Genomic DNA, 54,837 nt, shown 5'->3' on the forward strand with positions numbered 1-54,837 from the left:
ATGTCTGATATTGATATTGCAAAGTCGAACAGGCGTCTATATTGCTGCCGTTAATCAGGGCGATGATAGCCTCATTATAGCTTTTGCATCTGCGGCCGGCGTTCCTTATGTCTGGCGATATGGCAGCGACAGAAATTCTGGAACTATCTCAAAAAGAACCGTGAGCAGAACATAAAGTTTTGAAAGCATCTCCTCAGCGGGTGCGTGACAGAAAGAGAGTGAGTTATGGCTAAAAAACCAGCTAAAGTTACCGCAGCAGCAGCCGTGAAAAAAACCGCCGCACCGAAAAAAGCACCTGCCAGAAAGGCAGCGCCGGTTGCAGCAAAGACGGTGGCTGCAAAAAGCCGTGCACCCGCTCCGGCGAAGGCAAGAGTTGCCGCTAAAACCGTTGCAAAAGCTCCCGCTAAAACCACACGCACCGCCCGCGTGACAGAAGCAGCGCCAAAGGCAGCGACGAAACGTAAAGTCGCAGCCCCTGTGGTGAAAGCAACAACAAAGAAAGCCACCGCACCGAAGGTAGCACGGGTTAAAGCCGTCGCAGCACCAAAGGTCAGCGCCCGCGCAGCCAGCCGCAAAGAAGCCCCCGCAATCAAACTGTCGGCAGTCGAGCGTCTGCGGATCACGCAGGAAGCCCGGAAGCAGAAGCGTCTGAATCGTCTGGCGGCAGAGAAGGCAGCCACAGAACAGGCTGAAACACCGAAGCGCCAGACCCGTGCCAAAGCAACGCGCAGCAAAGCTGCCCGCAGCTGATTATCCGGCTGTTCTGACAGGCCGTTATATCAAAAGACCCGGGTGGCAAACCAGCCCCCGGGTCTTTCGCTGTTTACGGAACCCCTTGAAAATTTCAGGCGTTGTTGCGGAGAGCCCGCCCTGGCTGCCGCCGCGCCGCCACGTAACTTCCCGAATTACTGTAATTCGTTCTGGCATCCGGGCTGGGCAGCGCATTTGTAAGAAGTTTTACAATCAGCCTCTGTGCAGTCATCGCCTGCCTGAGAAGCACCCGGTTTTCCTGAAGCGCATGATCGAGCCGTCTTGCCGCCTCCGGCAACTCTGATGAACGGCAATTTGCATCCTCATCCGTTTCAGATTTACGCTCACCGACGATGTCAAGTTTGTCCAGATCCGCGAGTGCGGCTTCCTTTCGCCCCAGAAGTAACACCGCTGCCGGTATATCACCTGCTTTCAGCTGCAGGTTTTCCTCCTCGATAACATCAAGCACAGCTTCGAGAGTCTTCAGCGCCCTGGCCGTCATCCGGCGTTCTCCTGAATTTCGAGCATTTTGTGGTAAATCGATTTCGCCAGACCAAGGCCGCCCTTGCTCTCCATCTGCTTCGCCATTTCCTCAACCATCATTGGCTTAAAGGTTGATTCCCCGACACCGCCACCAAATGGCGTTTTTGAAAGATCGACAGTATCGAACATCGGCTGGAGAAGCTGCCCGATAGCCATCGCTTCAAAATCCGAGGCCGTCTTCCAGATCTTCGGATCAACAGCGGCCTCTCCCGATGTTGTCTGAGTCGATGAAACCGTTTGCGGAAGTGTCTGCGTTGCACTTTTTATGCTACTCATCTTACCTCCATATCCGCCTGCAGGGCGCCATCCGCCTTGATAGCCTGAAGAATGGAAATCATGTCGCGCGGCCCGACACCAAGCGCATTCAGCCCCGAGACAAGATCGCTCAGAGCCGGGCCATTACGGAGAATGCCCAGCTTGGCATTATTACCGTTATTGACATTGATGGATGTTCTCGGTGCGATCGTCGTCGTGCCGTTCGACATCGGTCCGGGCTGGGAGACCTGGGGTGTCTCCGTCACCTGAATCGTCAGATTGCCCTGCGCAATCGCCACAGTACTGATACGCACGTCATTACCTATGACAATCGTACCGCTGGCATCGTCGACCACCACCTTTGCAAGAGTGTCCGGCTCAACCAGCAGATCACCAATCCGGTAGAGAGTCTGCATCCGGTCGACATTGCTGAGGTTCAGTTCGATCGTACGGGGGTCCTCAACACGGGCCAGATGACCGCCCAGCGTCGAATTTATCACCTCGGCAACACGCGTCGCCGTTGTGAAATCCGGATTGCGTAACGAAAGGCGCTGAATTTTCCGGTCCACCATGTCAAGCGGAACCTCCCGCTCGACCACGCCGCCATTGGCAATATGCCCGTTGGTCGGAATGTTGTGCATGATCGAGGCCGCCGCGCCATGCGCACTAAAGGCATTCGTGGCGAGCGATCCCTGCGCCACGGCGTACACCTCGCCATCCGCCGCCATAAGCGGTGTAACAAGAAGCGTTCCACCCGTCAGATCAGTCGCATCGCCGGTCGCGGAAACAGTAACGTCGATCCGGCCCCCACCATGCGAAAAAGCGGGAAGATCCGCCGTGACCATGACCGCGGCAACATCGTGTGTCTGGAGCTGAATCTCATTGGCGCGAATATTCACACCAAGCCGGTTAAGCATGCTGACAAGCGTTTCACGCGTAAAAAGCACGTTGGTCAGCTTGTCACCTGTGCCATGCAGGCCGACCACCAGGCCGTAACCGATGAGCTGATTCGTCCGCACCCCTTCAAAGTCAGCAATATCCTTGATCCGGACCCGGGCCGCATAAGCAGGGCTGATCCCGGAAGCCACGCTGACGATTGTAAGAAAAGACGCAAGGAACGCAGAAACAAGGCGACGAAGCACCCTGGTCTGGTGAAAATTTCTTCTGCGGGGCGTGAGATTCATTCCGATGTTTGCCGCTCGTCAATGTTTTGCCGACAGACTATCGTCCCTAAGAGCAAACAATTCCTCAACAGGCAGCGCGGAACGACCTCCTTTCAGATACTGAAACGGGAAGACGCTCTGTTCCTGCTCACGGTGTGGAGACAGTATGAGCGTCGTCGGCACGATAAGCCATGTATCCCGGGCCATCACATCCCGCGCCACGCGTCGTCGCGGCACGCCGAGACTTTTTTCCGTGGCACAGCCCGACGAAACCGACAGCCTGCCGCCCGCAGGCGGCATCACAGGAACATCCCTGCTGGGCCTTCAGGAAGAAAGCGACTCAGATTTCCCGCACGAGGATAAAGTCGCCTTCATCTGGGGAGACGACACCCTGAAAACACTCAGGGCCATCCAGCTCGCCCTGCTCGAAGGCCGTTCCGCGAATAACATCCTCGAAACTCTCGAAACCATGTGCCGTGAGTCACCCCCGACATTAAATCCAGGCCTGACCGCCGCTGTCCGGGCGATTCGCGTCAGAGCCGCCGTCGAGCTGGCAAAACTGCACAAAGCGGAAGCCCGAAAAACAGCGTCCGAACACGACAGACGAAGCGACGAAGATGAGCCGGCTTAAAACCTGAATGTCCTGCCGCTCAATAAAGCTAAAGATTCGATTCGCCCTTGGCTCCGCTCCGGCCCGTCGCTATAAGCCGCGCATTCTTTCGCGGGCAGTCGCCCCGGGAAGCGGAGACAACTCATGATTACACTTCCTCCGGATTACAGACCTTCCGATGATGAAGAATTCATGAATCCCATGCAGGTCGAATATTTCCGCGAGAAGTTGCTGAAATGGCGCACCGATCTGCTCAAGGAGGCCGGGGGAACACTCGCCAGCCTTTCAGAAGGCGGGATCCATGAAGCCGATGTAACCGACCGGGCCAGCGTCGAAACCGACAGAGCACTTGAACTGAGAACCCGTGACCGCGCGCGCAAACTGATCGGCAAAATCAATCAGGCTCTCCAGCGCATCGACAATAACAGTTATGGTTATTGCGAGGAAACCGGCGAACCCATCGGTCTCAAACGGCTGGAAGCCCGTCCCATCGCGACTCTTTCCATCGAAGCCCAGGAACGCCACGAGCGGATGGAAAAAATCCACCGCGACGACTGATCCCCAAAAAGAAAACGGGCAGGGGAGTCATAAAAACGCCCCCGCCAGCAATTATAGGGCTTGCCCGCATGCCGGTGAAAATGTAGGAAGCCCCTCGTCTTAGTGCTGCTGTAGCTCAGTGGTAGAGCACTCCCTTGGTAAGGGAGAGGTCGACAGTTCAATCCTGTCCAGCAGCACCATTTTTGTCCTGAAACGTGGCACCATGTACAGCAGACCAGCCCACGAACAGGAAAGCCATCACCATCATGCTGAAAATAAATAACGCGGACGTCATCCGCGAAGTCACCGAAGCCTCAGATCGCTACGAAGCCGCCCTGATGGCAAATGACCTCAACCAGCTCGATGCATTGTTTCGTGACGCTCCGGAAACCATCCGCTACGGCATCGGTGAAAATCTCTACGGCTTCGACGAAATCGCGGAATTCCGGAAAACACGCACCGGCGGCTCGCCACAAAGAGACGTCATACGGCGCGTCGTGACCGCATATGGTCCGGATATCGCCACAGTCAATCTGGAATTCCGCCGTAAAAACAGCGAGCGAACCGGTCGCCAGAGCCAGACCTGGCTACGCACCGAAGAAGGCTGGCGCATCGTCGCGGCCCATGTCTCTCTGGTGCAATCTTTCTCCTGAAAGCACAGAGCCGTAAACCCTGCTTAAATAATGTACGCTTTTACAGAAACCACATCAGACCTCACCCCGCATACTACCGCAAAATACATAATGCCGTTGCCTGAACATAAGGCATGCCACCCGATGATCTCCTTATCTTCCGATCCGATTTCACACTCATGAGTCACGACATCCAGCCCGGAACGACCCCTGTCAGCCCCGGCGAACTCACCATCACACCAGACCGGTCTCTCACCGCCCGCTTCCTGATCTTCATGATGCCCGTCCTGCTCGACTGCGTGCTCCAGTCCGCATCCGGCACCATCGGCAACATCTATGTGGGACGACTTCTCGGCCCGGGCGACCTCGCCGCCGCCAGCTCGTTCTTCCCGCTGCTGCTGGTGCTGGTCTCCTGCGGGGTCGGCCTCGGAACCGGCGCCAGCGTTCTCGTCGGTCAATACTGGGGCGCGAATCAGACAGAACGAGCCAGAGTCGTGGCCTCCGCCGCACTCGGCGTGGGCGTCGGCATCGGCATCCTCATCGCCGCAGCCGGCCAGGTAGCCATTCGCCCGACCCTGGCGCTGTTCGGCACACCACCCGATATTCTCGACCACGCAACCCGGTATGCCGCCTCCCTCCTGCTCGGCACGCCAGCACTGGCCCTCATCATTATTTCGTCGATCGTGCTGCGCGGGGCAGGCGACAATGTCAGGCCGCTGGTGTCGATGGCCATCCAGATCGTCGCCACCCTCCTCCTGACGCCGCTCGCCATCAGCCTCGGTATGGGCCTGAACGGCGCCGCCTTCGCTGCAATCGGCGGCTGGTGCATCGCGCTGATTTTCATGGCGCTGTCACTCAGACACGCCAGGCACCCCCTGGCACCCGATGTCGCCATGTTGCGGGAACTGCTGCCGGAACGGGCAGTCCTTTTGCCCGTGCTGCGCCTGGGCCTGCCAGCCATGGTCGAGATCATGACAATGGGATTCGCGGAAATCGCGCTCGTGGGGCGAATCAATGTTTTCGGCTCAGACATGACCGCCGCTTACGGCCTGTTCATGCAAACCCTGACCTATATCGAATACCCCGGAATGGCCGTCGGAATTACCGTCTCCGTCATGTGCGCCCACGCCATCGGCGCCCGTAACGAAGCGGAAGCACGCGCCGTGCTCCGCGTCGGCTTCGTCGTCGGGCTCGTCGTGACAGGCTGCCTCGCCCTGGCTGTCACACTTGCCCCCGGCCCGGTCGCCAGCCTGTTCACAACCGACCGCCACGTCACCGAACTGGCCGCACACGCGTTCCGGGTCGTGATGTGGAGCGCCGTGCCCCTCGCGCTTGGCGGCGTGATCGGCTCGGCAATGCGCGCCAGCGGAGACGTGATCGCGCCGATGTCGATCCTGCTCGGTTGCATCGTCCTGGTTGAGCTGCCCGTCGGATATATCGCCGCACATCACTACGGCGCCTGGGGAGTCTGGCTCGGTTACCCGGCCAGCTTCAGTTCAATCTTTATCGTCACGACTGTTTACTGGGCCATACGCTGGCGAAAACGTGGTCTCGTCCCGGTTATCTGAATGCAGATCCGTTGACTCCGCGGCAAAGAACCTATGCCAAAGACCAGCTATTTAAGGCAGATGACATAAGAAGGCGTGACTAACTCCGGGTTTAGTAATAACTTCTTCATGTTTCGGGTCTGAATGCCACGAAGCAGCAGCGTTGTGCCGGATTTAAGGGGAAGGCGAAGTCTTGGCTTCTAACGAGATTGTCGACCCGACCTCAACCGCTGATGTTTCCCTTCGCAGGAAGTTCCTGCATGTCGCCGTGCCCATTATCGGCGTGCTTCTCATCCTGGCAACAATCGGCGGGATCGGCTGGCACACCTACCAGGCAACGCGCACGGGTGTCCTGAAACTTACACACCAGTTGCTGGTGTCCGTGCAGCGATATGTCGTGCAGGACGTTACAGACTATCTCGGCGCCGCAACCGTCGGCGGTGTGTTTGCCAGAGATTTCATCAGCCACGCCCCGCCAGCCGTAACGCGCAACGCGTTTTACGCCTATGGCGCGTCCATGCTCCGGCTCGTGCCGCAGATCCAGTCCTACTATCTTGGCGATCAGAACGGTGGCTTCCTGCTTGTCGAACGGGACCCGACCGGCAAAGGCCTCGAATACACGGAACTTCGCAACAGCGCGTCCGGAAACACGTTTCACCATGAGTTCCATGATGAAAAAGGAGCCGTTATTCGCGTAACGGATAACCCGGCCGCCAACTACGACCCCCGGACGAGATCCTGGTTCGCCGGCGCTATCAAAAAAGACGGCGTCGTCTGGTCCTCGCCGACCATTTATCCCACGACAAAGCAACTGGTAATCACCGCCTCCACGTCACTGACGGGAAGCGACGAGGTGCCCCGCGTCTTTGCCGTGAACGTCTCCCTCAATCTCCTGAGTCAGTTCCTCGACGGCCTGAAAATCAGCCAGACCGGAAACGCGATCATTCTCGACGGCAGCGGACACATCATAGCCGGCCATAATTTTTCCAGGGTTGTTGCCCGGTCAGGAAATGATCCGGCAAAAATGCTCATAGACCCGCAAACACAGCCCGTCTTCCTCCGGGTCTACGATCAGTACCGGGTTCGCGGTGTCGGCTCCCATCCGTTCCGGCTGGACGGCAAAAATTATATCGGCATGGCCCAGACCCTGCCGTCCACGGACAACTGGGTGCTGCTCATCGTCGCGCCGGAAAGCGACTTCGCAAGCTTCGCACGCCAGAGCGGTCGCGAAAGCCTGCAATTCTCCGCCATCATCGTCGTGCTTGCCATTCTTCTCGCCGGTCTCCTCGCCCGGCAAAGCCGGCGGACCGAACGTGTGAGCCATGAATTTGGCCGTCAGAAAGCGCAGACCGATCTGGAAGCCGCCGCCCTTCAGCAGGTCGCCGTCACACCCGGACTCATGGACGTGACAGAAGAGGCGCTGGTCCTCACCGAAGAACTCACACGGGTGACCGGCGCCCGTCGCGCCTCGCTCTGGCGCATGCTGCATGACGGCACCGCCCTGATCTGCGACGATAATTTCGACGCAAAAGTCGAAGGACATTCCGGCGGCTTCGAACTCTCCCGCAAGGATATGGAAGAGTTCTTCAAACTCGTCGACGCGGGCGCCATCGTCACCATTGACGGAGCCGCTGCGGACCCCCGGACCGTCGCCTTCGAGCGCTTCGTCATGCGGGACGCCGGCACACGGACAGTCACCGTCTGTCCCGTCCGTGGCACAAATCAGGTCGGAACAGGAATCGTCGGCGTCATTACACTCGAAGACGCCCGTTTCGCGCCCTACCTCGTGTATTTCCTCGAAATCGTCGCCGCGATCACCGCTGTCCGGTTCAGCAACTCCACCGAAATGACCGACAGCCAGAAAGACGCCGCCCCGGATACGAGCGCCGCAGAATCACTGCCGGAACCACGCTTCGACGAAACCCTGATGCAGGCGCCGAAAGTCGGCGGCGAAATCGGACAGGGCCTTTATCCGAGCGTCGCCGTCATGGTGATCGCATTCTCCGATCCGGTCATGGAAGACGATCAGACCGGCTCGAAGCTGCTGCCGCTGATCGATCGGATCGCCGGCGAAGTGCAGGATATCGCCCGACGCTATAACCTTTTCTCCGTGAAAGTCGCCGGACACCGCCTGATCTGCATGGCCGGCTGCACAAAAGACCCCGACCCGACCGCCATCTGGCGCCTGGCGGAAGCCGCGCTCTCCCTGCGAGAGACCTGTATGCTGGTTCTCTCGACGGCAAACATCGAGCCAATCTTCACCATCGGCATGGATTTCGGCCCGGCAATGGGCGGAGAACTCGGCGGTAACCCGAAGATCTTCAACCTCTGGGGTGAAACCGTCACACTCGCCGAACTCATGGCCCAGGGCGCGCCGGACGTCGGTACCATCGAAGTCACGGAGCGGGTCTATCAGGCTCTGCGAAGCCGCTACCTGTTCCGCAGCCGCGGTTCTTTCTACGCGCCACGCTCAGGCACGGGACGGGTCTACGTACTCGCGACACGCCGGTGACAGACGAACCAACAGCAGGGAACGGGCAGGACACACCGCCGGACACCGCGCAGCCCCCCATGCCACACAGTCCGGAAGGGCAGGGAAGCCCTCAGGGCCAGAATGCCGACAGCCCGCCGGACCAGCCCGCCGGACAGATCTTCCATCCCGAGGATGACGACCGCCCGCGCAACCCCGGCGTCTTCCAGTCCTTCCGACGCTTTCTCGGTGCAATCGGCGCCCTCCTCCGCCGTCAGGTCTGGTTCCTGCTCGTTATGCTGGGAACCATCTGGGGCGTCCTGAACGAAAGCATCCGCCCGGGAAACTGGCGCCGGACTGTCCGTTACGAATTCCAGATCACGCTCTCCGCCGTCACCGTCGGCGGCCTCCTCAGCACCCTGGTCACCGGCGCGCTCACAGGCGTCGCCGTCGTCTCCCAGACCATTTACTGGCTCGGCTTCGCCGGCATGGCGAAAATGACAGGCTCGATCCTCGTCTCCGTGATCGTGCGCGAAATCGCCCCCATCCTCGTCGGAGTGCTGATGCTGGGCCGCAGCGGCATGCTCTCCCTCGCCGAAATCGGCCTTCTCACCACCGGCGGCCAGATCCGGTCCCTGCAGGCCGAAGGTCTCGACCCGTTTCTCCTCCTCGTCCTGCCCCGAACCCTCGCCTTCATGATCTCAGGCTTTACACTGGGTATCCTCTTCTCCGTGGCCTCCCTGACAACCGGCTACATCATCAGCCGCGCGTCCGGCGTGATCTCCAGCTCGATCCTGTCCTTTTTCTACGACGTCGCCACAGCGATGACACACACCGACTACATCCTCATCCCACTGAAATTCATCGTCGTCGGATTTCTCGTTGGCCTGGGATGCTGCATCAGCGGCCTGACCGCATCCGGCGAGGATACACTCGCAACCATGCTTCCCCGCGGCTTTTCACGCGGCATGCTCATCGTCATGACGGTCAGCGTGCTGTTCAGCCTGAAGCTGTGAGGGAAACCGCAATGAGCCCGTCCCCCTGCACCGGAAAGGAGACCGCACAGTGAGTCGGATCGCCGGCCCGATGCTGGAACTTACCAGCGCCACGCCGTTTTTCGAGGACAGCGATCTGCCGCCGGTCCCCGTCAATCTGCGGCTGATGCCCGGCGAGTGCATGGTCATCGAAACACGCGATATGACACGCGCCACCATGTTCGCCGATCTGTGCTCCGGGCTCGTCCCGGTCAGCAGCGGAACCGTCCGAATGGCCGGACTGGACTGGGCCTCCCTCGACAGCCGGCGCAGCAACGCCCTGCGCGGCCGGATCGGACGGATTACCCGGCGGGCAAGCTGGACCAGCCTGTTCGGCGTCCATGTGGAACTGATGCTGCGGGAACTGCATCACACCACACGATCGATCGAGGATATTACATCCGAAACCCTTCGCATCAGCGAACGGTTCGGACTGCCGGGCATTCCCGTCGATACGGCCCGTCAGCTCTCATACTCCGATCTGGCACGCGCCGAGTGCGTCCGGGCCTTCATGGGCTCGCCGGATCTTCTTTTGCTCGCGGACCCTCTGGAAGGCGGAACGGTCGACCTGTCGACACCGTTTCTTGAGAGTCTCACCGAAGCACGGGATCGTGGCGCGGCAGCGCTGTGGTTCGTGCGGGACGCCTCTGTGTGGCAGGCCTGCCGGGATACGATAAACGCCCAGTGGAGACTTGCGGACGATGGACTCATAACGGTACGGATGCGCTGATGTTTCAGGTCAGATTAAGGCAGAAAGGTCGCCCTCTCATTCATCTCCGCTATGCGGATGAATGGGTCGGGCTCCTCGTGCTGGTCAGCTTCCTGCTGTTCGTCGCGGCCGTCATCGAGGCCGGCGTTCTCAGCGACTGGCTCAGCCCGCCCGCGCACCTGCGCGTCGTGCTGCCCGAATCCGGCGTCGGCGGCCTGACCGTCGGCGGGGACGTGCAGATCCTCGGTGCCCACGCCGGCACCATCCGCGCCATCAAGCTGAACCCGACCGGTAAAATGTACGCGCAGGTCGATCTCGATCCGCAGGTCGAGCCGTTCCTCAAACGGGACAGCACCGCCGTCATCCGCAAACAGTTCGTCGTCGCCGGTGCCAGTTACCTGGACCTCACGCGCGGCTCAGGCACATCGATGGACTGGAGCTACGCGGTCATCAATGCCGTGACGGAACCAAGCCCGACCGACATGATCACCCAGACCCTGAAAGACATCCAGGCCCAGGTCATGCCCGCCATCGCCAGCGCCAGACACATGATGGACCAGCTCGATGCAACCATCACCGACATGCACGCCGGCAAAGGCAGCGTCGGTCAGCTCATGACCAGTGACAAACTCATCAACCAGGCCGACGCCACCATCGTGTCCCTCAACGACGTCATCAACCGCCTCAAGCCGCAGGAAGAGCAGTTGCACGCCATCCTCAGCAAGGCCGATACCACAATGGCAAACGTCAGATCGGCTACGGGCGACCTGAAGAAAGCGACCCCGCGTCTGCCCTCCATCACCCGCAGCACCGACGAGGCCCTTGCCGATGCTCCGGCCCTGCTGACCCAGGCACAGACAACGCTCTATACTTTGCAGCAGCTGACAAACCAGCTGCGTAGTCTGTGGATACTCGGAGGGCAGAAAACGGTGCAGACCCGACGTCTTCCGGCCCACAGGGTGGCCCCGTGACGCGCTCCCGTCATCTGGCTTTCGTCGCCACGCTGCCCCTCCTGGCCGCCCTGTCAGCCTGCAGCGGCAGCACAAAAGACGAGACCGTCCAGGATCAGGACACTGCCTACACGCAGGCCATGGACGCAGGCCGTCAGGCCCTCGCCATCGAGCGCTACTCCGTCGCGGAACGCGAATACCGCGAAGCGGCAAGACTGGCGCTCCGCCGCGACGATCCCTCGGCCATAGGCGACGCCGCCTACGACCTGGCCGTCACCCAACTCGCCGCAGGCGAGCCCCAAAAAGCCCTGGTTACGGTTCAGCAGGCACGAGACACGCTCAGCATGCGCGCCGGTCAGACCACCACGGTCCCCGGCGGCCTTCCGCAAACCCCGACCTCCACCACATCGGTCAGCAAACCGGGAACCGGCGGCACGACCGCACCCGATACAGGGGGGCTGGACCTCGTGGCCTCCGCCGCCCTCTATCGCCTGGGACAGCTTGATGACGCGGCCACATACGCCGCAAAAGCCACTCAGTCAGCCCAGACCGACATCGCGCGGCGCGGCGCGTTCATCGCCGGCCTCATCGCTTCCGTCCGGGGCGACAGCACGTCCCTGACAGCCAGCATTCAGACTCTCGCAGCCGTCAGACCGCCTCAGTCCGCCGTCCTGCGCGGCGACCTGGCCGAATTGCAGGCGCTCGCCAGTCTCAGCACAGATCCCGCACACGCAATGGCTCTCGCCGCGAACTCCGTCGACCTGCGCCGCGAAACCGGCGACTACCGGGCCATGGCCCGCGCGCTGTCCGTCGAGGCCCGGGCGGCACAGGCAACAGGGCAGGGGGCAAAGGCGTCCGCCCTGCTCGCCCAGGCCGCCCAGAGCCTTGGCGCGCGCGGCGGCGGAGACGGCACAGCCGATCCGCTGGCCACCAGATACATGCGGGATGCGCAGCTTTCCGTGCCACTCCAGCCCTTTGACATCAAGGACGTCTCACATGACTCAACGTCACCCTGAACCCCAGGCCGGTCAGGCGGAAACCCGAAATATTCGCGGAAAAAAAATGCGCTGCGTCATTCTTCTGACCGCCCTGGCCAGCCTCGCCGCCTGCGCCGACAATCCCGGGTATCAGCAGCTACACCCGAAACACCATCATGGTCAGAAGCCTCCCAAATGGTTCAAACCACCAAAAGTGCAGCAATCTCAGGATCAGAATCCGGGGTAAATTGCCGTCAACCTTCTGAAACACCGCTCACACAACGTCGGGATGAACTGCCGTATAGCGTCGCAGGAGCGCTGCTCCTGCCTCGCTGAGTCCTTCCAGAGTGACCGCATGGCCCTGGTCCCGTAATTTGTCGACAATGGTTTCAACGGTGCCGGCAGCCGTAATATCCCACAAGCGGGCCTGCTGCAGATCAAGAATGACCCGGCAGGGCAGCCCGGCCCGGTCGCCCGACGCAGCAGGGGCCTCGCCATAATCGATGGCATCTTCAAGCTGTTCCGAGGACGCGAAGAAAACATCGCCTTTAATCACATAGAGACGCGTACTGGCCGCCGCATCAAACGAAGTCTCCACACGAAGCAGCGCCGAGACACGGAACGCAAAAAAGACCCCGCTCAGCAGCACCCCCGCCGCAACCCCCGCCGCAAGATCATGCGTCATGACAACAACAGCCACCGTCGCCAGCATGACCGTGCTCGCCAGGCGGGGATGCGTCGCCAGATCCCGCAATGATGACCATGAAAACGTGCTGACCGACACCATGATCATAATCGCCACCAGCGCCGCGACGGGAATCCTCGCGACCACAGGGCGCAGCGCCACCATCAGCACCAGCAGAAACACACCAGCCATCAGCGTCGAAAGCCGCCCCCGGCCACCGTAACGCACATTGCCGACCGTCTGACCGATCATGCCGCAGCCACCGATGCCCCCGAACAGGCCCGCCGCAATATTCGCCAGCCCAAGCCCCATGGATTCCCGGCGCTTGTCAGATGGCGTGCCCGTCAGATCGTCAACCACACGCGCCGTCATCAGACTTTCCAGAACCCCGACCATCGCCATGGCCAGCGCATAAGGAAAAATAACCTCAAGCGTTTCAAAAGACGCCGGCAAATGCGGAATGACAAAAGACGGCAGCCCGTCCGGCAGATGCCCCAGATCGGCCACCATCGTCACCGGCATCGGATACAGCGCAACAATCGCCGTAAGCACCACGATGCAGATAAGCGGGGAAGGAATCGCCGAAAACACACGGGGCACAAGGTAGATAATAGCGAGACCAAGTCCGATCAACGCGTAAGTATGCCACGTCACATGCAACATATGCGGCAGCTGCGCAGAAAAAATGAGAATTGCCAGTGCGTTGACGAAGCCTGTTCGCACGGGACGTGAAACAAACCGCATCAGAATCTGCAAATTCAGCAGCCCGAACACAATCTGAATCACACCGCACAGCACCGTCGCCGCCAGCAGATACTGCACCCCATGCACATGAACCAGCCCTGCCGCCACCAGCGCAACCGACCCCGCCGCCGCCGAAATCATCGCAGGCCTGCCGCCGGCAAAAGCAATCACAACACTGATGACGAAGGACGCATACAGCCCCACGGAAGGATCGACCCCCGCCGCGAACGCAAAAGCAATCACTTCCGGAATCAGCGCGAATGTCGCCACCAGCCCGGCAAGACACTCGCGAACCGGATCGGCTTTCCAGCCATCGTTCAGAAAATTCATACGCATCGGATATGGCGCTTCACAAATTTATCCCGGACAAAGTTCATCCGGAAAATGAACTTCACACCACAGAATATTGATTTTAAAGTTTATTTTCAGACAGAACAAAGTTCAAAAACAGACATTCCAGCCTCAGCCGGCAGGCCTCTTCTGAGCAACCATCGCCCGTAACCGCTCGCCTGTGCGCGCAACAACGGAGCCCCAGTCCCGTGGCCGCTGCTGGCGAATAATCGTCAGATCAGGATACCAGATCGATGTCTCAGATCCGGTCAGCCACCGCCAGCAATTATCGAAGCGATCCATCATCAGCACGGGCCGCCCCAGCGCCCCGGCGAGATGAACGACAGACGTATCCACGGAAACCAGAACATCCAGCCCCATGATCAGAGCGGCGGTATCGTCCATGGAATGCAGATGCTCAGTCGGATCATACAGCCGCATCCCCTCAGGCGGATCAAGCATCTGCTCCGCATATGGCCCCTTCTGCAAACTGATCAGATTGATCCCCGCAATCCGTCCCAGAGGCGCCATGGCCGCAAGCGAAGCGGACCGTCTGCGATCAACCATATGCGCAGACGTCTGATTCGGACGAGGAGAGCCACCCCATACAAGCCCGACATTCAGCTTTCCGTTATGCGGCAGAAAACGGGCCATCGATTTCACTTTGACCGGATCGGCACTCAGATAGGGAACCGGATCTCCCAGTTCCTCCGACGTTCCCACAAAGACACGCGGCAGGCTGATAAACGGGCAGTGCCAGTCAAATTCCGGCACGCTGCCCCCGACCTGCACGACCGACACACAGTCAAGCCTGCGACAGATATCCGCAAGCTCCTCCGGAACCCAGAGATGAAGCAGCGCCCCGCGACGCGCCAGCGGCGCAAGATAACGGAGATACATCAGCGTATCCCCAAGACCTTCCTCCTGCGTGATCAGAATACGCCTGCCGCGAACATCCACTCCGTCAGCCAGCGAAGGCATAAGCAACGCACGCGGCAATTCGCTATGCCCCGGCAACTTAAGACGCCACTCATGCTCAGCCCATCCCTGGGCAAAACGCCCGGCCTTCAGAAGCGCAATAGAATAGTTCAGCCGGATCTGCGCGTCGGAAGGACGCTCCTCAATCGCCGTGCGATACAGATCGACCGCCTCATCCGAACGATTTTGCGCCGAATAAATACAGGCCAGATTGGAAATCGCGCTCGCGCTGCCAGGTTGCAGCTTCAGAACTTCATTGAAAATGTCTATCGCAGCTTCAATGTCACCACGTTCCGTAAGGGCAATAGCCCTGAGGTTCATCGTATAAGGCGAGACAGGCCTGATCCCGGACGCTTTTTCCAGATTTTCCAGAGCTTCGTCCAGCCGCCCCATCTGGGAAAGAACATTCCCAAGGGCATCATAAAGCCGCGGGTCCTGAGGCGTCACACGCACCATGGCCCGAAGCGTCCGAACCGCATCCTCACGCCTGTCAAACCGCCCGAAAAGATCGACCAGATCGTCTCCGGGATGCTTGCTTCCGGGATTGGCAGCCGCCGATGCCACCATCAGTTCAGCCGCCTTGGCGAATTTCCCTGTCCCCGCGCAGGCGAACGCATAGAGGAGATCAACGCGGGAATCTCCTGCCTCCGCAAAAGGCTCCAGCGCCGCACAGGGCGCCTCGAAACGACCTTCCTGAATTTCCGCATAGGAACGCCGCAAAAGCGTGTCATCGGCTTTAACGGTCTGCCCCATCTTCGCAGGCGACAGGGCAGGGGAACGTGTCATGTCAGAAACCCTGCAATCAGGCCGCTTTCATTACAGCCGTCAGTGACACCAGAACATCAAGCGGCTCTTTCTTTTCAAGAACCGCGACCTCAGCCACAAACCGCTCCTGAGCCGCCTCGAACAGCTTGCGCTCCGAGAAGCTGCCGTCAAGACTGTCCACATTCCGACGAAGATCGCGCAGAACCTCCGCAATCTGAACCAGATCGCCAGAATTGATCTTTTCCTGATACGCCACCGCGCGACGGGCCCACATTCCCTTGCTCACATGCGGCTTGCCCTTGATGATCGCCATCGCCTTATCGACAATCTCGCGGGAAACAATCTTCCGAAGCCCGGCCTTGCGCGCCTTGGCCAGCGGAATACGCAGCGTCATCTGATTTCCGGGGAAAGAAATCTGAATGACCTCAATCTCCGTGCCCGCGATCTCATCAACGCCAATGCGGTCAACCCGCCCGACACCATGAGCGGCATAAACAATCGAATCACCTTCCTGGAAAGGGTCCTCGTCCTTCACTTTTGTCTTCGCCTGCGCAGCCGTTGTCGCTGCCGCTGTGCGTGCCATGGCGTCAGTGACGCCGCCCTTCGGTGGAGATCTGAATGTGCTCATAACGTCCGTCTTTAACACAAAAAAACGCTCATGTCTCGGGGGTTAAGTCAAACTCCCCGCAAGTCGCGCAGACGGTGACTGCTGCTGATACACGACAACGCAGGAAAATCTGAAATTACAGCACTCGAATAATCCAAAAATCTTACAAAAGCATTTCAGATCACAAATAGTTCCACCACTTTTTACTCTTTGTATTCTTTCTCAGAAGAACAGCACGGCACCACCGGACGCTGAATTGTCCTTCGCCTTGTTACCGTTATGCGCAGACGATTCCGTGTGAGCATACTCGCCGACAAGCTGCAACCAGTCCGTCACCTTGAAGAACAGAGCACCCACTTCAGATTCATTGCGCTTCACCAGATCCGGATCGAGCTCCTGCGGCGCCTGATACAGGTTACTCACACCATAGCTTCCCACAAGCCGGAGCCGCTTCGTCACAGAATAAGCGCCCTGAATATAAAAGCCTTCCGAATCACGCTTGCGCCCGTCCGCCGCCACACCGTCGAAGAACAGCCCCGTCGTGCCCAGACCACTGCCACGATAATAATAAGCGACGCCCTCAAAGCCCTTATAAGACAGCTTCGTGCCGATTTCCCCGGCCTCAACCGTCGCTCCGCGACCTGCGGATTCCGCCAGAACACTGGACGTCAGCCGCTGCTGATGCTGCGCCAGAAAGCCCGCCCAGATCCGCCCCTTCAGATCACCGGCCGTGAAGTCATAAGAGACCTTTCCCTGAACCATGGGCGAACTGTGATAGGTCGATGTCGCGGACGCACCGTCACCGGCATAATTAAATTCATCCAGCGGCTGGAAAACACCAACCGACCCCTGCAGCCCGTGCCAGACAGGGGAGGCATAGGAAATCTGTGGAATCCAGTCCGCATACACATAACCAACGCCGATACGACCAAGAGACGTATTGCCCGGCGACGCATTACTGCCCGTCGAACCAACACTGAGCAGCGTGGCGTCAAACATGATCGCATCAGACCCGAACAGGGCCAGATCACGACCAACCTTGAACGTGCCCCACTTCTTGTTGCCCGCCGTCATGTAAATCTGACGAAAATCCAGTCCGGCCGTTCCAAGCCCGACCGGGCTTCCCCCGGAATTGGCGTTAAACGAGCCGTTCGTGGCATTATCAATGCCCGGATACATACCGAACACCACCCCAAGATCGATCCCTTCCTGCGTGGTCGTGATCTTGGTGATCAGAGCGGCAGGGAGCAGTCCGTTACGAACGGAAGAAGAATCAAACTTATTGCCACCCGCACCGGTCGAAACGCCGCCGGCGACCGCCCGCCCGGTGGCCGGGCTGTTATACGTGTAAAACCCGTTCACAAACCCCGAAAGATTGATCGCGATCTCACCAGCCTGGAACGTCAGCCCTTTGCCAGGAACATATTTCGCCACACGCACAATGCTCGTATCATTCATGGCATTCTGCGCCGCCAGCATCGAATCATGCGCGGACCGGGCACTCGCAGCCGCGCTGTTCGCCGCGTCCCGCGCATCGACAAACACCGGCGTCACGTCGGGAGAAGCATCATACCGCCGGGCGCGACGCGCATCAGCGGCATAATGAGACCCGTCAACGCCCCGTCCTTTCGCACGCTCGCCCCGCTCAGACCCGCCGCCATCTTCATTCAGGGAAGGGCGCGTATGGTGCATATGCTTCGTCAGAAGCGTACCGTATTCGTTTTTGGTCAGACTTCCCTTGGCACGAAGAATATCGAGCAGATCCGTGTAATCGTCCGCTTTCGCAGTCTGAGAACCGGCCACAGCACAGATACCCGCCAGAATCGTCGCCGCCAGCAGCGCGGCCCCGATGCGTCTGCCGCCGGGTAAGCGGGTATTCCGTCGGCTGCTCAGCGAATTGTTCTGTGTCTGCCTGATCCCGGACGGCACTGACTGAATCACGATAACCTGGCCCTTCAACTGTCGTCCTGTGCCCCCACCGCCTGCCGATATAACGGAATTTCACCGAATTCGGCAGAACGACAGGGCGTTACTTAGCAAACAAATGACATGAATGGGCAAATTCTGACAGAACCTTAATCTGGTCAATGTTTCGTGTGCCACCTGATGATTTTGTGATCGCGAATGCGACCTTTACGCCACGCTCACGGCTGAATACCTTTTTTCACCTGCACGGGCGGACCCGGCTGCTCCCCGATCGACTGAAGCAGATCCCTCTCGATCGTATGCGCCATCGACGCCATGGGAAGCGCATGCGGAGAGTTTCTGAACGGCTCCTGAAGATCGTCTCCCGCCTTGTCGAGCACAATAAACAGCAATCCCACGAGAGACGAGCCAAGCGGCGTCACCCATCCCAGCGTCTGCACTGTCGAGAGCGGAAGCACGATGCAGAACAGATTGGCCAGCGCACGAGGCAGCATAGAATACTGGATCGGCAGAGGCGTTCTGCAAATGCGCTCCAGACCCCCCTGGGCATTGGCAAGATCGGATAATATCCGGTCAATCTGCCCATGCAGAGCGCCATCGATCTTCAGCCGCGTGGCCTCTCCGGTCACTCCGATTCCAAGCTGAACCAGAATGCCATTGGGCTGGTTGGTCCACCCCTCAATCTTCTCTGCCATCTCCGGCGATAAAAGCCGCCGCACATCAGCAGATCCGTCCACCTCGCCCAGCGCCGTCCGCAGCGCATGAGGATAGGCCGCCATCGCCCGCACCAGATCAGGCCGTCCCCCAAGGATCGACACAACCTGCCGCCCGAAAGAACGTGAGTTATTGGTCACAGCGCCCCAGAGCGTCCGGCCCTCCCACCAGCGGGCATACGCGCTGTTATTCCGAACCCCCATGAACAGCGCCAGCGCCGAACCGATAAGCGAGACGGGGAGGGAAGGGATCTCCATCCATTCCTGATGAAAAAGCTGATAAAGGATCACCACAACCAGATCCCATGCGCCGAGCAGAAGGAGAACACCCGCACTTTCCCGGAGCAGTATGATCAGTCCGATCCGTTTATTAACGATCATACAGAGACACTATCCTTTAAAAGTTTGCCGGCCCCGCAAAGACGTCATCACCCTGCAGGCGCCGGCACGCCCGCTCATCCCGGGCTATAACAGCCGGTGACATAGCTTTGCCCGCGAAACAACGCCGCACACCACCCCGTGGCCACTCCGATGACTGTTTGTCATGGTGCAGCCATGTTCCCGCAAAGCATGAATGCGTCCGAAGACCTGCATTATTTACAATAAAGAGAGCCCTGTCCCCGCGCGTGCACAGGCCCTCATGTTGCGATAGACTGCACCAACCCGGAAATGAAGGAACTCAGTAATGACCCTTACAACCCGTTCCGAACATCTCTGCAGCAACGGACGGCTCGGATTTTACAGCCACCAGTCTGAAGAACTCGGGCTCGTCGCGAGTTTCGGTGCCTTCATTCCGGCGGAAGCGAGCAGGGAAAACCCAGTCCCGGTCCTCCACGTCCTGGCCGGCCTGACCTGCAATCATGAAACATTCCTGATCAAATAAGGAATCATCCGGTTCGCAGCCCAACACGGCATCGCACTGATCGCCACCGATACCTCTCCGCGCGGCGCAAACACGCAGGGCGAGACCGATGACTGGGATCTCGGCGCCGGCGCCGGTTTTTACCTGGATGCAACATGCTCCCCCTGGCGCGCCCATTACCGCATGGGCAGCTACCTCGACCGCGAACTTCCCGCCGTCACCGAAGCCATTTTCCCGATCGACGGCACAAAACGCGGCATTACAGGTCACTCCATGGGAGGCCACGGCGCACTCGTCCACGCCCTGAATCGCCCCGATCTGTGGAAATCAGTGTCAGCCTTCGCGCCGATCACGCATCCGGCCACCGTGCCCTGGGGCGAAAAAGCCTTCATAACCTATCTGGGACCGGACCGCTCAGCCTGGGCCTCCCATGACGCGACCCTGCTGCTGAAAGCCGGCCATACGCATCCCACGACACTCCTCGTCGATCAGGGAAACGCCGATCCGTTCCTCGAAAAACAACTCCGGCCCTGGCATCTCGAAACAGCCGCGAAAGAGGCGGGACAAAAACTCAACCTGCGCCACCACGCGGGCTACGATCATTCCTACTGGTTCATCCAGAGCTTCATCGAAGACCATCTGACTCATCACGCCGCCATCCTGAAAGAATAGCTGCATCCCGGAACAGGCTCAGAAAACCGGCGCACTCCCGCGGGTTTTCTGAGCTCACCCGGATCCGCCCACACTCCGAGTTGGCATAATATATATTATGCGACAAACAGACATCCGGATTCAGCCACCGGAATTTTCCGGAGAGCCCGAGCAAACACCCGGTCCCAACCGCATCGCAGCTTCTCCCCTCAGGGACACTCTATCTCTCCCCCACTCACGACAGCTTATTAAAGATTTTTTGTCTGCTCAGGCCGGGAAAGCGGAATGTTCGCCTTCGGACAGGACATACGATCAGCAAACGGTGATAATGACAGGCAGTTCACTGCCGTGTCCGCAGACAACAAATATCAGGAATATCCGGCCAGTCTTAAAACCAAAATTTAGACATCATGATGTTTACCATTAAAGCATTGCATGTTTCTGATGTGAACAGATTTTCAGATCAAACTGAGATCGATAGCCTCGTCTGTTACTGAAACAGTCTCAAACCCGGTTTATTGACGTGAAGCCGGCAATGTCGGCTTTCGGAAAACTGTCACAACCGTCTGAATGTCCGACATGTAGGCAACTACCGCCTGTCCGATCTCATGAGAGAGAGTGACTCAACACTACATATCAAAACGATGATGTTTCAACGGCCATTCCGGTCAGGACAGCATCGATTACCACCCGGTTCCCATTTTTCGCCGTGGCCGCAACGTAGCCATCGGGTCGCACCAGCCAGATACCGTTTTCATCCGGGGGCCGGCAATCTGTCGATAATCCTGACAGGTACACGATACCGGGCCAGTTCGGCGGCCATGGTCAGGCCGACAGGCCCCGCGCCGACGACAAGAACAGGCTTCGACATGGTGTTTGTCCGAAAGAAAAGAACTGTCCGGCCATACGGACAGTTGCCTCCGTGTTAACGCCGGACGTGCCAGGACTGTTCCTGTCTGCCCGGCGTTTCGGTTCGATATCATAATCCGGAGCGATGTAATCAGGCGGGATTGTCATTCCGTATTGTGTACGAAACCGCAATCGGACACTTCAAACCGACTGTTTCCAGCAGAGTAAGGCGGAAGCCTCCGTCTTATACTCCAAAAGCTCCCTCCACCCGGTTTCAACATAACCACCAGCACTTTCCGCATTAAGCAGAAATTTCGACCGCTTGACTTTCATCCCCGGGTCACCTCATCCTGACCGCAGGCAATGGACTCTGCCTGATTTCTTCTGAAATCGAACCGCCCTCAGGGCTGATGATTCCTGCCTCGCCCACAGGGCATTCGAGGGAGGAATCCGTTCAGAGCCATGCACCATCCCGTCAGCCTCAGTTCGTCTTACGCGCCGGCCTTCCCGCCTCCCGTCCGACATTCCCTCACCAATCCCGGCAAACATCCTCCACGATGACCCGTCAGGAGCCGCCAGTGCGTATCCTCGCCATTCTCGACCGCCCGGAAACCGCCGCCTCCACCCTCCGGACAGCCAGCGAACTGGCTGACCGCCTCGGTTGTCAGGACATTCGCCTGCTTCACCCCGCCCCGGCCGACGACCCCGCTTTCCAGTCACCCGATGAAGGCATGCCCGGCCCGGAAGATCGCGCGCGCTTCGCTCATGATGTCTCCGCGCGCGCGGAGACCCTGCGCCAGATCTGCCAGGATCAGAGCAGAACATCCGGACAGGAAGGTCGCGCCAGATGGGTGGAAATCACCGGCGACATCAGGAAAATCGTTGCGCGGGAAGCCGCGAACGCCGCTCTGACCGTTCTGAGCAGACCCCGGCCCGATGATCCCGAATTCGTCAGACAGGCCTTTTCCGGCGCCCTGTACGATGCAAAAGCCGCCGTCGTCATCGCCCCGCTACAGCACCATGACACCGTCGGAGCGCGCCCCGTTATCGCCTGGCACCCCTCATCCGGTCTCGAACAGGCCATCGAAGCGGCACAGCCCCTCCTCAAACAGGCCGAACGCGTAGTCCTCATCATCGGCGAAAACTACCCCGGCGAGGTCGCCGAACCCGACTTCGCCGAACAACTACGCCGGGCAGACATCCCTGTCTCCATCGACCGGTTTATTATCTCCTCCACCAACACAGGAGAGGAGATCAGAAGCCATGCCCTCACCGCGGGCGGAGACCTCCTGATCATGGGGGCCTATAGTCGCCCCCATTTCATCGAATGGCTGTTCGGCGGCCCGACACAGGAAATCCTGGCCCACGAAACACTGCCCCTTCTGACACACCACTAAACGCAACACGACATTATCAGGGAAACAGGATCACCTATGTTTGCAAACAGCCTCCCCCCGATCCTGATCGCGCTCGGTGGCGCGGCCGGAACGCTCCTCCGTTACTGGATCGGGATGGCGACGGCCCGCTGGAGCCACTCGCTGCCCTGGGGAACGATCTTCATTAACATGACAGGCTCTTTCGTCATCGCCCTCTTCGCCGGCCTCACCGCCGCCGGCGGCCGGCTACAGATTTCCGATACCGGCAGACTGGTCTTCATGGTCGGACTCTGCGGCGGATACACAACCTTTTCGTCCTTCAGCCTTCAGACACTGGACCTGCTGCGTAACGGAACACCCGGACGCGCCCTGCTCAATATCACCCTCTCGATTGTGCTTTGCATGGCCAGCGTTTCAGCCGGTTATCTCGCCGCACAGACCATCAACCACGCCCAGATCCGCGAAAGTAAATGATGCGATTGCAAATGCAGGAGATCACCCCTGCCCTTCTCTCAACACCCGACAGAGCGAGAGACGAGCGGTAACAGGCTCTCCGTCACGCACCGTCGTTCTGCCCAGTCCGGACACAATAAAACGGCAGCCGGACACTCTGAAATCCGGCACAAACTGTTTCAAAATCGACGCATGATCGTCTTCTGTCCCGTCATCCGAACGTACCATATAAAGTACCCGTCCCCCGGACATCAGCCCCCTCGCCTCCCTCCCCGCGCCGAACTCCGCTGACCGTGCCAGCAAATCGTTCATCCCGATAAAATGCAGAGAGGCCGCATTCCGGAAAAAGGGCGCCAGATAAGCAAGATTACGCCCCATCAGCACAACGGTGCTCCCCGGCTCCACGCTCTGTTCAGCAACATCGAACGTCCGCCCGGAAAAACGCGTATGTCCGAACCCCGGATAACGGGTCGTTACAGCCAGCGCCACGACAATACCGAAACAGGCCACCGCGCAGCGACGGCTGCTCACAAATTCCGTCCCATGCCGGAACATATCCCGTAACGCGCTGACAATCAGAAAACCCGTGAGAACCTCAATCGGAATCGCATATCGCAGAATCGAATAATACCGCAGCCAGAAAACATACCCCACCACCGCAAACGCCAGAACAGCCCCTTCCGCCCGCCTGGACGGATTCATAACACGCCGCCACATCCGGCCCCGAAAAATAAGCCAGATACAGGCCAGCATCGTCAGCGCAAAACGTCCGTCCGCAAACGGCGCCTCCAGAGCAATGCCTTGCCTGTCCTGCAACCAGAAAAATGGCCAGGCGATCCACTGCACAACAGAGCGCGGCTTGTAACGCTGGTCAGTAAAAGGCAGCCATGCCGCGTAATCCGAATGAAAAATCTCATTATACATGGGAAAAACCGGATTGCCGGTCAGACACCACAGATGAAAACCCCACCAGCCGTAAGTCACGAGAAAACCCGCGAGCCCTCCCGCTGCACTGATCGCAGCCCCATAAAACAGCCGGCCTTTTCCCGCCACCATGACACCGGAGGCCGCCACAATCGCAGGCAGGTAAACAATCGCCGTCGGTTTAATGCCGGCGGCCAGCCCCACGCAGACACTTCCCGCCAGTATCCGCCATTCACACCTCCCGCCAGGCACGTCAGCCCGGGAAATCACCAGTCTGAGCCCCGAAAGAACCAGCGCCGCCAGCGGCACCTCGTTTGAAGACAACCCAGCCTGGGACAACGCCGCCGCCCCGGTAAGACCGATGAGCAGCGCCACAAAAAATTCAGACCGGCTGAAACCACCCTGCCCCGCCAGGCGCCGAAGGAGCGAAAACACAACCCCCGCCAGCAAACCGTACCATATCCCCTGAACCCCCGCGAAAACCCGGGGATAACCGGACAGAATCCCGGTTCCGAGCACATAGAGCGGTATATCGCCGAGCGGATTGAAAAAAGTCTGCACATCCGCCGGCAAAACATCCGCCCCGGCGTGACGGGTCAGAAATGCCCACGGATTATAAAGATGATAGTTCCGCAAATCGGAAAAACGATCCTGCCCGAACGCGACAGAAAGCGCCGGCCCGATTATCAGAAACAGAAGATAAGGAAGAAACCGGGCCGCCCTGCCAGAAAACAGTCTCACGTCACCTCTCCGAACCCCGTTCATCCGGCCCGAAGCCCTTGCGACCCGCCATCGCCAGTGGCATTGGACAGCATCTGTTAACGATCAGGAAACCCCCGGCCGCCATGCTCGATCGCCTCTATACCCGCGTGCGAGCCCACGCAGCCGGTCCCCAGGCCCCTTACTGGCTCGCCCTTCTGTGCTTCGCCGAAGCCAGCGTCTTCCCGCTGCCGCCCGAAACCCTGCTCATCCCCATGTGCCTGGCCAACCGGGCCCGCGCCTGGCAATACGCCGCGATCGCCACCGTCGCCAGCGTCTGCGGCGGCCTGCTCGGATGGTATATCGGCGCCGTCCTGCTTCAGCACGTCGCCCTGCCCATCGTCCATTTCTACCACGCCGAACACACACTCGCGACGCTTCAGGAAAAGTTCCGCCAGTGGGGCGTCTGGATCATCCTTATCAAAGGCCTGACCCCCGTCCCCTACAAATTCGTCACCATCGCCAGCGGCGCGGCCCACTTCGCCATCGTGCCGTTCATGCTCGCCAGCCTCGTGACACGCGGCGTCCGTTTCTTCCTCGTCGCCGGCCTTCTCCGTCGCTTCGGCGCCCCGATCGAAGCCTTCATCGAAAAACGCCTGCCTCTCGTCTGCGGCGTTTTCGCTGTCCTGCTGATCGGCGGAGTTATCGCGCTCAGATATCTTTGACCCGGCGCCGCATCATCGCGGTCCCATGCAAGGCAATATAGCGGAATTTGATCTTCTGCCGGATCCAGTTCACCAGCCCCGACATCGTCACAATCAGAACGCCGACAAACCCCCAGAAGTCCAGTTGCTGATGAAACAGCGTGTAGCTGAGCACCACGCCCCACACCATCTGGCTGTACTGCGGCAGCGCCACCCGGTTCGCCGGGGCGCTCTGGGTCGCCATCATCAGCAGAAGCTGCCCAAGCGCCGCAAGCAGACCGTAGCCCGACAGAAAAACCCAGTCGGTCCCATGCGGCCACGAAACATGAGGCATCATCAGAATGCCGTTGCCCACCAGCGGCCCGATCAGGCTTGAACCGAACAGCGACAGCCTCGGACTGTTAGCCCCCGATCGCCTGTAGGCAATCACCCCGACCGCATTCGCGACAGCCGCGACCAGCGCGCAGAGATGGCCGAAATGCAGCGCCCTGAACCCCGGCCTCAGAACGATCAGAACACCCACGAACCCGACCGCCACCGAAATCCACGCCCAGATATTCACCTGCTCACGCAAAAATGTAACCGATAGAATCGTCACGAAAAACGGCATCAGAAACATCAGCGACAGGGCTTCCGGCATCGGCAGCAGCATAAACGCTTCCACACTGGAAGCCGTGGCCAGAAAAACGGCGCTCGCGCGGATCAGCCACATCCACGGATGCGCCGTCCGCACGATATCGATGTAGGATTCATGCTTCTGCCGGACAAACGGCAGGATCAGAAAACCAAGCGCACCACCCGAAAATGCAACCTCGAACGGGTCCAGACTGCCGGCAAGAAGCTTGGAAAAAGCATCGCTGATGGAAAATGCAGCATAAGCCATGAATGCCAGCAGCATTCCTGAAGCAGCAATCGTCGGCATGGCTGGTCCTGTTCGTTGCATGACACCGGAAAGGCGCTGCGATCGGCAATGGTTTTCGTGCGCTCGCTTACTCTGCCCCGGCACCGGGGAGAAGATGTTTCCGCATCCCTCAGCGCAGGACAGCCCTGCACTGACGATCATGCTTCCGGAGACGAAATATATGCCCGCCCGAAGCCTCCCCCACGGATGCGTGGCAGCCTCATTGCTGCCTTATTTTTGCAACGATTCCGTAGTCAGAAAATACCGATGACCCGCAGAAATATATGCTACAGTTACACAGCGACAGAAATTGTCAGAACAGAAGATAAATACTACGGCTTTCCGGGTTCCCGCACCGACAGGGAAGCCCGCGGTTTTTTAATGAAAAAAATAAAGGAGCGGTGGTGTGGATATCGTTGAATTCGGCCGTTCCGATCTGACCGCAGGCGACTTCGCAGCCCTCTCGTCCCCCGATGTGATCCAGCCGCGCGGATGCCTGCTCGCCTTCTCTCTGCCCGCGCTGCTCCTCCGGCGCTATTCCGAAAACGCCCCCGCCTTCCTCTCCGACGATACCCTCTCCATCGGCGCCCCGCTCGAAGCCTGCGTCGGCACCGCCCTGCTGAAAGACATTCTTTCAGCCATGGAAGAAAGCCGGCAACTGGGCAGACCCGCCCTCCTGTTCGACACAGCGCCCCCCCGGAGCGCCGCAATGGATCTGGCGGTTCATATCGCCGGCGATGACCTCATCCTCGAATTCGAACCCGCCGGACAACCCGGAGATAGCGGTCGCCTGATCTCGCAGCTCCGCATGGTAATCGACCGCCTGCGGGACAAAAAAGAACTCCAGACTCTCTTTGCAGCCGTCGTGCGGGAAATAAGAGACGTCTCCGGCTACGACCGCGTGATGCTCTACCGCTTCGACCGGAACGGCATGCCACGGGTTGTCGCCGAAGCGAAACGTCCGGATCTCAGCAGCTTCGACGGGCACTATCTGTCAACCGAAGATATTTCCCTTTTGACCTCCAGCCACTATCGCCGTACCCGCGTGCGCGTCGTCGCGGACGTCATCGCGCAGCAGATCCCCCTGGTCGAACCCGGGGACCTGCCGCCCCTGGATATGTCCTTCGCCCAGTTGCGCGGAATCTCCCTGGTCGCCCGGTCCTACTTCGTTTCGCGCGGCGTCAGAGGCTCGATGGCGATCTCGCTTATCGTGGATGACACGCTCTGGGGAATGATTGCCTGCCGCCACTACGAGCCCAGGATCGTCACCCTGGACGAACGCGCCATCGCAAAAATGATCGGCGAGTTCGTCTCCCTCCAGATCGCCGCCCTCATCCGCTCACAGCGCCTCGAAGTCACAACCCGGGCCCACGCCCTGATCGAGCACTTCCTGCACAACGCCGCCTCCCGGCACGACATTCCCTCCTACGTGCGCTCCCAGCTTTCCAGCCTCATGTCCCTCGTCGATTGCGACGATATCGCCGTATGGATCAATCAGGACTGGACACAGCTCCGAAACACCCTGTCCCGGGAAGCCACAGACACCCTGGTCGCGGAAGCCGATGTCCGGGCCAGATCCGAAATCTGGACAACCGAATGTCTGCCGGCCGAAAACCCCGTTCTCGGACTTCTGATTCCCGAAATCGCCGGCCTGATGATCATCCCGATCTCCCCCAGACCGGGCGACTACATGTTCGTGTTCCGCCGCGAAGTCGTCCGCGTCATCAACCGTCCCGCCATCATCTCGCTGCCGACATCGCCCGAAAACATCAACATCCCCCCGCAACTCACCAGCATGCAGGGGCGCGCCGATTCATGGACCATCGAAGACGAGGAAGCCGCCGAACAGCTCCGTTCCGCCCTCATCGAAGTCATGGGCGCCTACCGGCAGCAGCAACTGCTTGAACGCGCGGAAGCCGACACAAGGCAACGCATGCTGAACGACGAACTCAGCCACCGCGTCAAAAACATCCTCGCCGTGGTCCAGTCCCTCGTCAGCCGCCCGCCACCCCCCGGTCGCTCCCTCGCCGACCACTTCATCGCGCTCAGAGGCCGCATCGCCGCCCTCGCCACCGCGCATGATCAGGTCTCGCGCGCCAGCGACGGCGGCCTCCTGCGCTCCCTGCTCGAAGCCGAACTCGCCCCCTACCGCCTGCAACCCGGCACGATCACCCTGTATGGCCCCGATCTCTGGGTGCCCGGCAAAGCCCTCTCGATCATGACCCTCCTGTTCCACGAACTCGCAACAAACGCCGCGAAATACGGCGCCCTCTCCATTCGTGAAGGCAGACTCACCGTCACCTGGACCCACAATCCGGAGACAAAAATGTGGGACATCCTCTGGACGGAAACGGACGGTCCCCCCGTAAAACCCGCCTCCCGCACCGGCTTCGGCTCCGTCCTGCTCGACCGCGCCGTCAGCCACGAACTCAATGGCACGGCCTCCCGCGATCTGAGACCCGAAGGCGCTGTGATCCGCGTCTCGATCCCCGAAATCTTTGGCTCTCTCGCCAGTCACCCGGACGCCGCGAACAAAACAGAAAAAACCACCGCCCCGAAACAACCACCTGGGAAAAACACTCCCGATCCGTCAAACGACCTCACCAGCGCCCGTATTCTCCTGGTGGAAGACCAGCTTCTCATCGCCATGGAAGTCGAGGAAACCCTGCACGATTTCGGTGTGGCCGAGGTCATCACGGTCTCGTCCGTCGAAACCGGCCTGGAAGCCATAAAAGCCAGACTGCCCGACGCCGCCATCCTCGACGTCAATCTGGGCGGCAAAACGTCGGTCGGCCTTGCACGCCGCCTGCGCGACGCGAACGTCCCCTTCATCTTCGCCACAGGCTACATGGACCGAACCATGATCCCCGACGAATTCCAGGACGTCACCGTGATCCGCAAACCCTACGGCCCCGCCTCGGTCATCGCCGCCCTGGGCGCTCTGCTGCCGCCCCGCGACACAACCGCCGGTCCTGCTTCGTCCTGACCCCTCTCCCGGTCAGGGAACCAGCACCGCCGCGCCGTCGAACCGCCCGTGCCGCAGATCATCCAGCGCCTGATTGGCCTGTTTCAGCGGATAAGGCGTCGTCGTGACTTTGATCCCGATCTTCGGCGCCAGAGACAGAAAATCGATGCCATCCTGCCGGGTCAGATTGGCTATCGAGACAATCTCGCGCTCTTCCCAGAGAATATCATAAGAAAACGCCGGGATCTCACTCATATGAATGCCCGCGCAAACCACGCGGCGCCCCTTGCGGATCGCCTTCAGCGCCGCCGGAACAAGAGCCCCCACCGGCGCGAAAATAATCGCCCCGTCCAGCAGCTCAGGCGGCGCCTCATCCGAGCCCCCCGCCCACACAGCGCCCAGTGACCGCGCAAAAGCCTGCTTCTCCGTGTCCCCCGGACTGGTGAAGGCGTAAACCTCCCTGCCCTGCCAGCGCAGCACCTGCGTAATGATATGCGCCGCCGCCCCGAACCCGTACAGCCCGATCTTCTTCCCGTCCCCCGCATGCGTCAGAGACCGCCACCCGATCAGCCCCGCACAAAGCAGCGGCGCCGTCGAAACGTCGTCGCCCCCTTCCCCAAGCGGAAACGTGTAATGCGCGTCCGCAACCGCCAGGGTCGCATACCCGCCATTGCGCGTATAACCGGTAAACAGCGGATGATCGCAGAGATTCTCCTTGCCCTCATCGCAGTACAGACAATGCCCGCAGGTATGCCCGAGCCACGGAATCCCAACCCGCTCGCCCATCCTGAGATCCGTCACACCCGGCCCGATCGCATCGATCCGGCCAACAATCTCATGCCCGGGAATCACCGGAAGCGCCGGATGCGTCAGATCGCCGTCCACCACATGCAGATCCGTCCGGCAGACCCCGCAGGCCAGCACCTTCACCCTGATCTGCCCCGGCCCCGGCTCCGGGTCCGGCACCTCCACCCATTCAAGCGGCGTGCGAGGCTTTTTCAGCTGCATGGCAAACATCATCGGGCTCCCGTCCGGTCTGGTGAGCAACAGACCACAGGCTAGACCACATCACGGACGACGGAAAATGATCATAATCAATCGCCATACAACACGGAGACATCCGGACAGCAAAGACGTATTCTTTCTCCATGTTCTTCCTCCTCAAAACAGTCCTGTCCGGCCTCCTCATCGCGCTGATTTCCACAATCGCCCGCCGCTTCCCGGCCCTCGGCGCCCTCGTCGCCTCCCTGCCCCTCATCTCCGTCTTCGGCATGCTCTGGCTGTGGCAGGAAACGCACGACGCCGAAAAGATGGAAGCCCACGTCTCCGCCACCTTCTTCTACGTCATTCCCTCCCTGCCCATGTTCCTCCTGATCCCCTGGCTCATGCGTCAGAACATCCCCTTCTATCCGGCCCTCCTCATCGGCTGCGTCGTCACCGTCGTGCTGTACCTCGCCACCATCTGGCTCGCCCGCCGCGCAGGATACTCACTCTGAAAACAGTCAGCCTCCCGACCCGCAAAAAGAGACCGTCAGAAACGCCGGAACCCGGGAAACGCTGAACAGCCCGGACCCGCCATCGCCACAAAAACAGATACCATTCTCTCAGCCGCGCCCGAACCGGTATCGACAACAACCCGGCGTAAACCGTTCAGCCCGCGGGGCCGGCACTTCCTTCCCGTCACGGAACCGCGCACGTCGCCTGAGCACAGCCCCGCCTGACGGCTGACATCCCGACCACCATCAGCAGGCTCGTCGGTAAAACCCCCGGCCAGTCACCGACTAATTTTATTGTTATATCGAAATGAAATAAGACAGCCTTCGTCATCCGCCCCGCCCGTTCAGAACTGTTGTCAAAAAGAGACAGTCTGAAAACGGAAAAAAAAACACCCGCCTGAATTGATAAAACTGAAACAAAACTGTTACACGATCTGGCCAGGTTATTTCGAACAGGCAATTTTACGGATCAACAACAAATCAGCGGCCCTGGCCCTGACAAAACCCGCAAGCAGTGGAGAGCGATCAGAACTATGACATCCCGCCACCGTCTTCTGGCCGCAACTATTCTGGCCTTCCCGATTGCAGGTTTCGCCTCTCAGGGCAAAGCCGCAACGACCAGCGAGACCCCTTCAGTTCACTCCACATCAGCCAGTCGCACCCATACCGCGCACCACACCACGCCCGTCGGCAGCAAAGCGGCCCCCGCCACCACGACGCAGGCAAAGGCAAAAGCCCTCAAACCGGCCCAGTACAATTCCGACGCCAACGAAGCCGTCATCGTTACCGGAACGCACAGTTCAAACCGTAAGGCACGGCAGAGCATCAGCCCGGTCACGGTTGTTTCCAGCGCCGTCCTGCAACGTTCCGGTATGGTGAACCTGGCCGACGCGCTGACACGCACTTATGCGTCGATCAACGTGGAAACAATGGGCGGCGACGCGGCGGCTCTGGTGTCCCAGATCCACATGCGCGGCCTCAGCTCCAACGAAGTTCTCGTCCTTGTCGATGGCAAACGCCGTCATACAACCGCGAACATCACAGCGGATTCCGGCCCGAACTTCGGCGCGACCGGCGTCGATCTGAACATGATCCCCGCCAACATGATCGACCATATCGAAGTGCTGGAAGACGGCGCGGCGGCCATGTACGGTTCGGACGCCATCGCCGGCGTGGTCAACATCATCACGAAGAAAACAAATCACGGCGTCAACATGAGCGCCCAGACCGGCGCAAACGCCTATAACGGCGACGGCTGGCAATACCAGTTCAACGCCGACGGCGGCATGAAACTGGGTGACGACGGCTATCTGCACCTCTTCGGCCAGATGTACCACACCGACCATTTCGTGGCGAAAGGCGTGCACGATCACCGCCTGAGCGGCAACCAGCCGTCCTACGCGGATGCGGCAAGCTATACAAGCTCAACGGCTTCCATCCCGAGCACGTCAAATAAGATCCAGAGCACGCCGGAAGAAACCCGCGAGAATTTCGGCCTCGAATGGGGCAAGCCCGTGAACGAGGATGCTGAATTCTACGGCAGCATCACCTACGGCCACCGTCACGCCGAGTCCTACGAAAACTATCGCGTCCCGAATGTCGGCGACGGTGTTGCCGAATCCTATTATCCTTACGGTTTCTCACCGCTCGAAACCATCGAGGAAAACGATTACGCCGCGACAGTCGGAGCGAAGGGCGATCACCTCCTGGGTTTCCAGTGGGACGTGTCCTCAACCTACGGCTCCGACTACGACAAGATCGGCAACAAAAACACCATCAACACCGGCATGTTGCAGTCAACCTGCTCGACCAGCCCGTCGAGCAGCTATTATTCTTCGGCAGGATGCGGCTGGAGCCCGACACAGGCGCGGGCCGAAAGCTACGCCATGTCACAGTGGACGAACAATCTGGATTTCCGTCGCCACTTCAACATCGCCCATACCGTTCCGATGACGCTGGCTTTCGGCATGGAACAGCGCATGGAATCCTACCAGATCTGGGCAGGCAATCCGACATCCTACGCCCTGGGCGGCACGCAGGGTTACGCAGGCCTTGCGCCGCAGAACGCCGGCAAATGGTATCGTGACATCTGGGCCTGGTATATGGACGGCGACTTCCACTTCACCAGGAAGTGGGAAGTGGATTTCGCGGGCCGCTTCGAGCACTACACCGATGTCGGCAATACCCCCAACGGCAAGATCTCAACGCGGTATGATTTCACCAAACGTGTAGGCGTGCGCGCCACGATCAGCACCGGCTTCCGCGCGCCAACACTGGCCGAAGAACACTTCAGTGCCATGAATGTCACACCGACCGGCGCTTCCGGCATGCTGGCGGCGGATTCATCATCGGCAAAAGCGCTCGGCTCACCCGGCCTGAAACCGGAGCGTTCGACCAGTGAATCGGGCGGCATCGTGCTTGAGCCGGTCGACGGGTTCCATGTCGAGGCCGATGTTTACCAGATCAACATTCGCGACCGTATCGTCCAGGGCGGCACGGTGAACGGCGACGCCGCCATCTCGGCCATTGAATCCATGGGGTTCTCGCTTCCGGCCAACTCATATTCGGCCAGTGCCGTCAGCGCCTACTACCTCGCCAACGGCGCCAGCACCCGCACCCAGGGCGTCGACATCAAGGCCGATTACACATTCCACCTGCACCAGTACGGCAATCTGATGCTGAACATGCAGATCGCCCTCAACCGGACGCGGCTGCATCATAACGGGATCGGCAGTACCGGAAACGAACTGCTGAACGCGCAGAATATCGGCTACATCACTACCGCCTACCCGCGCAGCAAGATCATCCTGAACGCGTATTACACGTATCATAACTGGGACGTGAACATCCGTCAGACCCGTTACGGCCAGACGACCGACATGATGAGCTATGAAGACTGGGCACCGACCGCGCTCCAGTATTCGGTCACTCAGTTTGAAAAATTCGTCAACTCGCCGCACTGGCTGACGGATCTTGAGGTCGGTTACCGCTTCAACAAGCAGTGGCACCTTGCCGTCGGCGTCAACAACATCTTCAACGTCCGTCCACGCCGGATGAACTCGCTCATCAACTATCTCGGGGCCGAGCCTTATGATTCAGCCTCCCAGCAGATCCCGATGACAGGCGGCTACTACTACGGCCGCATCAACGCCTCCTTCTGAAGACACACCGGACGGGGAGAGAGCCAGCTTCTCTCCCCGTTTCCTGTACAAACCTCAGAACGACGCGCTCAGACTCAGATTAAACGACCGCCCCATTCCCGCCAGCGGGGACAGCACGCCCGTCGCCTTGTAATCCCCGAGCGAGAGCCCGCCCAGCGGAAGATAATACTTCTGATTGCAAACGTTCTCGATGCTCGCATCCAGAGTCAGATTCCGCCACCGGTAGCTCCCCCCAAGCCCCAGCAACGCATAGCCCGGCGTCCGCGGCTCATTGCGAATCCAGTCAACCGTGCTCTTCGATTTGACCAGCGTGACCTCAACGCGCCCCGTCCAGTTCTCAAACGTCTCATGCAGGCTCACCACGCCATTCGTCGGCATCTGATGATAAAGCCCCGAATGATTGACCAGATCCTGCCCCCGGACCCAGTTCACATTCGCCCGGATCTCCCCCGTCCCGAACGCCGCCGTCTTCCATAACTGCCGCGCCGCCGAAGCGTTGATCCCGTAAGTCTGCGCATCGTGATTTACAAACTGTAGTTTCGACAGCCCGTTCGTAAGCTCCCCGATCCGAACAACATTAATGTAATGATGTGTGTAGGTGTAATAAGGCTGAACCTTCACCTCCCACGCATGATCCACCGGATCATGCCACGTCACCGTAAAACTCGCCGTATTAGCAACCTCCGGCGTCAGCTTCAGATTGCCAACATACCCGTTCCCGTCACCAGACCAGCCAATCATGCTCGTCGCCATCGCCCCTTGCGCCCAGGCATACCGCTCATACAGATTGGGCGACCGCGTCTTGCGCGCATACCCGCCCTCAATCATCAGACTGTCCAGAGCATGCCAGTGCGCCAGCGCCGTCACGTCGAAATTCGTGTCCGTCCGCCCCCGTGACGCCGCATTGAACTTCTGCGCCGCAGCCGCATCCGCCGCCGACATCATGCTGGTCCAGGAATACGGCGAGACAGGCCCGGTATTCATCATGACCAGATCATTCCGGAAACCCAGTTCCGTGGAAAGTCGCGGCAGCCACTGCGCATTCCACTCCACGTAATGCCCGAGCCGGTCCCGGTGCCCGTTATTGATGTTGTGAAACGTGTCCGGCCCCATCATCGTGCTGCCGACAAGCGGCGGCCACCAGTCGTTCAGCCCGTTATGCTCGAACTCGCTCCCAAGCCGCAGCGTATGATTCCGGCCCAGCGGAATCGTCGCCTTCAGCGTATAGCCCGCCGTCCGGGAATCCGTGTCCATCGGCATCCCCGTCGTCGAGGAATGTCCGCCCTTGTCGCTCATCATGTCCATCGCATGATCGACCCGCTGCCAGAACCCGCGCGCCTCCAGCGTCCCCCAGTCGAAATCGCCTTTATACTTGCCGTTTACATAGGTCGACCGGTTATTGGTCATGTCCATGTACTGGTTCGGAAATCCCTCATAAGGAATGTCCTGCTGCCCGAAAGTAATGGCAACAAGATGATTGTCCTTCTTCAGCCCCGCCGTCACCGCATGATTGAAACTGAGATAACTCGTCGAGCGAACCTGCTTGCCATCCCCGCCGGTATGATAGTCGCTGGCATGAGAATACGAGCCCGAATACCGCAGACTCAGCAGATCGTTCGCCACGGTCATCGAACCGGACGCCCCCGACCCGCCACCATTGCTGCGATAATCACCCCGCATGCGTCCCGTAACGAGCACCTTTCCCAGCTCCGCAAACAGCGGATCACGACGCTCAACCTCAATCGTCCCGCCAAGACTGTCGCCACCAATGCTGACCGGCGTAATCCCCGCCGTCGCAACCGCCTTAGATACGGAATCAGGATCGATATAAGACAGCGCCGGATTCATGTGGTTCGGGCAGGCCGCCTCAATCCGCATCCCGTCCACAATCGTCGCCACCCGGTCATCCGCAAACCCGTTCAGAACAGGCAGCGCCGAAACCCCTCCGGCCGAATAAGTGCTGAAACCAAGACTGCGCCGAAACAGCGACGTCGTATCCGCGCTGTGAACCGACGGCACCCGAATACCATTCACCGACAGATATTCCCTGTCATGCGATTCAATCCCCGTCACCGTCGCTGACGATCTTACGGCGGACATCATCTTCATCGCCGTCGAAGACTTCGCCCCGCCCGCCATCGCGGGAACCTGCGTCACCGCCCCCCCACCGTCAGCCCCTGAAACCACCGGCTGCGTCGTCTGAGCCATCGCCGACATCGAAAAAAACAACGATCCCACACCGGCAAACGCCAGTCCGACCGTGAACACGGAGCACAGGAGGCTCCGCCTTCGGCTGAATCCGTACATGAAAAACCCTGTCATGATCTGAAAAGCAGTCAGGCCACACAGTCGCAAAACCCGAAGACAGGCCGGAGCGAACAGGTGGCAACAAAAGCGATCAGATCAGAACAGGAGGCCCGCGCTGGGGCGGCAGAAACCGCACAAAAACAGGGGGCGCGCGCGGCTGTGCAAATACCCGGCGCATCGACAGAAAAGCAGAGGAAAGAACAGGCAGAAACGGCGCGGCCGTCAGAATAACCCCAAAAATAATCAGAAGGGGACACAGCGCACAGCCTGCGTCATGCTGATGATGCGCCTTATGATGGCCCGCCTCACCAGCCATCATCATATGGTGATGATGAGCCATCGAAGACGACATCGCCGCGCTCTCACGCGCCACCTTGTCGGAAACCGCCCCGTCAGAAACCGGAGCAATATCAACGCCGGTCAGCCGCAGGATCGTCGCGCGCGGCGTATCGCCGGGCAGCGCCAGCCCCTGCAGGGCAAGCTGCCCCAGCAGACCCGTCAGTGTCAGCGCGACAATCAACCAGCGGACGCAACGCATCCGTGTCGCAGGAATAACCGGAACAGTCATAAAAAGACCGAACAGCCTGCCTTCCGTTACAGGTGCGGCGTATCCGCCCTGACAAACAGACCTGGTCCCTTACGTCCTCACGGTCAAGTGACTACGGCGTACTCCAGACCTGCTCCGAAGAAATCGCGCCCGCTCAGCCCTCCAGCGTCACGAACGCAAAAGCCGTCGGCGTCCCGACCGGTGTAAAGTTCCAGGTAAAGTCCAGCGCCCCGGTCTCGCCGTTCACACGGAACGCCGTGATGGAATCACTGCGCTGGTTGGCCACGAACATATGCGCCCCCGTCGGATCGAAGCTCAGCGCCCGGCCATAATCCGCGTGCTCCCACACCTCGTCGAACAGCTCGATCGAACCATCACTCTTCACGCGGAAACACGCAATCGAATCACCGATCCGGTTGGTCACATAAAGGAACTTTCCATTCGGATGCAGAATGATCTCGGCCGCGATCGTGCTTCCGCGGAAACGACCCGTCACCGTCGCCGCCGTCTGCCTGGGCGAGATCGCCCCGGTATTCGTGTCGTAATCCGCCACAACAATCCGGGAATTCTGTTCCCCGAGAATGTAGATAACCTTCCCGTCCAGACTGAAACAGAAATGACGCGGCGCCGAACCGGGCTCCATATCGAACCACGGCTTCGCCGCCGGAACCAGAACGCCTTTCTCCAGATCCAGCTTCCAGACATACACCCGGTCAAGCCCGGCATCCGCGACCAGAACGAACTTCGCCGCCATATCCGCCTGAATCATATGCGCATGCGCCCCGGAATGGTCGCTTACCGCATAATTTCCCGGTGGATTGTCAGCCGCGCGTTCCGGCATTTTCGGGCCGGAATCATGCACAAGATCCGTCCGCGCGCCCAGACTTCCATCCGCCTCGATCTGAATCACCGACACGCTGCCGCTGGTATAGTTCGCAACCAGCAGATAACGGCCAGACGGATGCACACTCAAATGCGCCGGATCGGCCCCGCCGCTCGGAACCGTGTTCAGCTTCGTCAGCACACCGGTATGCTGATCGATCGCAAAAGCCGTGGCCGCGCCGCCCTTTTCCGGACCAACCTCCTCCAGCTCATTCACGGCATAAAGAAACCGCCGGTCAGGCGACAGCGCGAGAAACGAAGGATTGTCCGTCGGAGTCACCTGACCAAGCTGTGTCAGCACGCCGGACGTCGTGTCCATCTCGAACAGCGTGATCCCTTTGGCGTTCGCGTCCGGCGGACCATGTTTCGTGTAGCCGCCGACATAACACAGCGTCCGCGGCCCGGACTTGCGGGCCGCCGCCTCAGGCGTCGATTGTTTCAGCGCCCCTTTGGGAATAGGAGCCGGAGGCGGGGTCGGAGCATTATCAGCAAAAGCCGGCCTCAGAACATATGTCAGGCCGGCGCCGGCAACCGAAAGACCGAACAGACGACGACCGAATGTCTTTGTCATAACCGCGAATAGCCTCTTATTTTTATCGCGCCTGATCGGAAACAGAACACCGGATACTCCGATGTCCCGCCTCCGTGGCGTCTGTTATTGCGGCATCCGGCAGGCGGCGCCGATTGTTCCCGTATAGCGGGTCCAGGTCTGGGTTTCTCCAAAAATCGGAATCATGACATAGCCCCGCAGCTTCAGAACATCCTGTTGCGGCGACCATATCTGGGCATGGTAAACATTTCCCGTATCCGGATCGAGAATACGTCCCGCCCAGCGCCCGGGATCGTCAGACATCGGTGTAAAGCCGGTCAGCATCGTCAGACCGCACTCAGACCGCCCGTCCCGGCTCTTCGGCACCGGCTCCGTCGGACCATACAGCAATCCGACCAGCGTGCCGCAAAGCACCTCGCCACACCGCGCGATATGGAACACCCCGTCATGCTTTTCGCTGAGCCAGTAACCAAACTCCGGCCCCGACGTCGGCAGCACCCCCGGCGCGGGATCGGCATAAGCCAGCCCCGTCGTCAGAAAAAGAACCGCCCCGATTCCGGCAGCCAGACACCGCAACACAGCGACGGCCCGTCGAAACGACTCTCCTGCCTGCCCATGAGCAGAATCCATCTTCACCTGCATCGCCTTTCCGGCTGAACCGGGACCACTGCACCCCGCCATCTCAACTATCGGCCCGCGAAACCCAGGGGAGAGCCTGTACTGCGACGCCTTCATCCTCGAGAAGTTCCTTCTGCTCCCCGGACATACTGCCATAAATTCCCCGCTCATCCCCTTCACCACGATGAATGCGAAGAGCTTCGTCAGCAAACCGGTCGCCAACATTCTCGCATGTCGTCTCAACATTATGCCGCAATCGCCGGAGCGCCGCCATCAGCACGTCCGGAACCGGCGCCCCGTCAGCCGGCGCGGCCACCGGCACCGGGGTAACAGCCGTCTCCGGTTCCGGCGCCTTCTCTTCAGTCGCGCGCTCTTCCGTTGCCCGATCTTCAGCCACCCGGGCAGTCCGCACCGCAGGCGCCATCAGCGCCCGGTCAACCCCGGCCGTGCCGCAAAACGGACAGGTCAGCAAATTCCGCCGCGCCTGATCCTCAAACGCTCCGGAATCGCGAAACCATCCCTCAAACTCATGCGCGCCGACACAACGAAGCCTGTAGAGAATCATGACGCTCCACTGACATGCAGCAACGGGTCCAGCCCACCCCGGCGATCGAGCGCAAACAGATCGTCGCACCCGCCAATCGCCTGCCCGTCAATGAAAATCTGCGGCACCGTCGTGCGGCCACCCGACCGCTCCCGCGATTCCACACGCTCCGGCGTCCCGTGCGGCGCATTGATCTCGTGGAAAGCGACACCCTTCTTTTCCAGCAACGCAACCGCGCGAATGCAGTAAGGACATCCGGGCTGGGTATAGATTTCAACTCTGGCCATAATCATCCGGCTATCTGTTCAGAATTACTGTTCGGCGTGACGCTGAACCCTGTCACAGCAATCCTATCACGTCCTGAACATCTGTCATACGCGGAATGAAGCCACGCACCGCGTCCGCAACGTCATTCTTCCATGCCCTCGGGCAGGTCAGCATCCTCACTCTCCAGCGGCACCGTCCGCGCCGCCGCCAGCACCGCAACCGAGGCCGCCCCCGCCTCCAGCAACGCCACCGAACAGGCCTTCGCCGTCGCCCCCGTCGTCAGAATATCATCGACCAGCACCACATGCCGCCCCCTGATCCGCTCCAGCCGCGACGCCTTCACCTCAATCGCGTCCAGCATCTCCTTCGCCCGTTCCTCAGCCGAAAACCCCGCCAGCCGGCTGGTCGCATGAGGCCGCTTCAGCCCGTCCACCAGCACCGCAACCCCGGATAACGACCCGACAGCCCGCGCCAGCAGCGCCGCCTGATTATACCGCCGCTGAATCAACCGTCGCCAGTGCACCGGAACCGGAACCAGAATATCCGCCGCTTCCAGAATATCGCCCCCCGCCCGGATCATCTGCCGCGCCAGAACACCCGCATTCTCCGTCCTGTCCGCATATTTCAGCGCCAGAATCAGATCGCGCGACCCCTCGTCATAAACATAAGCAGCCCGCCCCTTCGACCACGGCGGCGGATGCCGCTCACAGCGCACACACCGCGCATCGAACCCCAGATGACAATCCGACAGCAACGGCACCCCGCACTGATCGCAACGCGGCAGACCGATCGGATGCACCCGCATGAAACAGTCCGGACACAGCGAATGGGGCTGATCCACCTCCGTCCCGCACGCCGAGCAGGTCGGCGGCAGAACCAGATCAAGCACAAACCGGCCGAACCTCGCCGCCCCCCGCCTCAGCCCCGCTCTGCCGATCATCAGTTCCATCATCCGCCCCCGACGGCCCGGCTCCCGCCCACACATTCGCGCCATTCCGCCCCCGTCACTCTTGGCACAAAGCCCGCGCAGGCGCACATGCTGCACATCATGCAGAATGATCACGTCACATTCGACCGGAACGCTGTCCGGCTACACCGTGACCGCGCCGCACGCACGCTCGGCAGCGTCTCCGGCATCCTCGACGAAGCCGCCGACCGCCTGCTCGAACGCCTCGACGACCTGACCCGCACCTTCCCCCTCGCCCTCGACATCGGGGGACGCGGCGCCACCCTCCCCGGTCTCCGCGCCCGGAACATCGAAGTCATCAGCACCGATCTCTCTTTCAGAATCGCCCGTCAGGCCACCCCGCCCGCCGTCTGCGCCGATGAGGAGTTTCTTCCCTTCGGAGCCGGCACCTTTGATCTGATCGTCGCAAACCTCTCCCTGCACTGGGTCAACGACCTGCCCGGAACCTTCGCCCAGATCCGCCACGCCCTGAAACCCGACGGCCTCTTCCTCGCCAGCATTCCCGTCCTGCCAACCCTCTCGGAACTGCGCGACAGCTTCAGCGAAGCCGAACTCGCCATCAGCGGCGGCGTCTCCCCCCGCGTCTCGCCCTTCCCGGCCCTGCGGGACTGCGCGGCCCTGCTCCAGCGCGCCGGCTTCGCCCTGCCCGTCGTGGACGCCGAAACCATGGATATCCGCTACCGCTCCGGCCTCGCCCTGCTCCGCGACCTCCGCGCCGCCGGCGAAACCAACGCCGTCACCCTCCGCGACCGGCGTACACCTTCAACGGCCCTGTTCCCCGCCGCCCTGTCCCTGCTCGCGGAACGCCACACCAGCGCGGACGGCACCATCGAAACGCCCCTCCACATGGCCATCCTCAGCGCATGGGCTCCCGCCCCGACACAACCCAAACCCCTCGCCCCGGGCCAGTTCACAACCTCCCTGAACGATGTCCTGAATGACGACAGCAGCCGAAAATAGCTCCGGCAGCGGCCCGAAGCCCCCGCCGGAACAAACCCGGAAACCGGTCAGATCAGACCTTCTTCCTTCATCGCCGCCCGCGCCGAATCCCGCGCCATCACCCGCTCTTTCAGCGCCCAGGCCACCTTGTGCCCCGAAATATCCACGCCCATATGCCCCGGCCAGCCCAGAATCACCGCCACATAAGCATCCGCCTGCGTGAAACCCCACGGCAGCCAGTAATCACGGTCCGCACTCAGAAATGTCTCAAGCTGATCCAGCCGGCGCCTCAGCCCCTTCACAACTTTTTCCTTCGCCTCTCCGGCCAGATCCGACGCAAAAAGCGCGCCCGTGGCAACATGCAGATCACCACAAAACCCCAGAGCCTCCTCCAGACGCGCCCGCTCCATGGACCCCAAAGCCGGCCTGAACGCCGCAACATCCGAATGATCGCCAATATACTGAAGCACCGCCGGATTCTGCGTCAGAACCACCCCCGGCTCAATCTCAATCGCCGGCACCGCCCCGCGCGGATTGATCTTCCAGTAATCGTGCCCCGCCTCAGTCACCTTCTTCTGAAGATCCACCTTCTCCAGCGTGTAAGACGTCCCCGTCTCTCTGAGGATGATGTGCGATGCCAGCGAACAGGCACCCGGACTGTAATAGAGTTTCATGGAAACCTCCGGAATAAACAGAACAAACGTCCGCCAGGCTGATCGGACGGCAGCGTCTGTCCGGTAACCGGCAGCCTGACACATATGAACCACAACAAACAATCGTGAATTAAGATACTGTCACTAACAACGACACGCCCCCCAATCGTTCATCCCTTGATACAACCCCCGCAAAGTCTTACATGGAGCCGGTGAATTACATGCCCCGGTCGCACAACCCCCGGTGAAAGTCTGAAATGACGGTCACACAACACCAGATCGAAACAATCCGCAGCGCCGGCACGGACGCGCGCGCCATCCTCCGCGCCGCCCGCTCCACGCTGCCGGGCAAAGTCGCCGTCCTCTCCTCCTTCGGCGCGGAATCCGCCCTCCTGCTCGCCTTCGCCGCCGAAATCGACCCCGCGATCCCGGTCCTCTTCCTCGAAACCGGCATGCACTTTCCGGAAACATTGCAATACCGCCGCGATCTCGCCGCCGATCTCGGCCTGACAAACGTCCGCGACATCCCTCCCGCCCCGAAGGCGCTCGAACAGCGCGATCCGTCCTCACAGCTCTGGGCCTTCGACCCCGACGCCTGCTGCCAGCTCCGCAAGGTCGAGCCCCTCAACCTCGCTACCCTGCCGTTCTCCGCCCTCATCACAGGCCGCAAACGCTCGCAGGCCGCCACACGGCACCGTATGGAAGTCGTGGAACCCGATGGCGAAGACCGGATCAAAATAAATCCCCTGGCCGACTGGACCGCCGAGGACATCGACGCCGAAATGACCCGCCGCAACCTCCGCCGTAATCCGCTCAGCCTGAAGGGCTACCCCTCCATCGGCTGTGAGCCCTGCACACGTCCGGCAGGCGAAAATGACGACCCGCGCGCCGGCCGGTGGGCGGGACAGAACAAGGTCGAATGCGGTATCCATAAACCCGCCTGACCCGATAACACGGCCATCAAACACGACCTGACAACAGAAGGTTCTCCCGACCATGGATCATCTTGACCAGCTTGAAGCGCAAAGCGTCTTCATCCTCCGCGAAGCACACCGGAAGCTGAAACCGCTGGCCATGCTGTGGTCGCTCGGTAAGGATTCCAACGTCATGCTCTGGTTGGCCCGAAAGGCCTTCCTCGGTCGCGTCCCCTTCCCCGTCATGCACGTCGACACCGAGAAGAAATTCCCGGAAATGTACAAGTTCCGTGACGAATACACAAAGAAATGGAACCTCGACCTCCAGCTCGGATACTGCCCCCCCGTCGAGGAAATGGACCCGACCCTGCCACCCGCCGCCCGCTCCGCCGCCCGCAAAACCTCCGGCCTCGCCGCCATGATCGAAAAGCATAAGCTCCAGGGCGTCATCGCCGGCATCCGCCGCGACGAACAGGGCACCCGCGCCAAGGAGCGCGTCTTCAGCCCGCGCGGTGCCTCCCATAAATGGGACATCCGCAACCAGCCACCGGAATTCTGGGACCAGTACGCAACCCCGCACGAGGACGGCGTCCATATCCGCGTCCACCCCCTGCTCGCCTGGCGCGAAATCGACATCTGGCGCTATATCGAGCGCGAAGGCATCCCCATCGTCGATCTCTACTTCTCGAAAAACGGTAAACGCTACCGCTCGCTCGGCGACCAGGACATCACCTCGCCCATCAACAGCGAAGCCTCAACCCTCGCCGAAATCATCACCGAGCTTGAGACCACACGTACATCCGAGCGCGCCGGTCGCGCCATGGATCATGAATCCGAAGATGCATTCGAGCGGCTCCGCGTCGCCGGTTACCTCTGAGCACCAGAACCAGCGAACGACGGAATAAAAAACATGAGCAAAACATCATCAGCCGAACTTCTGGCAGCCACAACCATCATCGACCCGATCGACCGCGACGTCGCACTTGAATCCGCAACCCCCATCGTCATCGTCGGCCACGTCGATCACGGCAAATCCACCCTGATCGGCCGCCTCCTCTACGACACCGACAACCTTGAGGAAGGGAAGGTCGCGCAGATCATCGAATCCTCGAAAAAGCGCGGCCTCACCATCGAGTGGAGCTTCCTCCTCGACAGCCTCCAGATCGAGCGCGATCAGGGCGTCACCGTCGATTCAACCCGTATCCCCTTCCGCCTCGGCAACCGCCAGTTCGTGATCGTCGACGCCCCCGGCCACCGCCAGTTCCTCCGCAACATGATCACCGGAGCCGCCGACGCCGACGCCGCCGTCCTGGTCGTGGACGTCAATGAAGGCGCACGGGAACAGACCCGCCGCCACGCCATGCTGCTGCGCCTGATCGGCATCCGTCACATCATCGTCCTGCTCAACAAAGTCGATCTGCTGGACTTCGACGAGCAGAAAGTCCGCGCCGTCGAGCAGTCCGTCACCAGCCTCCTCGCCCAGCTCGAACTCACCCCCTCCCTCTTCATCCCGGCCTCCGCCCGCGACGGCGACAACATCGCCAGCCGCTCCGAACGCTCGCCATGGTACAAAGGCCCGGTCCTCACCGAAGCCCTCGCCGCCGTGCCGGACGGCAACATCCGCGCCACCCTCCCGTTCCGCCTCCCGGTCCAGGACGTCTACCGCTTCGAGGATAAACGCTACGTCGTCGGCCGCATCGAACGCGGCACCGTCCGCGTCGGCGACGAACTGACCATCGGCAGCCAGGGCAGCACCGCCCGCGTCGCCAGCATCGAACGCTGGAACGCCCCGGAACGCGACAACGCCAGCGCCGGTGAATCCGTCGCCCTCGTGCTGGAACCCGACGTCATCCCCGCCCGCGGCGACTTCCTCTTCGCACCCGCCCAGGCCCCGGAAAAATCGGCCCGGATCCGCGCCAACCTGTTCTGGCTCCGTCAGGAACCCCTGCGCACAGGCGAGAGTTTCCGTCTCCGCCTCGCCACCGCCGAACACCAGGTCACCGTCGCCTCCATCGACTCAGTCCTGCGCCTCGACGACCTGACCGAACAGCAGGCCGATGAAGTCGGTCCCGAAGGCTTCGCTGAAATCACCCTCGTCGCCGGTGAAGCCATCCAGTTCGACCCGTTCTGCCCCGGAACATCCGACGGTCGCGGCGTCCTCGTCGATCGCAACCAGCGCATCGTCGGCGGCGCCCCCCTCCTCGGCCCGGCCACACTCGCCGCAGGCACCCACGCCATCCACCCGTCCGGCGGCGAAGTCAGCACCAGCGAACGCGCCCGCGGCAAAGGCCATAAACCCGGCGTCATCTGGCTCACCGGCCTCTCCGGCGCCGGTAAAAGCACCATCGCCCGCCTCGCAGAACGGAAGCTCTACTCAGACGGCATCGACGCCTGCGTGCTGGATGGCGACACCCTCCGCACCGGATTGTGCAGTGACCTCGGCTTCACCGAAGCCGACCGCCACGAAAACATCCGCCGCGCCGCCGAAGTCGCGAAAATCCTCGCTCAGAACGGCCACGTCGTCCTCGTCGCCCTGATCTCCCCGCTCCGGGCCGACCGCGCCCTCGCCCGCAAAATCATCGGCGAAGAGTTCGGGGAAGTCTTCATCGACACCAGCCTCGCCACCTGCGAACAGCGCGACTCAAAAGGCCTCTACCGCGCCGCCCGCGAAGGCAAAATCGAAAACTTCACCGGTATCAGCGCCCCCTACGAAGCCCCGGAGAAGCCAGACCTCCGCATCGCCGCCGACCAGAGCGACGCCACGCAGAACGCCACAAAACTGACCGACTTCATCATCAGCAAAATCCGCTGATACCACCGGAAACGGGACAGTCCGCAGGGCTTTGCCCTGCACCCGGAAGGGGCCACAGCCCCTTCCCCCCTTTCTTATAATATTAGCGATGATCCCCGTTTACAGTCCTGCAAGACAAATTCTGCGGTTCCCATAATCGGACACGGCGGAATATCACTCTCGAAATCGCATGACTAAATCAGGAAAAGCGGGATTTTATGCTTCTGCCCCGACAGTGGATTGTGGAAAGATCCTTCGCATGGCCAACGCAATGCAGGAGGCTCGTGAAAGACTATGAGTGATGCGTCTCAACCCTTGCTGTAACGCACATCACCGCCTTCGCGGGCTTCATGCCTGGAAACGCTGCCGCTCTGCCCGTCCAGAGTGCATCATACCTTCCGGACCTGACATTCATCGTGAACGTGCTGACCGGGCACTGCATTCTCTACGCAGGCAGAAGGCCTGCCTGCCGATAACTTTCGATCAGTGCGTCGAAAAGCGAAATATCCGACCGGCTTCTGGCCATGAGCTGAGCCCCGGCGATCGCAGCGAAGATGGCGCGAGCCCTTTGTTCAGCCATCCGGGTATTAACCACACCCGTCGCGGACAGAAGATTACTCAACCATGCCATATTCACATCGGCAAAGGCCTGAACCTGAAGCTTCACCATTTCCGGCAGGTCGTCATATTCCGCGCTCATAAAACTGCCGAGGCATAACCGGTTTCCGTTCTCGAGCGACTGGCGGAATATCTCCGGATACCGATGCAGGCAAAGGAGCGGATCAGCAGTTTCGGCCTGTATGGCTTCGAGACGAGCTGCCGTATCCTCCCGGTAACGTTTTGCCACTGCTGCACCAAGATCCGCTTTGCTTGGGAAATGGTAGTAAATGCTCGCAGCCCTGATCCCCACTTCTTCGGCCAGATCGCGGAAATTCAGGCCGCCATAGCCATGCGCCTGGGCCGCACGTCTGGCCGCTGCAAGAATGGCTTCTTTTGAACTTAAACTCATCTCACTCCCTGTTACGTCATCATCAAATCTACCAACTGACAGATAGCTCTTGACGACATCAGTTCAAAGCCTCATTTTCAGACTACCATCTGACAGGTAGAATGAAAACATCATGTCAGATGAACGCCACGTGGAGCGGGATAATGAAAATTTATGACTGGCCCACCGGCCCGTATCCAGCTCGGGTTCGTATCGCTCTGAGCGAGAAAAATCTTCAGTCATGCGTTCAGTTCGAGACCATCAACCTCTGGAAAGGCGAGCATAAGACTGCCAGTTTTCTGGCAAAGAACTACTCGGGTACGCTGCCGGTGCTTGAACTGGACGACGGGACTTTTCTCGCGGAATGCACGGCCATTACCGAATATCTCGACGCGCTTGATGGTGTGCCCATGCTGACCGGTCGAACGCCCCGGGAAAAGGGTGCGATTCACATGATGAGTAAGCGCGCCGAACTGGAATTGCTGGACGCCATCAGTGTCTGTTTCCACCATGCCACGCCTGGGCTCGGACCCGGTGTCGAGCTGTACCAAAACGTCGAATGGGGACTTCGTCAGCGCGACAGGGCATTGAGGGGAATGCATTACTTCGACTCTGTTTTACGAAATCAGCCATTCGTTGCCGGGGCAACGTTTTCAATGGCCGACATTACTGTCATCGGTGGCCTGATATTTGCTTCACTCGTGGATGTGCCGGTGCCCGAGGAATGCGCGGCTCTCCAGACCTGGTATGCAAAGATGCAAGAGCGTGCCAGCGTCCGGAAACAACTGGCGCTGTCGTCGTGAATGGAAGCATCTGCCTGAAACTACAGGCAACAAGACAGGTTTTCTGATGGAAGCGGACAGAATTTTGATCAGACCGCAGGTGATTGCTATGCGCTACACAGGAATGTCGACGCTCCGGACATAATTTTGTCCTCCGAAATATCCGGACCGAGGGTGTAAGCAATCGTGTCTGCAACCGGAACTCATCACCCGGCCACTCCCGATCAGAATGAAAAACTCCCACTCCCCCAACCCCGTTTCACACCGAACTACCGCCCGCCGCCCTCAACCCGGCATCTCCCCCTCCGAATAATCCGGCAAAGAAATAGCACTATGCACCGGCTGCCGCGCCGATACCGGCCGCACCGCCCCCCTGTTCTTCGTCATCTCAGCCAGCGCACGATCCCGCGCATCAAGATCCGCCTGCGTTTCCGGCAGAAAAAATCCCCCGTTGCCGTCATTCACCAATGCCTGGTTCGCCTCAACAAACGGCCGCGCAACGCGCTCGTAAGCCGCGAACGCCTCCACCGGATCGTCATGCGTGGCCAGCTCACCGGCAAGAACATACGCACCCACCAGCGCCAGACTTGTCCCCTGGCCTGACCGGAAAGACGGCGCAAAAGCCGCATCCCCCACCAGAACCACCCGCCCTTTCGACCATCCCGGCATCCGGATCTGACTGACACTGTCGAAATACAGATCGTCAGCCGCAGCCATCGCATCGAGCAGGCGCGGCACCTCCCAGCCCATCCCGGCAAACACGGCCCGCGTGCGCCTGATCTGCGCCTCCGCATCACGCCCGACAGAAGTCGATGAGTCACCCGCCGCAAAGGTGAGAAAGCCAAAAACCCGATCACTGTCCTGAACCGCGAACAAACCGGCGGTCCGGCCAGGCTCCGCATGAAAAACCCCTTCATGCGACAACCCGTAATCGTTCGGCAGGGAGAAAATACCGAAGCAGAAACCAAGCGAGTGGATGAACTGCTCCTCCGGCCCGAAGACCAGACGTCGCGTCCGCGAATGCAAACCATCTGCCCCGACCACGAGATCGTATCGCTCCTGCCGCCCGCTCGCAAAATGAACATCGACGCCCGCACCATCGTCATGCAGCGTCTCGATCCGGTCGTTGAAACGGTATTCGATCGCCCCGTTTTTCGTCGCCTCATAAAGCAGCATCGTCAGTGTACCGCGAGGAAGTTCGACATCCCTCTCCATATCGCTGCCAATCATCTCATAAGTCGGAACGCTGCCAATCACGCCTCCCTTTCCGTCCACAAAAGTCATGGCGCGGGAATGAACATGCGCCGCCCGGACTTGCGGCAGCAGACCCATCTCCTCAATCACGTCAACCGCCGTGCCACGAACATCAATCGGATAACCGCCAGTCCGCACCGTCGCCGCACGCTCAACCACCGTCACGGCAAAACCGTAGCGCTCAAGCCAGAAGGCCAGCGCCGGGCCGGCAATGCTCGCACCGGAAATGAGGACGGACCGACGGCGCCCTGGAAGCTTTGTCTGGCTCATGATATGACCCCATGAATAAGATTCCTGTCGCATCTTACAGAGCCTTCGCCCGGAATCAATAAGATTCATCGTGCATCTTATCGGAGTGTCATGAGAGTTCTGAGAAAAACGCGACGCCGCGGCGCGGCGCTGGAGGAAGCGATCCTCGACGCGACATGGGAGGAACTGACCGAACACGGTTACGCCAGCCTGACCCTGGAAGGCGTAGCCTGCCGCGCAGGAACCAGCCGCCCGGTTCTGCACCGTCGCTGGCCGAGCCGCATGGCTCTCACGGCGGCAGCCCTCGCACGGCACCTCGTGCGGGAAACCGTCGTCGTTCCCGATCTCGGCAATCTACGGGACGAACTCCACCTCCTGCTTCGCCTCATGTCCGACCGCGCCGGTGCCGGAAGACTTCAGTTGCTGTTCGATATGCAAAAGGATCTTGTGGCCGAACATTCCAGCCTGGCCGATCTGCGGAAGCGCATCGTGGACGTCAGCCAGTTCGAGACCGTCATAGCCCGCGCCATCAAACGTGGAGAAATCGACAGCACCCGCCTGACACCCCGGATCACAACCCTCCCTCTGGATCTGGCGCGTCATGAAATGCTGATGACATTCCGCCCCCTTTCAGACGAGACCATCCGCGAAATCGTCGACGACATCTTCCTGCCCCTGGTGCGTCAGAAGCAGGCCCTCGCCCCGGGCTGACAACCATCTGCGCCACAAACGGAGCCAACAGCCCCGCCCGTTATAAAAATCCCTCACCCGCTCACTTTCATCACAGCTGATACCGTGGATCCGCAGCGCCTCACCGCAATGACGCGCCACAGTTCATCGACAAAACAGATACATTCATCATGAAACCGGTAATTCAGGCCCCTGCACGCCCTGCACAGCGGAGATCGACCCGGAAACGTCGCAAAACGACCGACGTCACGGATATGATCGCGCTGCGTCTCGCGCGAGAACCCTCGCATCGTCATGTCATCAATCAGGCGCTGGCGAAGAGGGCTGATCGTCCCTGCAGAAATAAGCCCCGTCATTATCCGGCTCCTTGTGTTGAACACAAACCAGAGTGCGGCGGACCATCAGGACAGCTTCAGATAAAACACCTGTCTCACGCCGTGGTGACAGACAGCCACGCTACACCACTCCCGCGCAGCGGGTTCGTTCCTCCCGGCCTCACCCGTCCGTCCGGTAAACGTCGCCCCCCGTCACAATATCTCCTCCGCATTTGCAACAAATATAATCGCCCGAAGAAACCAGATCCTGCTCCGGACTCTTCACCGCCCTCCGGATTTCCCCCGCGCTTCATGCACCGAAGCATAACCCAGACGTGACTGGTCAAAATGAAGATGCAGAACAGGCGCAGTATTTCGATCGTCTGTCGGCTGAAAGATAAACCGCCCATGCGGGAAATCGAATAACGCCACGACACCCTCGAAGAAGTTCTCCCCCAGAGCACCACCGCGAATAGTGTCCTGCACCAGAAAATCGAAAGCAGTAAGTGTGTCCGTCCCGATGCCCACCGCCCCGAACCGATGTCTCTGCCCTCTCAGGATCGATTCATAACGGATTGTCTCGTGTTGATCCCGAGCCAGCATCTCGTCGGAAACGCCGGCGTCATGAGCGTCGGACCGTGGCATCACGCTGATCGCAAGGTCGGGGTCCAGCCGGAGACGCCGCGATACGGCGCCGGTTCGCACCTGAATACTCACGCCATCATCCATCGGAACGTCATAAACTTCACCGGAGAAAATCGCTGCCGGTGTCTCGCCACATTCTTTTTTCGGATTCCAGCGAAAGAGCGCAAGCTTCCCATGAGGCACATCAAGCAGAAGCTCGGCGTGGCGAAGAATGTCCCGTCCGATGAGCCCGATGACCGGCAATCCGCCCGCATTGTGGTGCGCTTCCCCGTTCAGAAGCGAGGCAGGCACCTGCGACAGTGACAGCCCGCCGATTTCCAGGCTGTCGATGACCGTGCGTTCCGTAACGACGATGTTCTCATCCTGAGCGCGCAGAGGTTCGGCAGCCCCGGGCGGAAACCATATATCGTCGTAATCCCGGACAAAAACGCGTTTGAGAGCCGGACTCAGATACATCGCCGCAGACGCGCCCCCGATCTTCACCGGTATGATCGGGCTGTCCCCGCTCCCTCCCAGAAGGGGAACAATCGCGGTCCCGTCAATGCAGGACGAGACAGGCTGATCCGCATGAGCACCCGCGCCGCACGAAAGCGCAACCGCGATAACAGACCACCCTATTTTGCCCGCTGCCAGGCGTCGGAAGAAAAGGAAATCCCGCATCACACGTTTCCTGAAACGACCACCTGACCATCATGAAAGGCCTGACCGGTTCGTAACGGTTTCGCACCGGTTCTCTTTCTCATAGTCCGCTCCGGCTCCGAATGCGAGCCAACCGAATGGCTCCCCGCATATGAACAGCACCTGCGCGGATTGCAGAAGCCATTGATGCATCGGAACATGATTTTCCGACCTGTCAGCGACGATCAGCCCTCAGTCGTTAATCAAAGTGAAAGACAACCCGGTCATCCTGCACAAACCCTGGCGACCCGGCTCGTTGCCGAACCCGGCGCCCCGTACAATTTCGGCGGTCACGCCAACATGCAGATCGGCACGTCCGCAGGCATTGGCACTTAACGATCAGGTGAAATGACGGAACATCTCCCTGCCCGTAACCGGGCGTCTGAAAAACATACCAGAAACGAAACAAAAATATCCATAAAAGTCTGGAATACGCCTGCTCTCCGGCCCCCTTCTGTCACAAACAATCACAAATAAACCCACCCCGACAAAGCAGGGACAGCTCTTCTTCTCCGTCACCCACAGGAGAGACACCCGCTGAAAACCTGCTGCCAGCCTGAACACCGCATCAGGCCATCCCCGGCTTCCAACGCCCATTATCCAGCCGAAGCAATTTGTGATCTCACGCCGTATCAGACTGCTACCCTTCTGGAAAAACCCTGCCATCAACCCCATGTTCGTAAGCGGTAAAAGGGGCTACGGAGAGAGATATGGACCGCATCGTCATCCTGACCGGCGCCGGAATCAGCCGGGAGTCGGGCCTCGATACCTTCCGGGATGAAGGTGGTATCTGGTCACAGGTCCGCCTTGAAGACGTCTGCACCCCCGAAGGCTTCGCCCGCGATCCGGAAGCCGTTGACGCCTTTTACAACAGTCGCCGCCGCGAACTCGCCACCGTCAAACCAAATACCGCTCACAAGTCTCTGGCTGCCCTTGAGGCTGTCTTCGGCACAAATGACGACGATACTTTCCTCCTCGTCACCCAGAACATCGACGACCTCCACGAGCGCGCCGGTTCAGCAAACCTCGTCCATATGCACGGTGAACTCCTCCGCCTTCGCTGTATGAACTGCGGCGCTACCCCACGCTGGACAACCGATTGTCATCGCACCACGCCCTGCCCGTCCTGTGGCTGGAAAAACCTGCGCCCCGACGTCGTCTGGTTCGGAGAAATGCCCCTGCATATGGATCGCATCAGGCGTGCTCTGGAACGCTGCGACATCTTCGTCGCGATCGGCACATCCGCAACCGTCTACCCTGCCGCCGGCTTTATTGATGAAGCCTCCGGACACGCCCGCACCATTGAACTCAATCTCGCCCCGTCCGGAAGCGCCTCCCTGTTTGATGAAGCCGCCTACGGAGAAGCCACCACCATCGTCCCCCGGTTCGTGAAAGACTTCCTGGCGGAGAACGCAAATTGAGCGACGAGACTCTCACAGACCTGGTCGCGCGGATCCGCGCCTGCACTGCCTGCACCGCCCATCTCCCTCTTGGACCACGTCCCGTTTTGCACGTCTCCCCCCGAGCCCGCCTTCTGATCGCCAGCCAGGCCCCAGGCACAAAAGTCCATGAAACCGGCATCTCCTTCAACGATGCCTCCGGAGAACGCCTTCGCTCCTGGCTCGGAATGGATAAAGCAACATTCTACGATACCGAACGCGTTGCTCTCGTCCCCATGGGATTCTGCTATCCCGGACGTCTGCCACAGGGCGGCGACCGTCCTCCCCGACCCGAATGTGCTCCCCTCTGGCGTGAACAGATCCTGTCGGAACTGAAAAACATACGCCTGACCCTCCTTGTCGGCTCCTACGCACAGAACGCAGCCCTGGGACCCGGAAAAGTTGCTGACAGGGTCAAAAACTACCGCGATTACCTACCGAATTACTTTCCGCTTCCCCATCCTTCCTGGCGAACCAGCGCCTGGGAAAAACGCTCGCCATGGTTCACTGCGGATGTCCTCCCGGCCTTGCGACAAGAAGTAATCCGCGCAATTGAAAGCTAAAATCTCTCCGCCTGCTTCGGGTCAACAAAAAAGAACGGAATCAATCGATTTAATGGACACCTTCGAAACAACGTGAACATCTGGTTAACTATAAGAGGACAGTAATAATCAATATTCTGTCAAAAAAAATTTAACTGCACTTCAGTGTAATGACCGGTAAAATGCTGTCGCAAACCCCATGATCCCACCAGCAAAAATCTGCACACCGATGGTCAATAAAATCAGCGCAGCAAGACGGCTGAGAATGCGCGTTCCCGTCACACCAAGCATCGCTGTCAGACGTTCAGCATAGGCGTAGGCTACCCAGACAACGCCGGCAACTGCCCCTGCCGCAACAGAGAGTCCCGTTTCCCAGGCAAAAAAGTGTGTTCCGTTTTCCCCTGAACTGAGCGCTATTGCTACAGAAATTGAACCAGGTCCAACAGTAAACGGCATCGTCAGCGGAAAAAATGCGATGTCATTCCAGTGCGGTGACACCACAGGCTGTCCGTCCTGCATTACTTGCTTCTGCCGCCTTTGCTCCGTCGCCTCTGGACTCTGCAGCATCGTCCACGCACGCACCGCAACCACCAGTCCCCCAGCAACTCGCAATGCGTTAATGGAAACCCCGAAGAACGCCAACACAACACTACCAGCCCACACTGATACCACAAGAAGAACAAAGGAATACAAAGCAACCGTGCGGGCCAGCACCGCCCGTTCCGCGATCGTATGTGCCTCTGCCGCCTGTAAAAAGATAATTGATGCGCCCAGTGGATTGACAATCGAAAACAGTGCAGGAAAAGCCAGAAGAAAACTATCACGCGCAATAAAAACAGACACAGGAATGTTCATATCGGCACCACACCAACTCCACCATTTATTGAAACTAAAATAAACACAATAACTTCACCATTATTTAAAATAAAAAATATACATTGCACGGTAACTCCATCATATGCTCCTGTATACTTATTTTTTATTAAACTCCCTTTTTTCGTCATGCTATGCATAATATATAATGCAGCAATGGTTCCATTCCAGCGGCCGTCACATCAGGGTTCATCTGCAAATAAACTTTGCCATCAAAATTCTGAAAGCATTCAGGTTCGCCTGCTTTTACTTCAACGATTTACACCATATCGTGTAGAGGATCAGGCAATAAAATTTTCTCTCCTCTAGGAGGATACTGACTCTCGCTAGGGCGTGTCGTCAGTTAATTCCGATGATGGCGGAGGCGAGTTGCACGGCAGCGAGAAAGGTTGACTTCAGCTTGTCGTAGCGTGTTGCGATGCCTCTGAAATGCTTCAG

Annotated in this window: 50 protein-coding genes, 1 tRNA gene, 4 pseudogenes and 1 riboswitch; of the genes and pseudogenes, 28 read left to right on the plus strand and 27 right to left on the minus strand. The window is 59.6% G+C overall.

All coding sequences use genetic code 11. The annotated features are described in order from the left end of the window. Nucleotides 1-225 precede the first annotated feature (225 nt). On the plus strand, nucleotides 226-750 hold the full coding sequence (locus GOB90_RS04345) for a hypothetical protein (protein WP_146888039.1): 525 nt from the start codon (nucleotides 226-228) through the stop codon (nucleotides 748-750). A gap of 94 nt (nucleotides 751-844) precedes the next feature. Here the strand turns inward: GOB90_RS04345 and GOB90_RS04350 are convergent, their stop codons facing one another. From GOB90_RS04350 to GOB90_RS04360, 3 genes are read right to left on the minus strand one after another with little or no spacing between them, the layout of a single operon-like run. Next, entirely contained in the window at nucleotides 845-1,252 is a 408-nt protein-coding gene (locus GOB90_RS04350; protein WP_146888037.1) for a flagellar protein FlgN, read from the minus strand. Next, nucleotides 1,249-1,569: a rod-binding protein gene (locus GOB90_RS04355; protein ID WP_146888035.1), complete on the minus strand. Its 321-nt coding sequence runs from the start codon at nucleotides 1,567-1,569 to the stop codon at nucleotides 1,249-1,251. Before GOB90_RS04355 ends, GOB90_RS04350 begins: the two co-directional genes overlap by 4 nt. Further along, a complete protein-coding gene (locus GOB90_RS04360; protein ID WP_146888033.1) occupies nucleotides 1,566-2,732 on the minus strand; it encodes a flagellar basal body P-ring protein FlgI in 1,167 nt (388 codons plus the stop codon). Before GOB90_RS04360 ends, GOB90_RS04355 begins: the two co-directional genes overlap by 4 nt. Nucleotides 2,733-2,877: 145 nt before the next feature. Here GOB90_RS04360 and GOB90_RS04365 point away from each other — a divergent pair, with 145 nt between their 5' ends. The 11 genes from GOB90_RS04365 to GOB90_RS04415 all read left to right on the plus strand — a co-directional run bounded on the left by GOB90_RS04365 (nucleotide 2,878) and on the right by GOB90_RS04415 (nucleotide 12,424). Next, entirely contained in the window at nucleotides 2,878-3,342 is a 465-nt protein-coding gene (locus GOB90_RS04365) for a flagellar assembly protein FliX (protein WP_146888031.1), read from the plus strand. Nucleotides 3,343-3,465: 123 nt separating this feature from the next. Then, a complete protein-coding gene (dksA, locus tag GOB90_RS04370) occupies nucleotides 3,466-3,879 on the plus strand; it encodes an RNA polymerase-binding protein DksA (protein WP_146888028.1) in 414 nt (137 codons plus the stop codon). A gap of 104 nt (nucleotides 3,880-3,983) precedes the next feature. Next, nucleotides 3,984-4,058 (plus strand) — tRNA-Thr (locus tag GOB90_RS04375). Nucleotides 4,059-4,124: 66 nt separating this feature from the next. Next, a complete protein-coding gene (hpxZ, locus tag GOB90_RS04380) occupies nucleotides 4,125-4,511 on the plus strand; it encodes an oxalurate catabolism protein HpxZ (RefSeq protein WP_146888026.1) in 387 nt (128 codons plus the stop codon). 113 nt (nucleotides 4,512-4,624) lie between these two features. Further along, nucleotides 4,625-6,058, plus strand: coding sequence for an MATE family efflux transporter (locus tag GOB90_RS04385; RefSeq protein WP_146888024.1), 1,434 nt, complete (start codon nucleotides 4,625-4,627; stop codon nucleotides 6,056-6,058). Between the two features lie 172 nt (nucleotides 6,059-6,230). Then, nucleotides 6,231-8,549, plus strand: coding sequence for a cache domain-containing protein (locus tag GOB90_RS04390; RefSeq protein WP_146888022.1), 2,319 nt, complete (start codon nucleotides 6,231-6,233; stop codon nucleotides 8,547-8,549). A 59-nt stretch (nucleotides 8,550-8,608) separates the two neighbouring features. Continuing rightward, complete coding sequence (locus GOB90_RS04395) at nucleotides 8,609-9,523, plus strand: MlaE family ABC transporter permease (protein ID WP_146888098.1); 915 nt, start codon at nucleotides 8,609-8,611, stop codon at nucleotides 9,521-9,523. Between the two features lie 70 nt (nucleotides 9,524-9,593). Continuing rightward, nucleotides 9,594-10,271, plus strand: a complete 678-nt coding sequence (locus GOB90_RS04400) for an ABC transporter ATP-binding protein (protein WP_173571924.1) — start codon at nucleotides 9,594-9,596, stop codon at nucleotides 10,269-10,271. Next, nucleotides 10,271-11,221: an MlaD family protein gene (locus GOB90_RS04405; RefSeq protein ID WP_146888017.1), complete on the plus strand. Its 951-nt coding sequence runs from the start codon at nucleotides 10,271-10,273 to the stop codon at nucleotides 11,219-11,221. Before GOB90_RS04400 ends, GOB90_RS04405 begins: the two co-directional genes overlap by 1 nt. After that, a complete protein-coding gene (locus GOB90_RS04410) occupies nucleotides 11,218-12,216 on the plus strand; it encodes an outer membrane protein assembly factor BamD (RefSeq protein WP_146888015.1) in 999 nt (332 codons plus the stop codon). The genes GOB90_RS04405 and GOB90_RS04410 overlap by 4 nt, the downstream gene beginning before the upstream one ends. After that, on the plus strand, nucleotides 12,197-12,424 hold the full coding sequence (locus GOB90_RS04415) for a hypothetical protein (protein WP_146888013.1): 228 nt from the start codon (nucleotides 12,197-12,199) through the stop codon (nucleotides 12,422-12,424). The genes GOB90_RS04410 and GOB90_RS04415 overlap by 20 nt, the downstream gene beginning before the upstream one ends. Before the next feature lie 27 nt (nucleotides 12,425-12,451). On the opposite strand, the gene GOB90_RS04420 is transcribed toward GOB90_RS04415, so the two are convergent. From GOB90_RS04420 to GOB90_RS04440, 5 genes are all read right to left on the minus strand, one after another. After that, a complete protein-coding gene (locus GOB90_RS04420) occupies nucleotides 12,452-13,936 on the minus strand; it encodes a SulP family inorganic anion transporter (protein ID WP_146888096.1) in 1,485 nt (494 codons plus the stop codon). A 132-nt stretch (nucleotides 13,937-14,068) separates the two neighbouring features. Continuing rightward, nucleotides 14,069-15,700, minus strand: coding sequence for a tetratricopeptide repeat protein (locus tag GOB90_RS04425; RefSeq protein ID WP_146888011.1), 1,632 nt, complete (start codon nucleotides 15,698-15,700; stop codon nucleotides 14,069-14,071). A gap of 16 nt (nucleotides 15,701-15,716) precedes the next feature. Continuing rightward, nucleotides 15,717-16,307 (minus strand): CarD family transcriptional regulator, encoded by a 591-nt coding sequence (locus GOB90_RS04430; RefSeq protein ID WP_146888009.1) that lies wholly within the window; start codon nucleotides 16,305-16,307, stop codon nucleotides 15,717-15,719. Nucleotides 16,308-16,508: 201 nt separating this feature from the next. Beyond that, the gene (locus GOB90_RS04435) at nucleotides 16,509-18,125 is read right to left on the minus strand and encodes a porin family protein (protein WP_194300846.1); all 1,617 of its coding nucleotides are present in this window, start codon (nucleotides 18,123-18,125) and stop codon (nucleotides 16,509-16,511) included. A 305-nt stretch (nucleotides 18,126-18,430) separates the two neighbouring features. Then, nucleotides 18,431-19,306: a bestrophin family protein gene (locus GOB90_RS04440; RefSeq protein ID WP_146888007.1), complete on the minus strand. Its 876-nt coding sequence runs from the start codon at nucleotides 19,304-19,306 to the stop codon at nucleotides 18,431-18,433. Between the two features lie 304 nt (nucleotides 19,307-19,610). Between GOB90_RS04440 and fghA the strand changes: the two are divergent. Further along, nucleotides 19,611-20,459 (plus strand): annotated as a pseudogene (gene fghA / locus GOB90_RS04445) (S-formylglutathione hydrolase). 745 nt (nucleotides 20,460-21,204) lie between these two features. Here fghA and GOB90_RS04450 read toward each other — a convergent pair. After that, nucleotides 21,205-21,309: pseudogene (locus tag GOB90_RS04450) on the minus strand (FAD-dependent monooxygenase); the annotation flags it as partial. Between the two features lie 328 nt (nucleotides 21,310-21,637). Then, a riboswitch (Fluoride riboswitch) is annotated at nucleotides 21,638-21,714 on the plus strand. A gap of 130 nt (nucleotides 21,715-21,844) precedes the next feature. Between GOB90_RS04450 and GOB90_RS04455 the strand changes: the two are divergent. Both GOB90_RS04455 and crcB read left to right on the plus strand, forming a co-directional pair. Further along, on the plus strand, nucleotides 21,845-22,684 hold the full coding sequence (locus GOB90_RS04455; RefSeq protein WP_194300840.1) for a universal stress protein: 840 nt from the start codon (nucleotides 21,845-21,847) through the stop codon (nucleotides 22,682-22,684). Nucleotides 22,685-22,720: 36 nt separating this feature from the next. Continuing rightward, on the plus strand, nucleotides 22,721-23,137 hold the full coding sequence (crcB, locus tag GOB90_RS04460) for a fluoride efflux transporter CrcB (protein ID WP_146888003.1): 417 nt from the start codon (nucleotides 22,721-22,723) through the stop codon (nucleotides 23,135-23,137). A 21-nt stretch (nucleotides 23,138-23,158) separates the two neighbouring features. On the opposite strand, the gene GOB90_RS04465 is transcribed toward crcB, so the two are convergent. Next, a complete protein-coding gene (locus tag GOB90_RS04465) occupies nucleotides 23,159-24,781 on the minus strand; it encodes a hypothetical protein (RefSeq protein ID WP_146888001.1) in 1,623 nt (540 codons plus the stop codon). A 104-nt stretch (nucleotides 24,782-24,885) separates the two neighbouring features. On the opposite strand from GOB90_RS04465, the gene GOB90_RS04470 reads away from it, so the two are divergent. Further along, nucleotides 24,886-25,464 (plus strand): YqaA family protein, encoded by a 579-nt coding sequence (locus GOB90_RS04470; protein ID WP_146887999.1) that lies wholly within the window; start codon nucleotides 24,886-24,888, stop codon nucleotides 25,462-25,464. On the opposite strand, the gene GOB90_RS04475 is transcribed toward GOB90_RS04470, so the two are convergent. Further along, complete coding sequence (locus GOB90_RS04475) at nucleotides 25,451-26,365, minus strand: DMT family transporter (RefSeq protein ID WP_242011781.1); 915 nt, start codon at nucleotides 26,363-26,365, stop codon at nucleotides 25,451-25,453. The two genes, GOB90_RS04470 and GOB90_RS04475, sit on opposite strands and share 14 nt — an antisense overlap. Before the next feature lie 385 nt (nucleotides 26,366-26,750). Here GOB90_RS04475 and GOB90_RS04480 point away from each other — a divergent pair, with 385 nt between their 5' ends. Next, entirely contained in the window at nucleotides 26,751-29,330 is a 2,580-nt protein-coding gene (locus GOB90_RS04480; RefSeq protein WP_146887997.1) for an HWE histidine kinase domain-containing protein, read from the plus strand. Between the two features lie 12 nt (nucleotides 29,331-29,342). On the opposite strand, the gene GOB90_RS04485 is transcribed toward GOB90_RS04480, so the two are convergent. After that, nucleotides 29,343-30,326: a zinc-dependent alcohol dehydrogenase family protein gene (locus GOB90_RS04485; RefSeq protein WP_146888090.1), complete on the minus strand. Its 984-nt coding sequence runs from the start codon at nucleotides 30,324-30,326 to the stop codon at nucleotides 29,343-29,345. Between the two features lie 131 nt (nucleotides 30,327-30,457). On the opposite strand from GOB90_RS04485, the gene GOB90_RS04490 reads away from it, so the two are divergent. Next, nucleotides 30,458-30,805 (plus strand): DUF3147 family protein, encoded by a 348-nt coding sequence (locus GOB90_RS04490; RefSeq protein ID WP_146887995.1) that lies wholly within the window; start codon nucleotides 30,458-30,460, stop codon nucleotides 30,803-30,805. A gap of 533 nt (nucleotides 30,806-31,338) precedes the next feature. Beyond that, on the plus strand, nucleotides 31,339-33,966 hold the full coding sequence (locus tag GOB90_RS04495) for a TonB-dependent receptor plug domain-containing protein (RefSeq protein ID WP_173571922.1): 2,628 nt from the start codon (nucleotides 31,339-31,341) through the stop codon (nucleotides 33,964-33,966). Between the two features lie 54 nt (nucleotides 33,967-34,020). Here the strand turns inward: GOB90_RS04495 and GOB90_RS04500 are convergent, their stop codons facing one another. From GOB90_RS04500 to GOB90_RS04530, 7 genes are all read right to left on the minus strand, one after another. Beyond that, nucleotides 34,021-36,183, minus strand: coding sequence for a TonB-dependent receptor (locus GOB90_RS04500; RefSeq protein WP_373322148.1), 2,163 nt, complete (start codon nucleotides 36,181-36,183; stop codon nucleotides 34,021-34,023). A 181-nt stretch (nucleotides 36,184-36,364) separates the two neighbouring features. Further along, nucleotides 36,365-36,841 (minus strand): DUF2946 family protein, encoded by a 477-nt coding sequence (locus GOB90_RS04505; protein ID WP_146887991.1) that lies wholly within the window; start codon nucleotides 36,839-36,841, stop codon nucleotides 36,365-36,367. Between the two features lie 133 nt (nucleotides 36,842-36,974). Further along, nucleotides 36,975-38,273: a lactonase family protein gene (locus GOB90_RS04510; protein ID WP_146887988.1), complete on the minus strand. Its 1,299-nt coding sequence runs from the start codon at nucleotides 38,271-38,273 to the stop codon at nucleotides 36,975-36,977. Between the two features lie 84 nt (nucleotides 38,274-38,357). Beyond that, nucleotides 38,358-38,987: a DUF2147 domain-containing protein gene (locus GOB90_RS04515; protein WP_242011782.1), complete on the minus strand. Its 630-nt coding sequence runs from the start codon at nucleotides 38,985-38,987 to the stop codon at nucleotides 38,358-38,360. After that, complete coding sequence (locus GOB90_RS04520) at nucleotides 38,935-39,435, minus strand: DUF1178 family protein (RefSeq protein WP_146887986.1); 501 nt, start codon at nucleotides 39,433-39,435, stop codon at nucleotides 38,935-38,937. The genes GOB90_RS04515 and GOB90_RS04520 overlap by 53 nt, the downstream gene beginning before the upstream one ends. Further along, nucleotides 39,432-39,701 carry a glutaredoxin 3 gene (gene grxC / locus GOB90_RS04525; RefSeq protein ID WP_146887984.1) on the minus strand — a complete coding sequence of 90 codons (270 nt, stop codon included), beginning with the start codon at nucleotides 39,699-39,701 and terminating at the stop codon, nucleotides 39,432-39,434. The genes GOB90_RS04520 and grxC overlap by 4 nt, the downstream gene beginning before the upstream one ends. Before the next feature lie 122 nt (nucleotides 39,702-39,823). Then, on the minus strand, nucleotides 39,824-40,744 hold the full coding sequence (locus tag GOB90_RS04530; protein WP_373322146.1) for a ComF family protein: 921 nt from the start codon (nucleotides 40,742-40,744) through the stop codon (nucleotides 39,824-39,826). On the opposite strand from GOB90_RS04530, the gene GOB90_RS04535 reads away from it, so the two are divergent. Then, nucleotides 40,730-41,608 (plus strand): methyltransferase domain-containing protein, encoded by an 879-nt coding sequence (locus GOB90_RS04535; protein ID WP_146887981.1) that lies wholly within the window; start codon nucleotides 40,730-40,732, stop codon nucleotides 41,606-41,608. The genes GOB90_RS04530 and GOB90_RS04535 overlap by 15 nt on opposite strands. Before the next feature lie 47 nt (nucleotides 41,609-41,655). Here the strand turns inward: GOB90_RS04535 and GOB90_RS04540 are convergent, their stop codons facing one another. After that, a complete protein-coding gene (locus GOB90_RS04540; RefSeq protein ID WP_146887979.1) occupies nucleotides 41,656-42,261 on the minus strand; it encodes a glutathione S-transferase family protein in 606 nt (201 codons plus the stop codon). Nucleotides 42,262-42,497: 236 nt separating this feature from the next. Between GOB90_RS04540 and GOB90_RS04545 the strand changes: the two genes are divergently transcribed. From GOB90_RS04545 to GOB90_RS04560, 4 genes and pseudogenes are all read left to right on the plus strand, one after another. Then, entirely contained in the window at nucleotides 42,498-43,184 is a 687-nt protein-coding gene (locus GOB90_RS04545; protein ID WP_146887977.1) for a phosphoadenylyl-sulfate reductase, read from the plus strand. Nucleotides 43,185-43,236: 52 nt separating this feature from the next. Beyond that, nucleotides 43,237-44,031, plus strand: coding sequence for a sulfate adenylyltransferase subunit CysD (cysD, locus tag GOB90_RS04550; protein WP_146887975.1), 795 nt, complete (start codon nucleotides 43,237-43,239; stop codon nucleotides 44,029-44,031). Nucleotides 44,032-44,064: 33 nt separating this feature from the next. After that, a complete protein-coding gene (gene cysC, locus GOB90_RS04555; RefSeq protein ID WP_146887973.1) occupies nucleotides 44,065-45,966 on the plus strand; it encodes an adenylyl-sulfate kinase in 1,902 nt (633 codons plus the stop codon). Nucleotides 45,967-46,145: 179 nt separating this feature from the next. Further along, a pseudogene (locus tag GOB90_RS04560) lies at nucleotides 46,146-46,244 on the plus strand (IS5/IS1182 family transposase); the annotation flags it as partial. Between the two features lie 146 nt (nucleotides 46,245-46,390). Here GOB90_RS04560 and GOB90_RS04565 read toward each other — a convergent pair. Beyond that, nucleotides 46,391-46,954, minus strand: a complete 564-nt coding sequence (locus tag GOB90_RS04565; protein ID WP_146887971.1) for a TetR/AcrR family transcriptional regulator — start codon at nucleotides 46,952-46,954, stop codon at nucleotides 46,391-46,393. 143 nt (nucleotides 46,955-47,097) lie between these two features. On the opposite strand from GOB90_RS04565, the gene GOB90_RS04570 reads away from it, so the two are divergent. Continuing rightward, the gene (locus GOB90_RS04570; RefSeq protein WP_146887969.1) at nucleotides 47,098-47,736 is read left to right on the plus strand and encodes a glutathione S-transferase; all 639 of its coding nucleotides are present in this window, start codon (nucleotides 47,098-47,100) and stop codon (nucleotides 47,734-47,736) included. A 264-nt stretch (nucleotides 47,737-48,000) separates the two neighbouring features. On the opposite strand, the gene GOB90_RS04575 is transcribed toward GOB90_RS04570, so the two are convergent. Then, nucleotides 48,001-49,239 (minus strand): FAD-dependent monooxygenase, encoded by a 1,239-nt coding sequence (locus GOB90_RS04575; RefSeq protein WP_146887967.1) that lies wholly within the window; start codon nucleotides 49,237-49,239, stop codon nucleotides 48,001-48,003. 90 nt (nucleotides 49,240-49,329) lie between these two features. On the opposite strand from GOB90_RS04575, the gene GOB90_RS04580 reads away from it, so the two are divergent. After that, a complete protein-coding gene (locus GOB90_RS04580) occupies nucleotides 49,330-49,929 on the plus strand; it encodes a TetR/AcrR family transcriptional regulator (RefSeq protein WP_146887965.1) in 600 nt (199 codons plus the stop codon). A 53-nt stretch (nucleotides 49,930-49,982) separates the two neighbouring features. Here the strand turns inward: GOB90_RS04580 and GOB90_RS19100 are convergent, their stop codons facing one another. Together GOB90_RS19100 and GOB90_RS04590 are read right to left on the minus strand one after the other, a co-directional pair. Beyond that, on the minus strand, nucleotides 49,983-50,264 hold the full coding sequence (locus tag GOB90_RS19100) for a hypothetical protein (protein WP_242011783.1): 282 nt from the start codon (nucleotides 50,262-50,264) through the stop codon (nucleotides 49,983-49,985). 240 nt (nucleotides 50,265-50,504) lie between these two features. Next, nucleotides 50,505-51,527: a pepsin/retropepsin-like aspartic protease family protein gene (locus tag GOB90_RS04590; RefSeq protein ID WP_146887963.1), complete on the minus strand. Its 1,023-nt coding sequence runs from the start codon at nucleotides 51,525-51,527 to the stop codon at nucleotides 50,505-50,507. 728 nt (nucleotides 51,528-52,255) lie between these two features. On the opposite strand from GOB90_RS04590, the gene GOB90_RS04595 reads away from it, so the two are divergent. Continuing rightward, complete coding sequence (locus tag GOB90_RS04595; RefSeq protein ID WP_146887961.1) at nucleotides 52,256-52,966, plus strand: NAD-dependent deacylase; 711 nt, start codon at nucleotides 52,256-52,258, stop codon at nucleotides 52,964-52,966. Next, nucleotides 52,963-53,547, plus strand: coding sequence for a uracil-DNA glycosylase family protein (locus GOB90_RS04600; protein ID WP_146887959.1), 585 nt, complete (start codon nucleotides 52,963-52,965; stop codon nucleotides 53,545-53,547). The genes GOB90_RS04595 and GOB90_RS04600 overlap by 4 nt, the downstream gene beginning before the upstream one ends. Before the next feature lie 141 nt (nucleotides 53,548-53,688). On the opposite strand, the gene GOB90_RS04605 is transcribed toward GOB90_RS04600, so the two are convergent. The 3 genes and pseudogenes from GOB90_RS04605 to GOB90_RS04610 all read right to left on the minus strand — a co-directional run. Next, nucleotides 53,689-54,381 (minus strand): MarC family protein, encoded by a 693-nt coding sequence (locus GOB90_RS04605; RefSeq protein ID WP_146887957.1) that lies wholly within the window; start codon nucleotides 54,379-54,381, stop codon nucleotides 53,689-53,691. Next, entirely contained in the window at nucleotides 54,378-54,530 is a 153-nt protein-coding gene (locus GOB90_RS18945) for a hypothetical protein (protein ID WP_206752466.1), read from the minus strand. Before GOB90_RS18945 ends, GOB90_RS04605 begins: the two co-directional genes overlap by 4 nt. Nucleotides 54,531-54,738: 208 nt before the next feature. Further along, nucleotides 54,739-54,837 (minus strand): annotated as a pseudogene (locus GOB90_RS04610) (IS5/IS1182 family transposase); the annotation flags it as partial.

It is taken from the genome of Acetobacter oeni (genome assembly GCF_011516825.1).
Taxonomy (GTDB): domain Bacteria; phylum Pseudomonadota; class Alphaproteobacteria; order Acetobacterales; family Acetobacteraceae; genus Acetobacter; species Acetobacter oeni.

Bases quoted from the DNA above. Each gene is read 5' to 3' on its own strand.
- GOB90_RS04345 (WP_146888039.1), top strand. From the start codon at position 226: ATGGCTAAAAAACCAGCTAAAGTTACCGCAGCAGCAGCCGTGAAAAAA.
- GOB90_RS04350 (WP_146888037.1), bottom strand. From the start codon at position 1,252: ATGACGGCCAGGGCGCTGAAGACTCTCGAAGCTGTGCTTGATGTTATC.
- GOB90_RS04355 (WP_146888035.1), bottom strand. From the start codon at position 1,569: ATGAGTAGCATAAAAAGTGCAACGCAGACACTTCCGCAAACGGTTTCA.
- GOB90_RS04360 (WP_146888033.1), bottom strand. From the start codon at position 2,732: ATGAATCTCACGCCCCGCAGAAGAAATTTTCACCAGACCAGGGTGCTT.
- GOB90_RS04365 (WP_146888031.1), top strand. From the start codon at position 2,878: ATGAGCGTCGTCGGCACGATAAGCCATGTATCCCGGGCCATCACATCC.
- dksA (WP_146888028.1), top strand. From the start codon at position 3,466: ATGATTACACTTCCTCCGGATTACAGACCTTCCGATGATGAAGAATTC.
- hpxZ (WP_146888026.1), top strand. From the start codon at position 4,125: ATGCTGAAAATAAATAACGCGGACGTCATCCGCGAAGTCACCGAAGCC.
- GOB90_RS04385 (WP_146888024.1), top strand. From the start codon at position 4,625: ATGCCACCCGATGATCTCCTTATCTTCCGATCCGATTTCACACTCATG.
- GOB90_RS04395 (WP_146888098.1), top strand. From the start codon at position 8,609: ATGCCACACAGTCCGGAAGGGCAGGGAAGCCCTCAGGGCCAGAATGCC.
- GOB90_RS04400 (WP_173571924.1), top strand. From the start codon at position 9,594: ATGCTGGAACTTACCAGCGCCACGCCGTTTTTCGAGGACAGCGATCTG.
- GOB90_RS04405 (WP_146888017.1), top strand. From the start codon at position 10,271: ATGTTTCAGGTCAGATTAAGGCAGAAAGGTCGCCCTCTCATTCATCTC.
- GOB90_RS04415 (WP_146888013.1), top strand. From the start codon at position 12,197: ATGACTCAACGTCACCCTGAACCCCAGGCCGGTCAGGCGGAAACCCGA.
- GOB90_RS04420 (WP_146888096.1), bottom strand. From the start codon at position 13,936: ATGAATTTTCTGAACGATGGCTGGAAAGCCGATCCGGTTCGCGAGTGT.
- GOB90_RS04425 (WP_146888011.1), bottom strand. From the start codon at position 15,700: ATGACACGTTCCCCTGCCCTGTCGCCTGCGAAGATGGGGCAGACCGTT.
- GOB90_RS04430 (WP_146888009.1), bottom strand. From the start codon at position 16,307: ATGAGCACATTCAGATCTCCACCGAAGGGCGGCGTCACTGACGCCATG.
- GOB90_RS04440 (WP_146888007.1), bottom strand. From the start codon at position 19,306: ATGATCGTTAATAAACGGATCGGACTGATCATACTGCTCCGGGAAAGT.
- GOB90_RS04455 (WP_194300840.1), top strand. From the start codon at position 21,845: ATGACCCGTCAGGAGCCGCCAGTGCGTATCCTCGCCATTCTCGACCGC.
- crcB (WP_146888003.1), top strand. From the start codon at position 22,721: ATGTTTGCAAACAGCCTCCCCCCGATCCTGATCGCGCTCGGTGGCGCG.
- GOB90_RS04470 (WP_146887999.1), top strand. From the start codon at position 24,886: ATGCTCGATCGCCTCTATACCCGCGTGCGAGCCCACGCAGCCGGTCCC.
- GOB90_RS04475 (WP_242011781.1), bottom strand. From the start codon at position 26,365: ATGCCGACGATTGCTGCTTCAGGAATGCTGCTGGCATTCATGGCTTAT.
- GOB90_RS04485 (WP_146888090.1), bottom strand. From the start codon at position 30,326: ATGTTTGCCATGCAGCTGAAAAAGCCTCGCACGCCGCTTGAATGGGTG.
- GOB90_RS04490 (WP_146887995.1), top strand. From the start codon at position 30,458: ATGTTCTTCCTCCTCAAAACAGTCCTGTCCGGCCTCCTCATCGCGCTG.
- GOB90_RS04495 (WP_173571922.1), top strand. From the start codon at position 31,339: ATGACATCCCGCCACCGTCTTCTGGCCGCAACTATTCTGGCCTTCCCG.
- GOB90_RS04500 (WP_373322148.1), bottom strand. From the start codon at position 36,183: ATGTCGGCGATGGCTCAGACGACGCAGCCGGTGGTTTCAGGGGCTGAC.
- GOB90_RS04505 (WP_146887991.1), bottom strand. From the start codon at position 36,841: ATGACTGTTCCGGTTATTCCTGCGACACGGATGCGTTGCGTCCGCTGG.
- GOB90_RS04510 (WP_146887988.1), bottom strand. From the start codon at position 38,273: ATGACAAAGACATTCGGTCGTCGTCTGTTCGGTCTTTCGGTTGCCGGC.
- GOB90_RS04515 (WP_242011782.1), bottom strand. From the start codon at position 38,987: ATGAAGGCGTCGCAGTACAGGCTCTCCCCTGGGTTTCGCGGGCCGATA.
- GOB90_RS04520 (WP_146887986.1), bottom strand. From the start codon at position 39,435: ATGATTCTCTACAGGCTTCGTTGTGTCGGCGCGCATGAGTTTGAGGGA.
- grxC (WP_146887984.1), bottom strand. From the start codon at position 39,701: ATGGCCAGAGTTGAAATCTATACCCAGCCCGGATGTCCTTACTGCATT.
- GOB90_RS04535 (WP_146887981.1), top strand. From the start codon at position 40,730: ATGCAGAATGATCACGTCACATTCGACCGGAACGCTGTCCGGCTACAC.
- GOB90_RS04540 (WP_146887979.1), bottom strand. From the start codon at position 42,261: ATGAAACTCTATTACAGTCCGGGTGCCTGTTCGCTGGCATCGCACATC.
- GOB90_RS04545 (WP_146887977.1), top strand. From the start codon at position 42,498: ATGACGGTCACACAACACCAGATCGAAACAATCCGCAGCGCCGGCACG.
- cysD (WP_146887975.1), top strand. From the start codon at position 43,237: ATGGATCATCTTGACCAGCTTGAAGCGCAAAGCGTCTTCATCCTCCGC.
- cysC (WP_146887973.1), top strand. From the start codon at position 44,065: ATGAGCAAAACATCATCAGCCGAACTTCTGGCAGCCACAACCATCATC.
- GOB90_RS04565 (WP_146887971.1), bottom strand. From the start codon at position 46,954: ATGAGTTTAAGTTCAAAAGAAGCCATTCTTGCAGCGGCCAGACGTGCG.
- GOB90_RS04570 (WP_146887969.1), top strand. From the start codon at position 47,098: ATGAAAATTTATGACTGGCCCACCGGCCCGTATCCAGCTCGGGTTCGT.
- GOB90_RS04575 (WP_146887967.1), bottom strand. From the start codon at position 49,239: ATGAGCCAGACAAAGCTTCCAGGGCGCCGTCGGTCCGTCCTCATTTCC.
- GOB90_RS04580 (WP_146887965.1), top strand. From the start codon at position 49,330: ATGAGAGTTCTGAGAAAAACGCGACGCCGCGGCGCGGCGCTGGAGGAA.
- GOB90_RS19100 (WP_242011783.1), bottom strand. From the start codon at position 50,264: ATGACGGGGCTTATTTCTGCAGGGACGATCAGCCCTCTTCGCCAGCGC.
- GOB90_RS04590 (WP_146887963.1), bottom strand. From the start codon at position 51,527: ATGCGGGATTTCCTTTTCTTCCGACGCCTGGCAGCGGGCAAAATAGGG.
- GOB90_RS04595 (WP_146887961.1), top strand. From the start codon at position 52,256: ATGGACCGCATCGTCATCCTGACCGGCGCCGGAATCAGCCGGGAGTCG.
- GOB90_RS04605 (WP_146887957.1), bottom strand. From the start codon at position 54,381: ATGAACATTCCTGTGTCTGTTTTTATTGCGCGTGATAGTTTTCTTCTG.
- GOB90_RS18945 (WP_206752466.1), bottom strand. From the start codon at position 54,530: ATGACGAAAAAAGGGAGTTTAATAAAAAATAAGTATACAGGAGCATAT.